Below are 57,671 nucleotides of genomic sequence, written 5' to 3' on the forward strand. Positions count from 1 at the left end.
CGTGCCGATGCCGAGCGGCGATCCGGTGGCGTGCGCAAGGCTAACTGCCGCGAAAAAGGCGAGAGCTGCCGCAGCAATTAGCTTCGATATCCGTGACGTCAGCATTGGACGTCTATCCGCGTTGCGAAGAGCTTCGACATGGTGGTTCCCGTTGGATCGTTGAAGAAGGCGTCCGTTAAAGTCGCCTTGTTTTCGGCGATTACGTCGTCCGGATCGGGGCGCACGACTTTCTGCGTGCAGCCTTTAAAGGCATCGCCTTCCGTCACCAGCTCGCTGTCGCTGGGAAAATCGATCGAGGTGTAGAGCGTCGGGTCGTAGATGCCGAAGCTGAGCTTGTTGCCCTTCAGCACCATAGGCTCGGATGGCTTGACCGCGAAGAACATCAGGAGCTGCCCGTCCTTGTAGTCGACATTGATAACCTCTGGCTTGTTCACCTTGATGGCTTTGCCGTTAAGCGTCAGGTTTGTGTAGTAGTCGTACTCGGCCAGCGAATCGCGCACCGTCTTGCCGACTTCCTTGAGCTCGTCCGGATCGAGCTTCAGATTGGTGTTCTTGTCGAAATCCATCAGCACCGAGGAGGAGAAGACCTCGTCGAAGCGCCAGACATTACGCAACTCCCGCACCGTGCCGTCGGAGCCTGCGAGTACTTCCAGACGCGCTTCCACGAAGATATGCGGATGTGCCGATGCCGCGAAAGGCGCGAGCAACAGGCCTCCGACGAGGGCGGTAGAATAGACAGGTGCGGATTTTCTCATGCGTCCGATGTGCTTCGTGAGCATTGATTCACCTCGATTTCTGGTCAGGAAATGAGACGGAATTGGGACCAGTCGCCAGAGCTAAAATGTTCAGCTGTGCTTGCGGAACCAGTTATGCAGGTAGTCGACGAAGATGCGCACCTTGGCCGGGAGATAACGGCGGTGCGGGTAGACTGCATAGATGCCGCGGTCGGTTGGGATGTAATCGTTGAACAATGTCAGCAGTTCGCCGCTCGCGATCGCCTTGCGGCCGATGAAATCCGGTACCACGGCAACGCCGAGGCCAGACAAGGCGGCGCGCAGCGTGGCGTGCGGGCTATTGACTTCGATCGGGCCGCTGATGGCCACATTGAACGTCGTGCTGTCCGGATTGAAGAAGCGGATGCTGTTCTGTGAACGGTTGTTGGTATCGACGATAAAGGGCACATTTGCCAGATCGTTGGGATGTTCCAGCGTCGGATAGCGGTCAAGAAACTCTTTGGTCGCGCAGATGTGAACGCGGAAATCCGAGATCTTGCGGGCGATCATGCCAGAATCCTCGAGCTTGGTGACGCGCACGGCGACATCGAAGCCTTCTTCGATCAGATCGACGAATCGGTCGTCGGCGGCGATCTCCAGCGCGAGGTCGGGATTTTCTTTGGCGAAGTCGATCAAGGATTGCCCGACATCGGCGTCGACGAAAGTGCGCGGCACGGAGATACGCAGACGGCCCTTGAGCTGCTGATTGCTCTCGCGCACGAGGTCGGCGAGATTGTCGATCTCTTTCAGTATGTCGGAAGCCGTGCGATAGTAAGTATGGCCCGCCTCGGTCATCGAAAATTGCCGGGTCGTGCGATTGAGCAGGAGCGCGCCAAGCTCATCCTCGAGTTCTCGGACATATTTGGAAAGCAGCGCCTTGGAGCGCCCGGTTTTCCTTGCGGCCGCGGAGAAACCTTCCGCCTCGACCACATCGATAAAGGCGCGAATCCGGGTCAAAGTGTCCATGGCAAAGCCCTCGTTAACCGTCGCAAGTTATTGAACAAATTGCGCTGGGTTGTTCAATTATTTTTTTCAGTCGTCGGCGAAAAAAAATCTTGATTATTACCGCGAATATTCCTATTTCGGTTTCAGCCCAAAGTCGCACGTGCCCGTGGGTGTCCGCCGATCCTCGATGTGGTGAGAAAATCGGTAAGGTACCTGGAATTAACCCCTCCAGTCGCTATTCCGGCCAACCGGAAAATGCGAGGACATCTGAAGCAACGACGGTGCGGGCCTTTTTGTTCTCTCCCGGCTTTCCATCAGCCGGGGTTACTGAAGAGGCACACCTTCATTGCCGGAAGTGCGGTTGGGATTTTCCCTCCAATCCATGGCAGACAAAGCCGAATCCGCGCTGCGTTCGTAGCACTGGTTCATTATCTGCGCGTCGCGCGTTTGCACGGTTCCGGGGTCTCCACCGGCTGGTACCTGAGCGGATGAGCGTCGCCCTTTGTCCTCTGGGTTTTTCCCGGAGCTTTTGGAATTGAAAAAGGGAATTGACATGACCACGCAACGTATTCGCGACTTTCTCGCTACCCGACGTCCGGACGGTCCCTGCCTGGTGGTTGATCTCGATGTCGTCCGCGACAATTTTCACGCCTTCCGTCATGCCATGCCGGACAGCGCCATCTACTATGCCGTAAAGGCCAACCCGGCTCCGGAAGTGCTGCGCCTGCTCGCAAGCCTCGGCTCCAACTTCGATTGCGCGTCCGTCGCTGAAATCGAAATGGCGCTCGACGCCGGTGCGACGGCTGCCCGCATCTCCTTCGGTAACACCATCAAGAAGGAGCGCGATGTCGCCCGTGCGCATGCACTTGGTATCGACCTCTTCGCTGTCGACAGCCACGAGGAAGTCGAGAAGATTTCCCGTGCCGCTCCCGGCGCTCGTGTGTTCTGCCGCGTGCTGACGGATGGGGAAGGCGCCGAATGGCCGCTGTCTCGCAAGTTCGGCTGCGTTCCACAGATGGCTGTCGACGTTCTCGTCTATGCCCATCAGCTCGGCCTGGAATCCTACGGCGTGTCTTTCCACGTCGGCTCGCAGATGACCAAGGTCGATGCCTGGGACGCTGCCCTTGCCGATGCCAAGCGCGTCTTCGTCTCGCTTGCCAAGCAGGGCATTCACCTGCAGATGGTCAACATGGGCGGTGGTTTCCCGACCAAGTACCTGCGCGACGTTCCTTCGGCCGAAGCCTACGGCAAGGCGATCTTTGCGTCTCTGCGCGCCCATTTCGGCAACCAGATCCCGCGCACGATCATCGAGCCGGGCCGCGGCATGGTCGGCAATGCCGGCGTGATCAAGGCTGAAGTCGTCCTAATCTCCAAGAAGTCGGACAACGACGCCGCTCGCTGGGTCTTCCTCGACATCGGCAAGTTCGGTGGTCTCGCCGAAACCATGGACGAGGCGATCCGCTACCCAATCCTCACGACGCGTGACGGCGACGAGATGGAACCCTGTGTCATCGCCGGCCCGACCTGCGATTCGGCAGACGTGCTTTATGAAAAGAACCTCTATCCGCTACCGGTCACGCTCACCATCGGCGACGAGGTCCTGATCGAAGGCACCGGTGCCTATACCACGACCTATTCGGCGGTTGCTTTCAACGGCTTCGACCCGCTGAAGGCCTATGTCATCTAAAGTCCGATATCGCCGCCCCGTAACCAGCCGGGGCGGCACCCTCACAATAAGTTCGTCACCACCGCTGATAACGGTATTGGGCACGGGAGGCCGGTATGGCCGCTGTTCTTGATTCTGTGCGCGCATTCTTTGCGCCTTCCACTTTCACCCTCGACCTGGAAAACGCAGGCGACGTCGTTGCGCGAGAAAATCTGCTCGATCGCGTCATGGGCGCCAACCGCCGCAAGAAGTCGTCCGAAAAGCTCCGCCGCGGTCGCGTTCCGGCCGAGGGCCTGGCGCTTGTCGCCCGCGATCGCGCCGGCCATGTCATCGGCACCGTTCGTCTGTGGAACATCGAGGCCGGCGTCGATCGTGAAACCCGCCCGGTAGACGCGCTGTTGCTCGGACCGCTGGCTGTCGATTGTGCCCATGAGGGCAAGGGCGTCGGTTCGGCGTTGATGCGCGCCGCCATCCTCGAAGCCAAGAAGCGTGGCCATGGTGCCATCCTGCTCGTCGGCGACGCGCCTTACTATGAGCGTTTCGGCTTCTTCGCCGAAAAGACCCGCCATCTCGTCATGCCCGGTCCGCTCCAGCGCAACCGCTTCCTCGCGCTGGAACTCAAGGATGGCTGGCTGGATGGCGCTGCCGGCATGATCGTCGCCAGCGGCCGCAAGCTGGGTCAACCTCCGGTCGCCATGGCTGCCTAAAGCCTCATCCGCCTTCGCCCATGCGAGCGGAGGCGTTTCTACTTTGCCGCCTTCAACCGATCCTTCGCCGGGTCGTAACCGTCCGTCAGTGTCTTCAGAAATGCGACGAGATCGGCGATTTCGGTATCGTTCAGCGCGGGCGCGTCGCCGAACTTGCGGTTCATAGGTGCGTCGATGACGTCGATATTGGCCTGATACTGCGTCGGCAGGTCGTTGTATTTCTGGGCCTCGCCCTTGGCGTCCTTCGGATAGATCTCGTTAGGATTGGTGTCGCGCTTGACGTAGAAGCGAGTGACGTCCTCCAGCGAGTGGTAGATGCCATTATGGAAGAAGACGTGGCGGGTGGCGACATTGCGCAGTGTCGGCGTCTTGAATAGCCCGCAATTCCGCGGCTGCTCGGAATAGGTGTCATTGCGCAGCGGACCGCAGATGCCGGTGTCGTAATAGTGCGGGTCGGCATTGGCTGGAATGTCCGGATTGCGTGGTGCGCCAAGGGCCTCGAATTCGAAATCCGTGAAGTTCGGCATATGGCCGTCGCCAGTCATCTTGTCGAGATGGCAGGAGGCGCAATTGCCCTTGTTGGGATCGTCGAACAGCTTCAGCCCGCGCATTTCGGCGTCCGACAGCGTCGCCTTGCCGCGCAGATAATAGTCGTATTTGCTTGAATAAGGGTGGAAGGACGGCTCTTCGATCTGATAACGCGCCAGCGCAAAACCGGCTTCGGCGATCGTCATTTCCTGATCATTAAGGACATTGTTGCCAAAAAGGGCACCAATGTCCTTGCCATAACTCTGCCTCAGCTTGCCATAGACGGCGGCGGCATCGGCATTGGCCATCTCGAAGGGTGATATCATCGGCTGCAGCGCCTGTTCCTCCAGCGAATCGACGCGGCCATCCCAGAACATGCCACCCTGCGGCACAAGATCGGGTGCATTCGACCCGGCCTTGACGACGGCCTGTGCCGTCAGCGGTCCCGCGACGTTTGCCGGGGCATTGGCAAGCGCTACGCCGGAGGCTTCGGTCATCGGGGCCGCCTCGGCAGCCTCGTCGACCGCGCTCTCCCCGCCGACGGAGAAGGAAGGCGTCGACATCTTGTAGGCGAGACTCGGAACGGCGCGGATGCCAGGCCGATCGAGATGCGGTCCTCCCAATTGCACGGCGCGATCATTAGCTGGCGCATAGTGATTGTTGGGATCATGACAGGTGGCGCAGGACATTTGGCCGCCGCCGGACAATGATGGGTCGTAGAACAGCTTCCGCCCCAGCTGAGCGACAGCACTCAGTGTAGCCTCGTCGTCAATGGTATCTGAAGTGGCATTGGCGGGTTCGCTAGCCAAGCCGATGGTCGCCCCCGCGAGCGAGACGCTCGCGAGTGCGATCAGGGGGAGGAAACGGTGCTTAGTGTTCAAGGACATTTTCCATCCCGCTCATTCATGGCTTAGGAGGCGCTGTTGCCGGTCTTCGTGTCGAGGATCAGTTTCCGCGCGTCGCCCTTCGACCAGTCGAACATGTTGTTCAGCGCGCCGGAGATGGCGTCGAACGAGCCGCCGCCGAGGCGTTCGCCGCCCATCCAGTTGTCTTCGATGAAACGCATCACCGAGGTCTGGTCGGTCAAAGTATGATCGACGAAGTTGACCTTGGAGTAGGGCGAGATGACAAGCAGCGGCTGACGCGTGCCGTAGCCGCACCGACCCTGGGCCGGCTGGCCGTTGACGCCCGGCAGCGGGGTGCCGACCGAGCAGCCGTCGCCGTTCAGCACGTCATAACCCTTGACGCCGAGCCTCGACGGATTGACGACGGCATGGGCGTGGTCATACCAGCCGTCAGAATCGTCATAGAGGACGATGATCGCGGTGTCCTTCCATTCCGGCGAATTCTGGACGGTGTTGACCACCTGGGTGACGAATTCCTGTTCGTCGAGCGGATCGGAATAGCCGGCATGGCCATCCTGATAGGCCGGTGCCTTTAGGAAGCTGACTGTCGGCATGGTGCCGTTCTTCAGCGCGGCGTAGAAGTCCGTCATGTCATACTGGTGGTTGGCTATGTCGGTGGTGCCGATCGCAGTGACCGAAGACGGACGCGCATGGGTCGGATTGGCCGTCGAGGCGTAGTACTGGAACGGCTCGTGATGCGGGATGTAATCGGGGCTATTGACCTGGGTAACGGTCGAGGTCGTGGCGCGCTTGCAGCCCGTCGTGCCGTCGGCATTGGTCTGCGTCAGATCGAAGCCGCCTTCGAAGAAGCCCCAGGTGATGTTGTGTTCGTTCAGCATGTCGCCGATGTTCTTGCCGTACATCAGAGCCGTCTGGCCGGCCGAGCAGGCGTCGCCGGTCGGATCGAAGTCGCTGATCGCCGTCCAGCCGCCGTTGCCGTCAGGCACGATGCGGCCCTTGGAATAGGTGCCGTCCTTCTCCAACGTGTAGCCCGGGGGCAGGATGGCGCCATTGGTCTGGCCGGAGATGAGGTTGAGCGCACCGGGGGTCGACGGGCCGAAATTGGTGGAGAAGGAATTGTCGTTCAGTGCATAGTGCTGAGCATAGTTCCAGAGTGCCGTGACGGTGTTGCCGTCATAGTAGCCCATGACCTGGCCCTTGGTGCCGAATGCGCCGGCGGCACCCTTGGTGCCCTTGCCGGTGTTGGCCGGGAAGAGGTCCATCGCGAAATTGTTGTAGGCGGCTTGCTCGGCGGTATAGCCGTGGTTCTGCGACTGTGCAGCTGCCTGCGTGCGATCGAGACGGAAGGGGGCCGCGGCATCGGCGCCGTTGGCGGTATTCGTCTTGTTCGGATTGCTGTCGATGAGACCTTCGTGGGCGAGCGTGTTGATATCAGTCGGGGTGTTGTCCGCGGCTTTGAATGCCGGCTCACCGTCGACATTGGCTGCCTTGGGGTAAGTCGCGAAATAATGGTCGAAAGAAACGTTTTCCTGAAAGACGACGACGAGATGCTTGATCGGCGTCGCAGTATTCGTCGGCGCCCCATCGGCGGCACCAACGGTGGAACAGAGCGAAATCAAGGTGAGCGCGCTGCCGGCAACAAGGGCGGCGCGATGCGAAAGACAGATCATTGCCATATCCTTTCGGGTGGGGTCTGCGCCCCGACGCTGAAGGTGCGCCGCGCCGAGGCGGAGGGAACCATGCCGGGCTATCAAGCGCATATGACAGTTCCGTGAAGGGACATGCCGTGAGAGGGTAGCGTTGCCTATAACGGACGCAACTAAAGGGTTGTTTTTGCTGACATGAAAAAGGAGGTCGCGGGCAAGTATGGCGGATGCCCGTAGCCTGCTACCTTATGTCACGGCTGACCTTGATACGTCCCATTCGCTCCCGCTCTTTGGGGGTCGTTTCGCTCCCACCTCAGGGTGAGGGCCGATCTTTTTGGGTCCGGCCGCACGGGCCTATTGTTCGTACTGTCACGTCGAGCTCACTCCGCCTCATGCCTCTGCGATGGTGATAGTGTAAAATGGGTGGCGTGACGGAGGCGCGGAGCGCCTTGAACTTGTCGAAGGGGAGGAGCCTCGAAGGACGAGGTTGCCACGGTCGTTCAGAGACCAAAGCTAGATATTCTGATCCATCGTCTCAGCCGGAATCTCGTCGGCGCGATGGATGCGGACCACCGTGGCGGGAACGCCGGCGACTGTGCAATGGGCCGGAACCGGCTTCACCACGACGCTGCCGGCCGCCACCTTGCTGAAGGCTCCGACTTCGATATTGCCGAGGATCTTCGCGCCGGCGCCGATCATCACGCCGTGACGAATCTTCGGATGTCGGTCGCCGGTTTCCTTGCCGGTGCCGCCGAGCGTTACGTTCTGCAGGATCGAGACTTCGTCCTCGATGACGGCGGTCTCGCCGATGACGATGCCGGAGCCATGATCGAGCATGATGGACGAGCCGATCTTGGCTGCCGGATGAATATCCGGTCCGAAGACGAGCGAGGCAAGATTGGCAAGCCAGCTTGCGATTTCCGGTCGATCCTCCGTCCAGAGCGTATGGGCGATGCGGTGGGCCTGTAGCGCCTGGAAGCCTTTGAGGTTCAGCAGCGCATGCAGATAGGTCGTGCAGGCGGGATCGCGAGTGCGGACGGCGGCGAGATCGGCCTCCGCCGCCTTTAGGATTGCGGTATGCCGCGTCAGCACATCCTGAAACAGGGCGAAGAGATCGCCGGTGTCGATACCAGCAACGGAAAGCCGAGCGACCAAGACACTGGCAAGGCTTTCGGCATCGGACTGCGTCGCGATGATCTGCGCCGAGAGCAATGGACGCAGCGTCGGTTCGCGGCCGGCGAGGTCGGCCGCCTCATGGCGGACTATGTCCCAGACGCTGCAGGTAACGGCAGTGGAATGTTCGGCGATTGCCGTTCCTGTCTGCGACATGGCTATAACTTTCTCATCAATCGGAAACGTCAACCACGCCGCAATCGCCGGCTTCAGAGGCAAAGGCGAGCAGCTTGCCGGACTTGCTCCAGCTCATCGAGGTGATTGCGCCTTTGCCGGGCCGGCGCAAGAGCGCTTCCTTGGCGTCGCCGATGCGCACGGCCAGGATCATGCCATCGATGAAGCCGATCGCCAGAATGTCTTCCACCGGATGGAATTTGACCGACGTCGCCATGATGTTGGCGCGGGTGCCAAGTTCCAGCGGCGCTTTGCCCATCGGACCGTCCTTGCCCTGAAAGGGCCAGACGATCGCCGCCGGTGCGCCGGAGGATGCGAGCCACTTGCCTTTGTTGGACCAGGAAAGCGATTTCACCTTGGCGGGATAGCCGGTCATGCGCATATGCCGCGCCTCGGCGCCGGGCTTCGTGTCCATCTTCCAACCGTGCAGCGCGTTTTCCTGCATGGTGGTGACGACGAACTGACCGTCCGGCGAGAACGTGACGCCGGTGTGGGCGCCCTTCCATTCGAGATTGATAGGCTGCGCGGTCATTGCGACCCAATGCAGTGACACGCCATTATAGCGCGCGACCGCGATGCGCAAGCCCTTGGGCGCGAAGGCGATGCCTTCGACAGTACGCTCCTCGGTGAATTCCCTGGTTGAGCCATCGGCCAGCCGCACGAAGCTGCTTTTTCCGTATGCGTAAGCGACCGTGCCTTGCGGCCCAGCAGCGAGCTGGGCGATCCATTTGCGCGGGGCTTCGGCAAGCACGGTAACGCCACCGTCAGCAGCGATCCGGAGAACTTTGCCGTCCTCGCCGCCGGAAACCAGGCTATCGCTATGGGGATCGCGAATGCAGGTGAGCATTCCCTGATGGGCTTGCGTCACCTTCTCGCCGCCGTCCAGCCGATGGATCGCGCCGGCGGCGCTGGCGAAGAAGGGGGTATCACCTAAAAATTCGACGGCCAGAACGTGGCCGTCGATATCAAGCGGAGCAACAGTCGGCATCAGGCAGCCGCCTCGCAGGCCTTGAAGCTCTTTTCCAGTTTTTCACGGTCGAGCTCGCGGCCGATGAAGACCAGACGGCTCTCATGCTTTTCGCCCTCTTTCCAGGCGCGTTGGTGATCGCCTTCGATGATCATGTGGACACCCTGGACGACATAGCGCTCTTCATCGCCCTTGAAGGCGATAATGCCCTTTAGGCGCAGAATGTTCGGCCCATCGGTCTGCGTAACCTTCTGGATCCACGGGAAGAAGCGCTCCGGGTTCATCTCGCCGCCGCGCAACGAGACCGACTGTACCGTCACATCATGGATGGCCGAGAGGCCGTGGTGGTGATCATGATCGTGGTGATGATGATCATGGTCGTGGTCGTGATGATGGTGGTCATGATCGCAATCCGGGCCGCAGACATGATCTTCATGGCCATGCTCGAGGAAATGCGGGTCGTTTTCCAGCGCGCGCTCGAGGTTGAAGGCGCCCTGGTTCAGAACCCGGGCGAGGTCGACGCCGGAGCGGGTGGTCTTGTAGACACGGGCGGCCGGGTTGATGGCACGGACGATGTCTTCGATCTGAGCGAGCTCTTCGGGCGAAACGAGATCAGACTTGTTGATGACGACGACGTCGGCAAAAGCGATCTGGTCTTCGGCCTCGCGGCTATCCTTCAGGCGCAGCGGCAGGTGCTTGGCGTCGACGAGAGCGACCACGGCGTCGAGCTCGGTCTTGGCTCGGACATCGTCATCCATGAAGAAGGTCTGGGCGACGGGAACCGGATCGGCAAGGCCGGTGGTCTCGACTATGATGCCGTCGAAACGGCCAGGGCGGCGCATCAGGCCCTCGACGACGCGGATGAGGTCGCCGCGCACCGTGCAGCAGACGCAGCCATTGTTCATCTCGTAGATTTCCTCGTCCGATTCGACGATTAGATCGTTGTCGATGCCGATCTCGCCGAACTCATTGACGATGACGGCGTATTTCTTGCCGTGGTTTTCGGAGAGAATACGGTTGAGCAGCGTGGTCTTGCCGGCGCCGAGATAGCCCGTCAGAACGGTGACGGGAATGGGCTTTTGCGTGGCTGTTTCGGTCATGGGAGCCTCGAAATATGGGAGTTTGCCCCGGAGAGCGGAAAGTGATCGAGCTCCATATAAGGAGTTGGCGGCGGCAGTTCAAAGGCTTTTGTATGTTATAAGATCACATTAGGTTTGGGATTTCGCCTTCAATGTGGTTCAGGACAATGCTTCCAGATCAAACTCATCGACATCCCTGAGCAATTCCACCAATCCCTTCACCGCATGGGCAATCAGCCGCTCGCCTTTCACCGCTGTCGCGGCACTGGCGTTGCCCGCCACGCCTTGTGCGTTCAGATCCGACATTTTCCAGCCGAAGGCATGGGGACCGTAGGCCCGCAGATGCCTGAAGCGCCTGCTGAAATCGGATTGCCGGGAAGGGAAATCCGCAGCCTTGGTCATGTCGACTTTCTCCGGATGGAGCGCGAGCATCACCGACGTCTCGATATCGCCGCCGTGGATATCGATGGCTTTGTCCTCAGGCGCGATCAGTTCTTCCGGCACGCCGAAGCGGGTCCAACTGGTCGCGACCGCCAGCATGTCGAAGCGAACGCGCGCTTCCGTCGCCACGATGGTCATCACGGGCGAGTTACCGCCATGGGCGTTCAGCATGACGAATTTGCGGATGCCGAGATGGTGCAGGTTTTCGGCGATACCGAGCCAGCGGTTGACGGCTTCGTCAAAGGCGAGCGTCCTGGTGCCGGCGATATCCGTATGCTCGATAGAGTAGCCGACGGGCTCCGCGGGTAGAAAAGTGACCGGCAAGTCAGCCGGCAGCGCAGGCTTCAAGCGGGCCGCGATGCCTTCGGCAATCAATGTGTCGGTCTCGAAGGGTAAGTGAGGGCCGTGTTGTTCGTGGGCGCCAAGCGGCAGGACGGCGATCCAGTTTGCCCGGTCTATCGGCGTCAGCGTCCTATCATTGTCATCGAAACGCGCCATTGGTTGTGCCATCTGTGGATGTGCCTCTTGTTTATGTCAAAAACCTGCGCAATGTCATATCGTGATGCTGCAGCGGCGGAAAGATCAACGGAATCACGATGGGTAAGAAGAGTAAGGACGGAAAAAAAGGTAAGTCGGGTAAGAAGAAGGACCACGGCGAGTACACGCTTGCCGATTTGTCGCCGGCGTTGACGCAGGCGGCACGGTCGATGCGTACGGTTCTTACACGCAACCTGACGGCCAGCGGCCTCTATGCAGGGCAGGATGGCGTCATCCTTGCGCTGGCGGCGAGCGATGGCCTGCCGGCTGGAACGCTGGCCCAGAAGCTCGGCGTCAAGGCGCCGACCATGACTCGCACGATCGGCCGCATGGAGGCGCAGGGCTTCGTCGAGCGACGACCGGATGCGACGGACGCCCGGTTGACCAAGGTCTATCTCACCGAGGCCGGGCGCAATAGCGTCACCGAAATCACAAGTTCGGCGGCAGCTTGCGACGAACTCGCCACCCGCGGCTTTTCGGAGAAGGATGTCCGCTCGCTCGTGCGCCTTTTAAAGGCGATAGAAGGCAATCTTCAGGCCGGCGACCATGACGAAGATGATGAGGAATTCTGACAATCCCCGCGAATTCGAGTTGCGCGGCGCGATTTAATCTTTTAATTAAAGTTTTTAAATTCCGGAATCGTGAGACGACGGGATTGCATATTTGGCTGCGTTTCACGAGGAGAGGAGCGCATGGCGCAAAAGATAAAGCTTTCGACCATTGCGGAAACGCTGGGCATTTCAACAGCGACGGTATCCCTTGCCTTACGCGACAGCCCACTGGTGGCGGCCAATACACGCGAGAAGATCAAGGATCAGGCACGCACGCTCGGCTATATATACAATCGCCGCGCGGCAAGCCTGAGAACATCGCGATCCGGGATCATCGGCGTCGTGGTCCACGACATCATGAACCCGTTCTACGGCGAAATCCTCAAGGCGATCGAAAGCGAGCTCGACCGTAGCCGCCACACCTTCATTCTTTCCAATCATTACGATTCGGTCGAAAAGCAGCGAACCTTCGTCGAAACTCTGCTGCAGCTTGGTGGCGATGGCATCATCATGTCGCCGGCGATCGGCACCCCCGCGGAGGATTTCGATCTGGCGGAGGAAAACGGCATGCCGGCCATCCTCGTCGCCCGTTCGATGGAGGGACTGGATTTGCCGACCTTTCGCGGCGACGACAGCTATGGCATTTCGCTGGCGACGAACCACTTGATCAGCCTCGGCCATCGCACCATCGCGATGATCGGCGGCACGGACCAGACCTCGACCGGCCGTGACCGCTATCAAGGCTATGTGAACGCCTTGCGCAAGGCAGGCATCGAAGTCGACCCCAACCTGCGCATTCCCGGCGCTCGCTCCAAGCAGGGCGGTTTCGAATCGGCAGTGCATCTTCTGTCATTGCCGCAGAAGCCGACGGCGGCCGTCTGCTGGAACGATCTCGTGGCGATCGGTTTGATGAACGGCATTTCCCGCGCCGGCCTTGTACCGGGCAGAGATATTTCGGTCACCGGCTATGACGATCTGGAGGAAGCGGCGATCGCGACGCCGGCGCTGACGACCGTATGGAACGGCCAAGCCGAGGTCGGAAGGCTTGCGGCGCGCGCGCTTTTGGATAGGCTGGCGGGCAGCCATGAGCCGGATGGAATTCATCTCATCAAGCCGGAAATGCGCATCCGTCAATCGACGTCTCCCTATCAGGCGCGCCAGTAGCGCCGAGCCGCGTCTTCAAGAGGAAAGATCATGTCTGATACTCGCATTGCCGTCCTCGTTTTGGGGAAAATACACCCGCGTGTTCTCGAAAAGCTCGGGAAGCAGTTCGATATCATTTCCGTCGAACGTGATGACGGCCCGAAGGTTGACGCGGAAACCGCAGCGCGCATACGTGCCATTGCTGTGGCGGGCGGTTTGAATGCCGCCTGGATCGATGCCTTTGCGAACGTCGAAGTCATCGCCAATTTCGGTGTCGGTTATGACGGCATCGATGTCCGGCATGCCGCCTCCAAGGGGATCGTCGTCACCAACACGCCCGATGTTTTGAACGACGAGGTGGCCGATACGGCGATTGCCTTGCTGCTGAACACGCTGCGGCAGTTTCCGAAGGCGGAAAGCTGGCTGCGTGAGGGGCGCTGGGTGAAGGACGGTGCCTTTCCGCTTTCGCCCTTCTCCATGAAGGGACGTCGCATCGGCATCTATGGCCTCGGCCGCATCGGGCTGGAGATTGCCAGACGGCTTGGGCCGTTCAAGGTCCAGATCGGCTATCACACGCGCTCGCCGCGCGACTCATTGCCCTACGACTACTATTCGACCCTAAAGGAAATGGCACAGTCGGTGGATACGCTGATTTCCATCGTTCCGAAGACGCCGGAGACGCACAAGGTGATCAATGCCGAGATTCTATCGGCGCTTGGGCCGCAGGGCGTGTTCATCAATGTTGGGCGCGGCTGGTCGGTGGATGACGATGCGCTGATCGCGGCCCTTCGCAACGGTACGCTGGGAGCTGCTGGCCTCGATGTTTTCTACGACGAGCCGAACGTTCCGGAAGGCTACCTTTCGCTGCCGAATATCTCGGTATTGCCTCATGTGGCGTCCGCCTCGGTGCCAACGCGCGACGCCATGGCCGATCTTGTGGCGGACAACATCATCGCATGGTTCAATAACGGCAACGTGCTAACGCCAGTGCCGGAGACCCCGGTCAAATTAAAAGCTTGATCATACGGCCTGTTGCCGGCGAGGTGTGGACAAGGGCTGCTCCTTGCCGGCCGCATAATCACGGCGCTATGGAGCAGTTGCCATCTCATGAAGCTTGTGAGAGCACCTTGCTTCATTCAAAGAATGTGCTATTTAAGTAGCACAAACTGGAGTTCATCAGATGAGCATCACAGCAAAGATTCGCCGTCAGGGCGGCGCGACCGTATTCAGCATTCCTCCAGCGCTTTTGAAGATGCTCGGCGTCGAAGTCGGCACAGAGTTGACCTTGGTTGTCAATAATGGGTCTCTTGTGGCGACCCCGAAGAAGGGGAAGAAAAGATACACTCTTGCTGAGCTGCTCGAAGGAGCAGATGAAATGGCCGCGCTCAATAAAGAAGCGGCCTCCTGGAATGTTAGCCCGCCCGTCGGTAACGAAGTGTTCTGATGGTCCGGAGCAACGTTCCAAAGCGTGGCGACGTCTTTCTCGTCGACCTTAATCCCGTTGTAGGCAATGAAATGAGGGATGATCATCGCTGTGTCGTGATCACCCCTCGTGAAATCAATCTTGTCGGTATGTGCCTTACAGTTCCCATTGCGACAGGCGGTGCGTTCACCCGCAAAGCCGGTCTTGCCGTCAATATCTCAGGTCACAAAACGACCGGTGTGGCTCTCTGCAATCAGGTGAGAGCGCTCGACATCGTGGAGCGGGTGAAGCAAAAGACTGCCAAACATGTCGACACGCTGGACGCCTCCACCACCGACGAAATTGTCGCTAGAGTGGTCAGCATGATCGACCCTGCTTAGTCGACCAACACACGTCGCTGGGAACCATCACCATATAATTGCCTATCCCACCTCAAGGTGCCATGAGCCTGTAATTAGGTTTGTGGCAACTGCTCCATAATGCCGCATAATCACGCACGGCGTCACCGAAAGCGGCAAACAGTTTGCGCGACGGGGAATCCGTTTCGGCCCAATATTCCGGGTGCCATTGCACGCCGACCGCGAAGGCCTTGGCGTCGATAACGGAGACGGCTTCGATCGTACCGTCTTCCGCGACGGCCTCCACTTGCAGCCGTGGCGCCGTATCGGCGATCGCCTGACGGTGCAGCGAATTTACCTGCACTTCGCCGGGGCCGACGATGCCGGCGAGGCAGGAGCCATCTTTGACGAACACGCTTTGGCGGATCGAATACATTGTGTCGCGATCGACATTCTGCGGCTTGCGGTGATCCCAGATGCCCGGCTGTTCCTGGATTTCGCTCGCGAGCGTGCCGCCGAGAGCGACGTTCAGCTCCTGAATGCCGCGACAGATGGCGAGCATCGGGATGGCACGATCAATGGCGCGCCGAATGAGGGGCAGTGACGTGGCGTCTCGTGCCAGATCGAAGGGGCCGTCACTCTCGCGCGCTACCTGGCCGTAGAGCGAGGGGTGCACATTGCTGGCGGAGCCGGACACGAGCAGACCATCGACCCGGTCGAGAATGGCGTCGATATCGTTGCCGTCTTCCATCGCCGGGACGATCAGCACCATCAGGTCGGCCGCATTGACGGCCGCGCGGATATATTGGTTTTGCACCGCATGCCAGGTCACGCCGTCAAATTCGCGGATATCGGCAGGAACGGCGACGATCGGTCTCGACATATGAGGCTCCGGAGAATTGCGAAACTATCGGGTTCAGTTGAGACCCCACAATGAATATGGTGTCAATGCAAACGCAACCCACCCTCAAATAAATCTACGCGAAGAGCCGCTCTTCGGCAACGCGGAATGGTTGCGGCAAGGCTTTGTTTCCGGTCGTCGTGACGATGTACAGGAATCGCCATAATACGGTGCAAAAGCAATCTTGAAAGACAATGCGCGGCGTGGTTAGCTCCGTCGCGCGCGCCATGGTCGGGAGAGCATTTTTCCCGCATTGCTATCTGTACGGGAGGTTTTCGATGGATCGCCGTTCGTTCATCAGACGGGCTGGAGCAGCTGGCGCGGGCGCGGCCGCCTCTGCGCTCGCCAGTCCCGCCGTGGCTCAGGATTATCCGAAGATCACCTGGAAGATGACCTCCTCCTTTCCGAAGAGCCTGGATACGCTTTATGGCGGCGCCGAGGACATTGCGGCGCATGTTTCTGAAGCGACCGGAGGCAATTTCGTTATCCAGACCTATGAAGCCGGCGAGATCGTACCCGGTGCTCAGGCGGCCGACGCGGTGAGTGCCGGAACGGTCGATGCCGCTCATACTTGTTCCTATTATTTCTGGAACAAGGATCCGACCTACGCCATTGGCACGGCCCTGCCGTTCGGACTCAATGCCCGGCTCAGCAATGCCTGGTTCTATCAGGGAAACGGCAACAAGCTGATGAATGAGTTTTACGCCACCCAGGGTATTTACGGACTGCCGGCCGGCAATACCGGTGCGCAGATGGGTGGGTGGTTCCGCAAGGAAATCAATACGCTCGACGATCTCAAGGGCTTGAAGATGCGCATTGCAGGTCTTGCTGGCAAGGTCATCGAAAAGATCGGCGTCGCGCCGCAACAGGATCTCGCCATCAACGACATATTTGCCGCACTCGACAAAGGTGTAATCGATGCCGTGGAGTGGGTCGGCCCCTATGACGATCTCAAGCTCGGTTTCCAGAAGATAGCCAAATATTATTATTATCCCGGTTGGTGGGAGGGAGGTGCCGTCGTGCACGCCTTCTTCAATCTGCAAAAATGGAACGCGCTGCCGAAGACTTATCAGACAATTCTGGCGGGTGCCTGCGCCTTCGCCAACACCAATATGCTGGCGAAATATGATTTGAGAAATCCGCAGGCGCTGAAGGAGATTGTCCAGCAGGGTGTAACATTGCGACCCTTCAGTCAGGAAATTCTCGAGGCCTGCTTCCTGGCGGCGACCGGAATTTATGCCGATCTTTCGAAATCAAACGATTATTTCAAGCGCATTTATGACGACCAGGTTGCTTATAAGAAGGATGCCTATCTCTGGATGCAACTTTCCGAATATACTTTCGACACCTTCATGATGATCCAGCAGCGGGCGGGCAAGCTCTGATCGGTGCTACGTTGATCTTCGCCATTTTTCTATTTTAGCAAGTTATTATTGATGAAATATAGTCTGAGTAGAGTCTCCTTTGGCCGATTGCACGAATACGGTGCAAAATATCACTCAAAATCGGCGTAAGTTACCGACATGATTAGAAAATCTGTCCAGATACCTCTTATTTGGGCAATCAAATTTTAAAAAGTTTCAATTAGTGTGTCCGCCGCACCAGGGGAACTCTGAATGAAGCCTCAAAGCCCGGACACCGTGCCGACGGATGTTTATCTGTCGTTCGTCAGTTCGCTTTTCGGAAACCGTAAAACGCTGTTTACGGGTGTGTTCGTTCACATCTTGAGCTATGTCATTGTTTTTCTGAGCACAGGCGCCGTCATCTATCTCGGTCTCTGTCTGGCCTTCGCCGCCGTTTTCGCCTTCCGCATGTATTCGTTCCGCCAGTTCGACGCTGCCGATAAGCACGCCTTTTCGCGCGCCGACATAGCGCGTTGGGAAACGCGTTATGTGCTGGGCGCCGCAGGCACGGCCGGCATTCTCGGTATCGGCAGCGGCTATGCGATCCTGATCGTCCAGGACCCGCTGGCCGAATTCATCTGTATCGCCGTGACGATGGCATCGATGGTATCGATCGTCGGCCGCAATTATGGTTCGCAGAAGGCGATCGATCTGCAGACCATGGCTTGCTGCCTGCCGATCATTATCGCCTGCCTGATGTCGGAACAGCTCTATAAGGCCATCGTCTCGATCATGCTCGTGCCCTTCGGCCTGACGACCCGCTCGATGGCCAATGGCGTGCGCGAGTTTCTTTATAAGAATGTCATCGCTTCGCGGGAGATATCGTTGATTGCCGACCGGTTCGACACGGCACTCAACAATATGACGCACGGCCTGTTCATGCTGGACGCCGACAACCGCATCATGGTGGTCAACCGCAAGGCCTGCGAGCTTTTGAACTTGGCGCATCAGGAACAGCTCAGGGATTGCGAGTTCGATGTCGTGTTGCGCTATGGCGCACGCCACGCCTTCATCGATGGCTCGCTGCCCGGCCTGATCCAGCGACAAATGGCGCAGCTCGTCAGCGGCTCGCTGTCGCGCACGCTGATTCAGTTCAATGAAGACTTGTTCCTGGAGTTTTCGGCAAGCCGGCGCGCCGATGGCGTCGTCATTCTGATTTTCGAAGATGTGACGCCGCGCATCCGCGCCGAGCGCAAGATCCTGCACATGGTGCGCTTCGATCCGCTGACGGGATTGCCGAACCGCGAATATTTCGTCGAGATGATAAAGGAAAAGCTCGCGGCCCGCGCAGAGGAGGGCCAGATCGGCATTCTGGTTCTCAACGTCGACGACTTCAAGCACGTCAATGACACCAAGGGGCATGTGATTGGTGATCGCCTACTGGTCGCCATAGCTGCCCGATTGCAGGAGAAGGCGGGAAATATGGCGCTTTGCGCGCGTCTCGTCGGGGACCAGTTTGTGTTGTTTTTCCCCAATGAGAACGCCGAGCCCGATTTGAACAGCCGTGTTCGCGCGCTGCACGCCGCCATGGCTGGCCTGTACGACGTGGACAGCAATAGTTTTCGCGTCGCCTTCAGCGGCGGTTATGTAACCATGTCGAGCCGCGAGTTCCGTCCGGAGGAGTGGCAGATCAAGGCCGACCTCGCGCTGTTCGAAACCAAGTCGAAGATGAAGGGGGGATGCTCCGCCTTCGAGCAGGAAATGGATGCCCGTTACGTCGAGCGGCAGAAACTGAAAGAGGATCTGCGCGATGCAATCGAGGCCGGCAAGCTGCATGCCGTCTATCAACCGATGTTCACGCCGGATGGTTGTCGCATCGATTGCTGCGAAGCTCTATCGCGTTGGGTGCATCCGGAAAAGGGCTCGATTCCGCCCAATATCTTCATTCAGATCGCCGAAGAGATGGGCATAGTCACCGGGATCACCCGTTTCGTGCTCAATCAGGCCTGCCGCGACTGTGCCACCTGGCCGGAGCCGATCTCGGTCTCGGTCAATCTCTCGGCACAAGATCTGCGCAGCAACGATATCGTCGCCACGGTCATGGAAGCGCTCGATGCATCGGGACTGGATCCATCGCGGCTGCATCTGGAAGTCACCGAAAGCTGCTTGATGGATGAAATAGCGACCGTGCGATCCATCCTCGCCGACCTGCGTGCCAAGGGCATCACTATCGCCATAGATGATTTCGGGACCGGCTTTTCCAGCCTCAGCTATCTCGATTCGTTGCCTGTGGACATCGTCAAGATCGACCGCTCCTTCGTACGCGATATCACCAACGATAGCCGCCGTTTCAAACTCTTGTGCGGCATTGTGGATCTATCTAGGGCTCTTAGCCTCGAAATCGTCATCGAAGGAGTGGAGACCTCGGAGCAGCTGGCGCTCATCAGTGAATTTGATTTGGCCGATATCATCCAGGGCTACGTGTTTTCAGTTCCAGTGTCGCACGAGAATGTTGTCGAGATGGTGGACAATCTCAGCCGCAATCAACGGGCCATACGGCAGGATAATGTTGCCTGAACTCTCGCTTCGCCGCTGACGCTCGCGAATTTGCGAGAAGAAGATGGTCAGCCGTCGGCGGTCTGCGGGTTTGCGCCGAACGTTTGCCTGCCGAACTCAAGCTGTCCAACTAAAACTCGCCAACCTCTGGTGGGGCAGACATCTACACCCTCAACATCTTGCGCCTGCCGTAACGTCAAGTCTACGCGAGTACAGGGCGGCGAAGATCTGCTTTCTACATAATAATCATTGATAAGTATCAGTGAATATTCGAATCTATACCGGTATTCGTAGTCAAAAAATTAACCTTAACGAAAAAATAATTAATAAAATTTAAAACGAATATTGATCAATTTTTCGGTTAATACCAATAATGGGCCGTTACCATTGTGGAATACGGCCATGACTTATATGAGTACTTTAAAAAATAGCTTCGCTGGGAAGCTTATGGAGGTGCTCGATCATGTCGAATATCGTCGGATCGAGAGCAGCGAGGACATGGAGGATGTCGCCCGCCTGCGCTACAAGGCTTACAAGGCGCATTCGGTTTTGCCGGTTGCAGCCAAGACCATGATCGACGCCATCGATTTCGACGAACAGGCCTATATTTTCGGCGTCTATTATTACGAAGAGCTGGTGAGTACGGTGCGTGTGCACCACGTCACGCCGGATCATCGCGTTTGCCAATCCACGGGAATTTTCCCCGATGAGATTCATGCCTTTCTCGACGCCGGTATGACGCTGATAGATCCGGCCCGCTTTGCGATCGATCCCGATTTCGAGCTTGAAATGCCGGCGCTGCCTTACTTAACGCTGAGGCCGGCGATCGTCGGGGCTATCTATTTCGATGCCGACCGGGTGATGCAGCATATCCGTCCGGCCCATGCTGCTTTCTACAAGCGTGTCTTCTACGCCGATACTATCGTGCCGCCACGGATGACGGAGACCTATGGTTTCGAACTGACATTGCTTGCTTCACGGTCGAAGGAGATTCGCGGCAAGTTGATGCAGCGATATCCCTTCTTCGATTCGGAACCCTATGAGCGCCGAATGATGTTCTCGCGCGATGTTGACGGTACACTGCCGCTGACCATCCTGCCGACGGCACGATTGGCTGCGGGCGGGCGCAGCGCCATAGAAGAGCAATTTGGCTAAGCTTTCCCAAGCCTGTGCGGCGTTGTCGTGCATTGCATTTTTCGTCGCTTTGTGTAAGGCCTCGGTAGAGGAAATTTAGCTGCGGTGTCTCGTTGAGATCGACCGCAGCTACAGAGGCTAAACTCCAGCCGACAGGCGATTGCAAGGCCGGCCGAGGAGTGGATTGAGGGGAGATTTGTGAATGGCGGAACATCATACCGGACCGATCGAAACCGGTGCTTCCATGGATTACAAGGAGCATGAGAAGACCTATAACCTGTTTCTGCGGGCAGCCAAACTCGGGACTACTATTGTTGCCGCCTTGCTGCTTGGCATGACTGCCGGCTTTTTCGGCCACGCCGGTTTCCTCGGCGGGTTCTTGATTTTCATCATCCTTGCCGTTGTCGGCTCTTATTTGACGCTCTGATCGTCGCAGGGCCGTCCGGCCCGCGCTTTCCCTGGAATCTTGGCCTGATTCTGTAGGCTATTGCGCTCCTTTATCCAGCAGCGCAGTCGTTTGACGCGAGGTGGTGCCGTTGGGCAATCTTGTTTTCGTTGCCAAGGAGACTGTGGCGGATGAGACGCGCGTCGCAGCGTCCGTCGAAACGGTGAAGAAGATGAAAGGCCTTGGCTTTGACATTGTTGTTGAAGCCGGCGCCGGCGCTCCGTCGCGCATTCGAGATGGCGAATACGAAGCCAGCGGCGCGCGGATTGGCTCGGTTCAGGATGCCGCTCAGGCCGATGTCATCCTGAAAGTCCGCCGGCCGACCGCTGACGAGATAGCGGGCTATAAGAGCGGCGCGATCGTCATCGCCATCATGGATCCCTATGGAAACGAAGCCGCGCTTGTCAACATGGCACGGGCGGGACTGACGAGCTTCGCTATGGAGCTGATGCCGCGCATCACCCGTGCACAGTCGATGGACGTGTTGTCTTCGCAGGCCAATCTTGCCGGCTACCAGGCCGTCATCGAGGCGGCCGCGGTTTATGACCGGGCATTGCCGATGATGATGACTGCAGCCGGTACGGTGCCGGCGGCGAAAGTCTTCATCATGGGTGCCGGCGTCGCCGGTCTGCAGGCGATTGCAACGGCAAGACGGCTCGGCGCGCAGGTGTCGGCAACGGACGTTCGCCCCGCCGCCAAGGAGCAGGTCGCCTCGCTTGGCGCTAAATTCGTTGCTGTCGAGGATGAGGAGTTCAAGGCGGCGGAAACGGCTGGCGGCTATGCCAAGGAGATGTCCAAAAACTATCAGGCCAAGCAAGCCGCCCTGGTTGCCGAACATATATCCAAGCAAGATATCGTCATTACGACTGCTTTGATTCCTGGCCGCCCGGCACCACGGCTTGTCAGCCGCGAGATGCTGAAGGCTATGCGCTCTGGCGCAGTTGCCGTCGACCTTGCCGTTGAACGCGGGGGCAATATCGAGGGTGTGCAATTCGGGACCGTGGCCCATGTCGAGGGTGTCAAGGTGGTCGGATATCCCAATATGGCCGGGCGCATCCCGGCGAGTGCGTCTGCGCTCTATGCCAAGAACCTCGTCACTTTCCTGGAAACGATGGTCGACAAGGATACAAGAAGCCTCGGACTCAACCGTGCCGACGAACTGATCAAAGCGACGATGCTGACCGATGGCGGCGAAGTGGTGCATCCGAATTTCGTGGACCCGGATCAGCCGACGGTTAAAAAGGGGGATCTATAGATGGCGAGCCAAGCAATGGACCAGGCGCTGCAGCAACTGGACGACGCCGTCAACGCCGTGATGACTGCCGCCGCCCAGGCGCCGGAATCCGTCAGCGCAGTCTCGGGCGGCGCGATCGATCCTTTCGTCTTCCAACTGGCGATCTTCGTATTGGCGATCTTCGTCGGCTATTACGTCGTCTGGTCGGTGACGCCAGCCTTGCACACGCCGCTGATGGCTGTGACGAATGCGATTTCCTCGGTCATCGTCGTGGGCGCGCTCCTGGCGGTCGGCATTTCCGCCAGCGGGCTTGCCACCGGTTTTGGCTTCGTGGCGCTGGTGCTCGTCTCGGTCAATATTTTCGGCGGCTTCCTCGTCACCCAGCGAATGCTGGCGATGTACAAGAAGAAAGACAAGTGAGGGCGGCATGCTGAGCAATATCGCGGCCTTCCTCTATCTCGTCTCCGGCGTGCTGTTTATCCTGGCGCTGCGCGGTTTGTCGCATCCGGCCACCAGTCGCCGCGGCAATCTCTACGGCATGACCGGCATGGGCATTGCTATCGCCACGACGCTGGTTCTGGCAACGCCTTCCTTCGGCGGCTTAGTGTTGATCATCCTCGGTCTCGCCATCGGCGGCGGGGCCGGGGCCTATATCGCCCGGGTCATTCCGATGACCTCGATGCCACAACTCGTCGCCGGCTTCCATTCTCTGGTGGGTCTGGCGGCCGTGCTGGTCGCCGCCGCGGCGCTTTATACGCCGTCCTCCTTCGGGATCGGTGCTATCGGTACGATCCATCACGAGGCTCGCATCGAGATGGCAATCGGCGCCGCCATCGGCGCGCTGACTTTCACTGGGTCGATCATCGCCTTCCTGAAGCTTGACGGACGCATGTCGGGCAAGCCGATCCTGCTTCCGAACCGGCATGCCATCAATGCCGCGCTACTGGCGCTGATCGTGTTCTTCATTGCCGGTCTGGCCGTCAGCGAAAGCCATTTCGATTTCTGGGCGATCGTCGCCCTGGCTCTGGCGCTCGGCCTATTGCTGATCGTGCCGATCGGTGGCGCCGACATGCCCGTCGTCGTCTCGATGCTGAACTCCTATTCCGGCTGGGCGGCGGCCGGTATCGGCTTCACGCTCGGCAATCTGGCGCTGATCATCACCGGTGCCCTGGTCGGCTCCTCGGGTGCAATCCTCAGTTACATCATGTGCAAAGGCATGAATCGCTCTTTCATTTCCGTGATTCTGGGAGGTTTCGGTGGTGAAACGGCTTTCAACGGCGCTGACAATAGTGACAAGACGGTAAAGCTCGGCTCGGCAGAGGATGCCGCCTATCTGATGGCCAACGCCTCGAAAGTCATCATCGTGCCGGGATATGGCATGGCGGTTGCTCAGGCTCAGCATGCACTGCGAGAAATGGCCGACAAGCTGAAGGAAAATGGTGTCGACGTGAAATATGCCATTCATCCCGTTGCAGGTCGCATGCCCGGCCACATGAATGTGCTGCTTGCCGAAGCCAACGTTCCCTATGATGAAGTGTTCGAGCTTGAGGACATCAATTCCGAGTTTGCTCAGGCCGATGTCGCCTACGTCATCGGCGCCAACGATGTCACGAACCCAGCCGCCCGCGACGACAAGACCTCGCCGATCTACGGCATGCCGATCCTTGATGTCGACAGGGCCAAGACCTGCCTGTTCGTCAAACGTTCCCTCGGCTCCGGCTACGCCGGTATCGACAACACGCTGTTCTACAAGGACGGCACAATGATGCTGCTAGGTGACGCTAAGAAGATGACCGAGGAGATCGTTAAAGCAGTGAATGGCTGATCCTGTTCGAGATTACTGGTGTCGGGCCGAAGTGAAATATCCGGATCCGGCGCCGTGCCTTGTCATCCGCTATGCGTACCATTGGAGCCATGAGCACGAAAAAGCCATCCACGAAGCGCCAAAGATCGGCCTTGTGCGATGGTATTTGGCCGCGAAAATCGAAGATACCAATCTCGTTCAGACCGTCGTTGTTCCCGTATCCCATTCCAAGCCTGCTGACGGCGATTGCGGCGGCTTCCATAGAAATTCCTAGGGAGATCTGTAGGAAACTTGGTCTTGATGGAGACAGGCACTGGGTGCGCCTCACCGAACTTAATCGGTTTGTCTGGCGAGGTTGAGATCTTCGTCAACGGCCGGGCGCCCCCGGCCGTATGAATCACAGATTTCTGCCCGAAGCGTTTTTCGAAGAGAAAAGGTCGGCGATCGAGGCAAGAAGCAAAATGCAGAAATTGCGATTCCCGCCAAGAGATCAACAGAATAGCCGCTCAAATCGAAGCTGGGGCCAAAGTCATCTTCTCAACGCCAACGGCGACGTTGACGCCTTCCTGGGCCTGGACGTTGAGCGGTTGCAGCATAAAGGCCTTGTTGGTGCCGCCGGTGATAACCTTGGCGCCTCCGCCGGCCGCAAAACTGGCGTCGGCGCCAACGCCATAGTATTCGCCGGCCAGCGCAATATCGGTCCAGGGCGTGCCAGTCTTGGCAAGCACGGCCCAGATCATGACGCTGCGGCCGGTAATACCGAGGTCGACGCCGTATTTCTGGATGGTGGCTGCATAACGCGCGCTCGGTCCGCCATTGCTCGGCTCAAAAGTGCACATAAGGTTCTTTTGGGACATGATAATCATGCCCGTCGATCCTTCCGACGTGCAGGTGAGCCTGCCAAGAGTAGCGTAATCGGCGGAACTTGCGGGGGCAGTCCATATCGTGATGGACAGCGCCGCGGACGCCAGGAGAAGCTGTTTCAGCATGGTCTTTCTCCAATGAAAGAACGCAAGGAGCAAAACGCTCCTTTCGAATGACCAAACTGTAACGATTCCCCACGGTTGAATGTTCCCGACGCAGAGCAGGCACTAAAGCCTGTCGCGATCTCTCGGATTGGCTCGCTACGCTTCAGTTCTTTGTTTTTATCACGTCGTGCCCGCTGCGCGCTTTTGCGCGACATGCACTAGTTTCGCTCGCGTTCACGCTCCATCGTGCTGCGCAAGGCGTTCAGCACCCAGACGAGACCTGTCGGACGGAAGTCGACCTCTACGCTGCCGCTGAAGGCGGCGGCGGCATGCGCTTTGGTGACCGTCGTGCCAAAGCCCGTTACGGTCGGCGCCTTGACGATCGGGCCGCCGCTTTCCGTCCAGACGAACCGGATCATTTGGCCGATGTCGCTGTCCACATTCGTCCATTCGATCGAGATCTTCCCCTCGGGGGCGGAAAGCGCGCCGTATTTCACCGAATTCGTCGCCAGCTCGTGCAGAACCAGGCCGAGATTCTGCACGGCTTCCGGTTTCAACAGGAAATCCCGACCCTTGATGTTGAGCTGTTGCGGTCCTTGCAGGAAGGTGGCAAGATGAATATCGATCACCCGGCGCAGCGACACGCCGGACCATTGTTCGCTCGTCAGGACTTCGATCGAGCGCGCCAGTCCCTCAAGCCGGTCAGCGACTGCGCGCTGAAACGTGTCGACGCTGTCGGTATGCCGGGCGAGTTGGCGTGTCATTGCCTGGGCGAGCGCGAGCAGGTTCTTGGTGCGATGGACAAGCTCGTGCATGACGAAATGCAGCCGGTCTTCCGTTTCGCTGCGATCGAAGGATGCGTTGGAAAGCGCCACAGCCATCTGGTTGGCCTCGAGGACGCTGGTGTCGATCGGCGAAACGATCTCGCCGCGGCCCATGCGGTCCGCCATATCGGCGATGCTCTGAATGGTGATGCGCACCTGACGAGCCAGCGCATAGACCGCGATCAGCGCGATCAACAGTAGCGTGACGCCGCCATAGATCAGGAAGCGCCACGTGCTCATCAGCGAAGCCTGCGCCGAGGCGACAGGTCCCCATACGACGGCTTTCCACGACCAGCCGGGAATTTGCGCATAACCAAGCAGGGCGTGCGGCAGGATTTTTTCATCCTGAAAGACGCCGCTTGAGGCGATTAGCTTCGGCAATATGTCATGGTTGAAGGCGTCGCCAGAAGCGTGATTGGCGGGACCGCTGGAAGCGACGACATGGCCGGAGCTGTCAAGGACTGCTGCTGACCAGCCAGGCGCGAGCGCATCCGTCGTGACCAGCTTGCCGAGGTCATCGGCGCTCTGCGTCATGATCAACGCCGCGCCGGCGGGCGAATGGTAGAGGGGCAGGGTCACATTGTAGACCCATTGACCGCTGGTTGAGCCGATGAAGACGTCAGAGGCTTCGATACGCCCCGAATCGAGCGCCGAGTGTAATGCAGCCAGATTGGCTGTCTTGCCGAGCGGTTCGCCGAACGGATGGCTCGTGTTCAGCCGTTGTTGGCCATCCTTGTCGACGAGCAGGACGAAAAGCGAATCGGTGCGCAGCACCGTCTCCGTCCGGTCGAAGAAGGTGGCGATATCGTTGCGCTCCAGTTCCGGTGAGGATGAAAGCAGCCGCAGGGTCGTCGCCATGTCCTGCAGCTGTCGATCGATGGTACGTGCAAGCGCCTGCGCATCCTGAACCGTATTGCGCTTGAGCACGTCACGTTCGTTGTTCTCGAGCTGGACCAGCAACAACGCCACAAAGGCCAGAATCGGCAAAGCAATCGCCAGTGCTATAGCGATCAGATAAGCCCCAATCGAAGCCTTCGGGAAACGCGGCTTTTTCATGGCGCGATCAACCGATCAGACCACCATAGGGATAAAAAGCGTCAGCAAAAGCGGAAACAACGGTTTTAGTCATCATGTCGAGTGCCCCCATGCTCTTACCCGAGCAGCATGATCTCGAAAGCGCCATGTTAGGGCCCGGTAAATTGCGTTGCAACATATGAAAAGTTACCGCCGTGAAATCGTAAGTGGGACCGGACGCTTCCCGTATGGCCGACCTATTCTTAAGGTTGTAGTTTCATTGAATTATTCGCCTGATAGCGCGAATCGCGACAGGCGAAATGGAGAAAGCTGAGGGTCAGGACGACCGTCGATAATTTCCGTTGCCGCAACCAATCCGACGAGCGGCGCCAGCGTCACGCCGGAATGCAAGACGCACAGATAGAGGCCCGGCGCGCCGTCGACGCCGCCAATGATCGGAAAGCCGTCTTTCGGGGTCGGGCGATAGCCGACGGTATAATAATCGAGCTCGAGCCTGTCGCCGCCGCGCAGCATGGTTTTGACCTTGGCAAAAAGCTCGTCGGCTGCCTTTTGTGGATTATTACCCGGATCGGTGCCGGCGAAATCGCTACCGGCAATGACGCGGCCTTCCGTCGTCTGGCGCATATGCAGCTCCGGCGCCATGACAAGGCCGTTCAACCGCGGTGGACAGGGACGGGAGTGAACGATCAATCCCGGCGGCGTCTCTACCGGCACATCGATACCGACGGAAGCGGCGAGCGCCGCCGTACCAGCGCCGGCGGCCAGAACGACGTGATTGGCAAGGAGCGCTCCATCCGTCGTTTCAACACCGACAATCTTACCGTTCTCATGCAAGAGCCGCTTGGCCTCCTTGCCGTATAGCAGCGTGGCGCCCTGGCGTGCGGCATCCTCCAACAACAAATTCGCAGCGGCGGCGGGCTCAACGGCGCCTTCTTCGGCGACATGCAGGGCGAAGGTGGGCGGATCGGCGAGATGAGGTTCGAGCACGGCGCTTGTCTCGCGATCAACCCGCCGCATGCCATAACCCCAACCGCCTTGCTGTGCGGCATAGGCCTCCAGCTCAGCCTCCGGCAGATCCCAGCACAGCCCGCCGCACCAGGAAAGCGGCAGACCGGGAATGTCAGCCGCCAACCGCGCCCATTCCGTCATCGAGCGGCGGCGGAAATGGAAATAAAATTCCGGATTGCCCCAGCTCGCATTGATCCAGGCGAAGGACTTCGGCGTCGCCTCGCCGCCGGCTTTTTCTGCAAGCACGGTGACGGATGCGCCCTTGCTCGCCAAATGCCAGGCGATGGAACCGCCTATGATACCGGCGCCGACGACGATGATTTTGGGAGGAAAAGGCATGCCGTGTCTCTTGTCCGAATGTGGGGCCGGAGGGAGACTATGCGCTCAACAGCGCAAAGAAAAGCCGCCGGGCGGATAATCGCCAGGCGGCCCTTGATTCTGATGTTTTGCGCTCAGATTTCTCTAGGCGCCCGCTCCGACGCGCGCCAGGCCGTCCTTGGCCGGCTGGTAGGTCGGGTCGAGGTTGACGGCATGTTGGTAGGAGCGGCGGGCTTTGGCTTTGTCGCCACGGCGCTCGTAAACGAAGGCCTGATTTGCCCAGGATTCGGCGACCTTGTTGTTCAGGTCGATCGCGTGGTTGAAATCGGCGAAAGCATTGTCGTCGTCATTCTGTGCGAGATAGGAGATGCCGCGGCTGTTATAGGGCTCGGGCGAATTCGGCGACAGCGAGATCGCCTTCGAGAAGTCGTCGATTGCCTTATCCTGCTGATTGCGCTTCTGATAGATGACGCCGCGGCCGTTATAGGCACGGCCATCCGTCGTTCCGAGGCTGATCGCCTTGGAGTAGTCGCTGAAGGCGTCGTCGTCGCGGCTGGCTTGGCGATAGAGATTACCACGGCCGATATAGGCAACGTCATAATTGGGATTGATCTGCAGTGCGGCGTTGTAGTCGGCGGTCGCTTCCGGCAGCTTGCCCATGTTGCGATAGATGAGCGCGCGGTTGGCGTAGGCTTGATAGAACTTCGGATTGAGCTGGATCGCCTGGTTGAAGTCCGCAAGGGCGCGGCTGAATTCGCCGCCGCGGCCATAGGCCGTCCCGCGGACGTTGTAGCCCTCGGGATTCTGAGGATTGGCATTGATGACTGAGGTCAGCGAGGCAATGTTTTCCGAGGAGCCCTGTGCCTTGTCGATTCGGATCACTGTATCAGTGGAGCCGGTCTGGCAGCCGGAAAGGCCGATTGCAGTGAGAAGAGCCAAGGCGGACAATGCAGCAGCACGCTTCGAAATAAAAAAAGACAGCTTCGAAGTGCGGAACTGTTGAGACGTCGTGATTGCCATTATCGGGTTTCGCTTTCCCCATGCGTTATATCAGGCTGTTTTGATTTAACCCCGTTTGCCGGGAGAAGAAATCAAAAAAAAGGCGGCGGCGACCGACTCGCCCCCGCCAGACATGCATCTGAAAACGTCGAAAAAACGACGATTAGCGTGCGACCAGACCTTCGCGCTGTGCGCGCTTGCGAGCCAGCTTGCGAACACGACGAACAGCTTCTGCCTTCTCGCGAGCACGCTTCTGCGACGGCTTTTCGTAATAGTCGCGCATCTTCATTTCGCGGAAAATACCTTCGCGCTGCATCTTCTTCTTGAGAGCGCGGAGAGCCTGGTCGACATTGTTATCGCGGACAAGTACCTGCACGAGAATCACGTTCCTTTGGTTTGGTTGATGCCAGCGGCGACAGGAGCGCCAGGAGGCAAAAAAATAACGTTCGCGCGGCCGCAGCCTTGCGATTGGTAAGGCGAGATAGCAGATCGGTTTGTCAAAGTCTAGCCAGATCGTCAGTTTGCAGAGGAAAAAGCACTTTGTCGAGCGCTCAGTTGTGCTGTGGGATTTCGGATCGCAGTCATTTCAATCCACATGATTTTCTTTTTACGAGTGACGTAACGATGTGGTTTGCCGCTCAGCCGCCATGAATTCAGACAAATCGATCCAGGCTGTTCACAAGGTCCAGGCTTGCTGTAGCATTCTTTTAAACGGTGTCGAAAGCCGGTCCTAAATGCGTCGCAAAAGAACCGTTGTGTCGGTATTCGATTTGCGATTTGTATGGCCCATCGAAAGGGCTCGATCCCTGAAGGAGTTGAGGGCGAATGCGCAAATACTCGGTTTTTGCCGTGGCACGGGAAGCAATGCGGGCTCACAAGGGCTGGGAGGCCCAGTGGACCTCGCCGGAGCCGCGCAAGGAGTATGACGTTATCATCATCGGCGCCGGCGGCCATGGCCTGGGTGCTGCCTATTATCTCGCCAAGGAGCACGGCATAACCAACGTCGCGGTCCTTGAAAAGGGCTGGCTCGGTGGCGGCAACACCGGACGCAACACGACTATCATCCGCTCGAACTATCTCTATGAAGAGAGCATGCACATCTACGAGCATTCGATGAAGCTCTGGGAAGGGCTTTCTCTCGATCTCAATTACAATGTCATGTATTCGCCGCGCGGCGTGATGATGCTGTCGCACAATATCCACGACCAGCAGTCCTTCAAGCGGCATATCCACGCCAACCGGCTCTATGGCATCGACAATGAGTGGCTGACGCCGGAACAGGCAAAGGCCTATTGCCCGCCGCTCGATATCTCGAAGACGGCGCGCTATCCGATCAATGGTGCTGCCCTCCAGAGGCGCGGCGGCACGGCGCGCCATGACGCTGTCGCCTGGGGCTTTGCCCGCGCCGCTTCCGATCGCGGTGTGCACATTATCCAGAATTGCGAAGTGACGGGTATCCAACGCGGGCCGGATGGCCGGGTCATCGGCGTCGACACGACGCGGGGCTTCATCGGCGCCAAGAAGATCGGCGTTTCGGCGGCGGGCCACACCACGGTCGTCATGCAGATGGCCGGCGTGCGGGTGCCGCTGCAATCGAGCCCGCTTCAGGCGCTGGTTTCCGAGCCGCTAAAGCCGATCTTCCCCTGCGTCGTCATGTCTAACACGGTGCATGCCTACATCTCGCAGTCCGACAAGGGCGAACTCGTCATCGGCGCGGGCACGGACCAATACAATTCCTACAGTCAGACCGGTGGTCTGCAGATCATTACCCATACGCTGGATGCGATCTGCGAGCTCTTCCCGATGTTCCGGCGCGTCAAGATGATGCGCTCATGGGGCGGTATCGTTGACAACACGCCTGACCGTTCGGCGATCCAGTCGAAGACGCCGGTGCCGGGGCTTTATGTCAATTGCGGCTGGGGTACCGGCGGCTTCAAGGCGACGCCGGGTTCGGCCAATCTGTTCGCGCATCTGATTGCCCGCGACGAGCCTCACCAGTTCAATGCCGGGCTCACGCTCGATCGCTTCCGCACCGGTCGTTTGATCGACGAGGCGGCCGCTGCCGCCGTGGCGCATTGATGAGTTGTAGCTCCGCGTCCTCCGGGGTCCGGCTCCGAGCTTTAACATTAGGTAGAAAACGATGCTGCTGATTTACTGCCCCTATTGCGAGGAAGAGCGTTCGGAACTGGAATTCCGCAACGCCGGCGACGCGCATATCGTGCGGCCCGCAAATATTGCCGCGATCTCCGACGAGGAGTTCGAGGAATATTTCTTCCTGCGGGACAATCCTAAGGGTCTGATCTACGAGCGCTGGCGGCATATCCATGGCTGCGGCCGCTTCTTCAATGCGGCGCGTGACACGGTGAGCGACCGCTTCTACTGCACCTATAAGGCCGGCGAGCCGAAGCCTTATCTTTCGACGCCGCTGGCCGCTCTTGGGCCGGTGGTGCAAGACCAAAATGCACAAGAAAAAGCGGCACAAGAAGAGGGATTTGCGAAATGAGCGGCGCCAATCGTATTGCGGGCAAGGGCCGTCTGACGCCAGCTAGAACCGCCCGCTTCACCTTTGACGGCAAAAGCTATACCGCGCTCGAGGGCGACACCGTCGCTTCGGCGCTGCTCGCCAACGGCATTCATCTCGTCGGCCGCTCGTTCAAATATCATCGTCCCCGCGGCATCCTGTCAGCCGGGGCCGAAGAGCCGAATGCGCTGCTCGATATTTCCCGCGATTCGGCCCGCCGCCAACCGAATGTGCGCGCCAGCGTGCAGGAGGTCTTCGATGGCATGAGGGCGCAGTCGCAGAACCGCTGGCCATCGCTCGCCTTCGATGTCGGCGGCGTCAACAATTTGCTGTCGCCGTTCTTTGCCGCCGGCTTCTACTACAAGACCTTCATGTGGCCGAAGGCCGCCTGGAAGCATATCTACGAACCCTTCATCCGCCGCGCCGCCGGTCTCGGAGTTGCACCGACGGAGGAAGATCCCGATCATTACGCCAGCCGCTATGCCCATTGCGATATCCTGGTAGTCGGCGCCGGCATTGCCGGTCTTTCGGCGGCGCTCGCTGCAGCGGAGGCCGGCGCCAAGGTCATTCTCTGCGACGAACAGTCGGAAGCGGGCGGGGCGCTGCGCTTTGATGCAAGCGTCAAGATCGGTGGCGTCGAGGGCTACGTCTGGGCCCAGAATGTTATCGCCAAGCTCCAGTCGATGGACAATGTCGAGGTGCTGACCCGCACGACGGCTTTCGGCTACTACAATCATAATTTCGTCGGTCTTGCCGAGCGCGTCACCGATCATATCGCAAAACCTGGCCGTAATCTGCCGCGCGAGCGTCTGTGGCAGGTCCGTGCCAAGCGCGTCATCATGGCGACGGGCGCGATCGAGCGGCACATGGTGTTTCCGAACAACGACCGTCCGGGCATCATGCTGGCATCCGCGGCGCGCACCTATCTCAATCACTACGGTGTCGCCGTCGGCGCCAAGATCGGCGTCTATACGGCGCATGACTCAGCTTATGAAGCCGCCTTCGACCTGAAGCGCGCCGGCGTTTCCGTCGCCGCGATCGTCGACAGCCGTTCGCGCCCGGGCGAGGCCGTGATCGCGGAAGCAAAGCGGCTCGGCATCGAGGTGCTGACCGATTATGCCGTCATCGACACGGCCGGCAAACTACGCATTTCATCGATGACGGTGGCACGTAACGGCGGCCGGGGCTCGCGCAAGATCGCGGTCGACGCTCTGCTCGTCTCCGCTGGCTGGACGCCGTCCGTGCATCTGTTTTCACAGTCGCGCGGCAAGCTGAAATTCGATGCCGAGAAGCAACGTTTCCTGCCGGGCACTTATGTTCAGGATTGTCTCTCCGTCGGCGCTTGCAACGGCACGGACGGGCTGCAGGCGGCGATCGAGGAATCGCTGGCTGCCGGCGAGCTGATGGCGCGGGCTGCCGGTGCCAATGGTAAGGGCGACAAGATCTTGTTGCACGCCGAACAGGCCTTCGAATGGACCGGCGGCATGATCGGCGCAGCCGAGGGTGCAGGGCCGGATACCAATGCCAAGGCTTTCGTCGATTTCCAGCATGATGTCTGCGCCAAGGATATCCGCCTCGCCGTGCGCGAGGGGATGCATTCGATCGAACACATCAAGCGTTTCACCACCAACGGTATGGCGTCCGATCAGGGCAAGCTTTCCAACATGCATGGCCTGGCGATCGCTGCGGAAATGCTCGGCAAGGATATCCCGCAGGTCGGTCTTACGACCTTCCGCGCACCCTACACCCCGGTGACCTACGGCACGCTGATCAGCCATTCGCGCGGGTCGCTCTTCGATCCCGCGCGCAAGACGCCGATACATGCCTGGGAAGAGGCTCACGGCGCCGTCTTCGAGGACGTTGGCAATTGGAAGCGCGCATGGTTTTACCCGCGCCCCGGCGAGACCATGCATCAGGCCGTCAATCGCGAATGCCGCACGGCGCGCGAGCTGGCCGGTGTGTTCGACGCCTCGACGCTCGGCAAGATCGAAGTGGTCGGGCCGGATGCGGCAAAGTTCCTGAACCTCATCTATACCAATGCGTGGGATACGCTGAAGCCTGGCCGCTGCCGCTACGGCATCATGCTGCGCGAGGATGGCTTTGTTTATGACGACGGCGTCGTCGGACGCCTGGCCGAGGACCGGTTCCATGTGACGACCACGACCGGCGGTGCGCCGCGCGTGCTGCATCACATGGAAGACTATCTGCAGACCGAATTCCCGCATCTGAGGGTCTGGCTGACGTCCACCACGGAGCAGTGGGCCGTCATCGCAGTGCAAGGCCCGAAGGCCCGCGAGATCATCGAGCCGCTTGTCGAGGGGCTGGATCTTTCCAATGAAGCCTTCCCGCATATGAGCGTGGCGGAGTGCAAGGTTTGTGGTGTACCGGCGCGGCTGTTCCGCGTCTCCTTTACCGGTGAAGTCGGCTTTGAAATCAACGTTCCGGCCGATTACGGTCAGTCGGTATGGGAAGCCGTCTGGGCTCGCGCCGAGCCGATGGGCGCTTGCGCCTACGGCACCGAAACCATGCACGTACTGCGCGCTGAAAAGGGCTACATCATCGTCGGCCAGGATACCGACGGCACCGTGACGCCCGATGACGCGGGACTTTCCTGGGCCGTTTCCAAGAAGAAGATCGATTTCGTCGGCATTCGCGGCCTGAAACGGCCGGATCTGGTCAGGGGAGGCCGCAAGCAGCTTGTCGGTCTCGTAACCCGCGATCCGAAGGTCGTGCTGGAGGAGGGCGCACAGATTGTCGCCGATCCGAACGAGCAGAAGCCGATGACCATGCTCGGCCATGTCACTTCGGCCTATTGGTCCGAAAATCTCGGTCGTTCCATCGCCTTCGCCCTGGTTGCGGGCGGCCGGGAGCGCATGGGCAAGACGCTCCACGTGCCGATGCCCGACAAGACGATTGCCGTCGAGGTGACGGATCTGGTGTTCTTTGACAAGGAAGGAGGCCGGATCAATGGCTGATCTCGCAACCCGTAAACTGCCGCTCGCCGGCCGCCACGGCGGTGCCGCCACCGTTCGCCTAACGGCGGCGGCGCCTGCCAGCCGCATTTCGTTGCGCGCGCCTGCCGAATCGATACCCGGTCTGTCCTGGGCTCTTAAGCTAGATATACCGCAGCGGCCAAAGACCTCTTCGCATAAGGACGGCCGCTATGCTCTCTGGCTCGGACCGGATGAATGGCTCATCATCGACGAAAGCGGCGTCGATCTGCTAGGCCTTCCAGGCGATGCAGGGGTTCTCTACGCGGCGACCGATATTTCGCACCGAAACACGGCAATCATCGTTTCCGGCCCTGGCGCTGAAACGTCACTCGCTGGCGGTTGCCCGCAGGATCTGTCGCTGCAGGCTTTCCCTGTCGGAGCCTGCTCGCGCACGTTGTTCGGCAAGGCGGAAGTCGTGCTGCTGCGCATCGACGAGGAGACATTCCGCGTCGAAGTTTGGCGCTCCTTTTCCGACTACGCCTTCGGCCTTCTGGCCGAGGCGGCCGAAGATGCGGGGCTTTAAGCCCCTTCCGGTCGATCCTTCGGATCGAATTGCGAGATGGTCGTCCATGTCGCAGTGAGCGCCGGCTTGCGCTCGTTTTCGATCTCGACGCTGACCTCGTAGGTCAGCATCAGCATGTTGGCGCCGCGCAGCCGGGTTTCGGCGAGCGTGAAGCGGCCGCGTACGCGGGCGCCGCATTTGACCGGCGACATGAAGCGGATCTTTTCGAAACCGTAGTTGATGCCGAGTGTCTGCTCGCGGATCTTCGGCAGGCCACTGTAGTTCATCGCTGAAAGCAGCGACAGCGTCAGGAAGCCGTGCGCGATGGTGCCGCCATAGGGTGTCTCGGCCTTGGCACGCTCGGGATCGACATGGATGAACTGATGATCGAGCGTCGCGTCGGCGAAAGTGTCGATCATCGTCTGGTCGACCGTGATCCAGTCGGAGATGCCAATCTCGGTTCCGACCAGTTTCATGATCTCAACAAGCGAAATATCACCGGGCATTCTATCCTCGTCAGGCTCTGCTGCTTCTTTTGACCTTTCTGGCGAACAAGACCGGAAAGTCAACGGGCTCAGTTTTCGATGAGAAAGCTGACCGAGCGTGCCGGTACGGTGACTGCCTCTTGAACCGCGGTCGTTTCCTTCGGAGTGAGCAGCGACCAGCCGGCCTTGCCGGATGGCGGAAGCTTGAAGTCCTGTTCCTCGTTCGCACGGTTGAGCAGCACGGCGAGACGGGTCTTCTTGACGCTGTCGCGATCCTCCGTCCCAATCGCCATGCCGAGTACGCTTGCAGCCGGCGTCTCCCAATCCGGCACCGTCATCGCCGTGCCCTTGGCGTTGAACCAGAGAACGTCTCCGTTGCCGTTGAAAAATTCCAAGTCGCTGAAGGCGGTGAAGCGACGGCGGAGGCTTGCGAGCCAGGCGGTATGGCCAATCAACTCCTCATCCAGTGCCGCCCAGTCCATCCAGGTTATGTCGTTGTCCTGGCAATAGGCATTGTTGTTGCCGCGCTGGGTGCGTCCACCTTCGTCGCCAGCGGTCAACATGATCGTGCCGCGCGTGGCAAAGAGTGTGGAGAGTAAGGCTTCGATGTCGGAGCAGCGTTTGCGGAGGATCGCCGGATCGTCGGTCTTTCCCTCGACGCCATTGTTCCAAGAGAAGTTTTCGTTGTGACCGTCGCGATTGTTCTCGCCGTTCGCCTCATTGTGCTTCTGTGCATAGGAGACGATGTCCATCAACGTAAAGCCATCATGGGCGGCTAGGAAGTTGACGCTGCGGGTCTGGATGCGGCCGTCGCGGCCGAAAATGGAGGAAGAGCCGGCGAGGATGGTGGCGATATCGCCGATCTTGTGGTCGTCGCCGCGCCAGAAGGCGCGGACGTCGTCACGGGCGCGGTCGTTCCATTCGAGGAAAGGAGCCGGAAAATCGCCGAGCTGGTAGCCGCCGGGGCCGATATCCCATGGTTCGGCAATCATGACGCGATCCTCGAGAACGTCGTCGGCGAACAGGGACCGCAGCGTCAGGCTTTCCGGGTCGAAGCCTTTGGTCGTGCGGCCGAGGACGGTGGCCAGATCGAAACGGAAGCCATCGACGCCGGCATGGAGCACGAAATGGCGCAAGCTATCCATGATGAGCTGGCGCGTGGCGGGCTGATCGCAGGCGACCGTATTGCCGGTGCCGGTGTCATTGATTAGCGTGCCGGGTCGGTTGGGCTCATGGCGGAAATACGTAGGATTGTCGAGGCCGCGCAATGAGAGCGTCGAGCCCAGACGGTCGCTCTCGCCGGTATGATTGAAGACAAGATCGAGGATGACGGCGATGCCTTCGGCGTGCAGCGCTGCCACCGTTTCGCGCAACTCCCTTACACCGCCGGGCGCCAGGCGCGGGTCGAGTGCCATGAAGGCGACGGGATTGTAACCCCAACCATTGCTGAGCCCGAGCGGTGGCAGATGCCGTTCGTCGATCCAGGCGACGATCGGCATCAGCTCGACCGCGTCCACATGCAGGCGCCTCAGATGAGCGATGACGGCGGGGTGGGCGAGGGCGGCCAGTGTGCCGCGCTTTTCTGTCGGCACATCCGGATGCAGCATGGTGAACGGCTTGACGGCAATTTCATAGATCAGGCCGCCCGGTTGGAATAGCGGCTTGACGGTCTTCACTGCTACGTCGCGCGAGACGATCGCCTTCGGTATCAGATCCTGCGTGTCCTCGCCGAACATACCCAGGCGCGGATCGTGGCCGAACGGCCGGTCGATTTCCTTGGCATAGGGATCGACAAGCAGTTTTGACGGATCGAACCACAGACCTTGATCCGGATCGTATGAGCCGTGGGCGCGAAAACCGTAGCGCGCGCCTTCCTTGACACCCTCCACAGCCAAGCGATGCTCCTCGCCTTCGCGCTTCATCGGCAGACGGGCGATCTCCTTGTGACCTGCGGCGTCGAACAGGCAGAGCTCGATCTTGTCGGCATGCTTGGACCAAACTGCAAATTCCACGCCTTGGTCGGTAACCGTAGCGCCGAAAGATCGGGTGGCGGGCTCTTGCATGTCTCGCGGGCTTTCCATTTTCGGACGTTGGAACGACCAGGGTGATACAATTTGCCGTCGCTCTCGGATAAACCCCTTATCCGTCTTTTTGCGATTTCGCTCTGCTCACCACCGAAATCCACTTCTCCGCTCGGGGCGAAGGTGCTTGCGGCACAATCCCCCTCTCCCCTTGGGGAGAGGGTGGGCGAGGGGGAACTCCGCAGTATTTGCCGTCAAGTAATCACTGTCGGCGCGTCGCGACCGGTGCGGCCCTTGATCTCGGCGATATCCTGGGCGGCGGCGATGAGGTCGGCCAGCGCTTCCTGTGTCTCGATATTGTGACGAGTAGGGTCGGGCTCGTAGCGCTCGATATAGACACGCAGGGTTGCGCCCGTCGTGCCGGTACCGGACAGGCGGAAGACGACGCGGGAGCCGCCTTCGAACAGGATGCGGATGCCCTGATGCTGGCTGACCGACTTGTCGACCGGATCGTGATAGGCAAAATCGTCGGCTGCCGCGACCGTCAGATCGCCGAACTTCGTGCCCGCCAAGGTCGGCAGCTTCTCGCGCAGCGCGCTGATCAGACCATTGGCGGCTTCTGTGTCGACGCCTTCATAGTCATGACGTGAGTAATAGTTGCGGCCATAGGTCGCCCAATGCTGGGTGACGATATCGATGACACTCTCACCACGCACAGCAAGAATGTTGAGCCAGAGCAGCACGGCCCAGAGACCATCCTTTTCGCGGACATGGTTGGAACCCGTGCCGGAGCTTTCCTCGCCACAAATCGTCGCCATGCCGGCATCGAGCAGATTGCCGAAAAATTTCCAGCCGGTCGGCGTCTCGTAGATGCCGATGCCACGCTTTTCGGCGACACGGTCGGCGGCTCCGCTGGTCGGCATGGAGCGGGCGATGCCAGCGATGCCGTGCGAATAGCCGGGCGCCAGATTGGCATTGGCAGCAAGGATCGCCAGGCTGTCGGACGGTGTGACGTAGATGCCCTTGCCGATGATCAGATTGCGGTCGCCGTCGCCATCGGATGCTGCGCCGAAGTCGGGTGCGTCGTCACCCATCATCTCGTCATAGAGCTCTTTGCAGTAGACCAGATTCGGATCGGGGTGATGGCCGCCGAAATCCGGCAGCGGCAGGAAATTGCGAACCGAACCGCCCGGTGCGCCGAGACGAATTTCGAAGATTTCCTTGGCATAGGGGCCCGTTACCGCGCTCATCGCGTCGAAACAGAGGCGGAAGCCGAGGCTGATGAGGTTGCGGATCGCGCCGAAATCGAACAGCTCTTCCATCAGAGCGGCATAGTCTTCGACCGGGTCGATGACGGAGACGATCATGCCGCCCACATCCTCGCGGCCGATGCGATCGAGATTGATGTCGGCAAAATCGGCGATCTTGTAGCTTTCGATGACCTTGGTGCGCTCATAGATCGCGTCCGTGATCTTTTCCGGCGCCGGGCCGCCATTGCCGATATTGTACTTGATGCCGAAGTCTTCGGTCGGGCCGCCCGGATTGTGGCTGGCCGACAGCACGATGCCGCCGAACGCCTTGTATTTGCGGATGATGTTCGAGGCAGCGGGCGTGGAGAGAATGCCGCCCTTGCCGACCATCACCTTGCCGAAGCCATTGGCGGCGGCCATCTTGATGGCCTTCTGGATGACTTCGCGATTGTAAAAGCGGCCATCGCCGCCGATGACCAGGCATTTACCCTGGTAGCCTTCGAGCGAATCGAAAATCGACTGGATGAAGTTCTCGGCGTAGTTCGGCTGCTGAAATACGGGAACCTTCTTCCGGAGGCCCGAGGTGCCAGGCTTCTGATCCGCATAGGGTTTGGTGGGAATTGTTTTAATCATCTGGTTAGGCGCCTCTCGAGACAAGGCTGGAGTAGAGGGCTGCATAGCGTTCTGCGCTCTTGCCCCAGGATACGTCGGATTTCATGCCCTGCTTTTGCATCTGCGTCCAGACCTTTCGATCCTGGAAAAGGTGCATGGCGCGGCGTATGGCCTGCAGCAGCCCGTCGGCAGTGACGGGCGAAAACTGAATGCCGGTCGCGACTTTTGCCTGCAGTGCTGCATGGTTGGCGTCAATGATGGTGTCGTTGAGGCCACCCGTGCGCGCAACGATCGGCAGGCAGCCATAGCGTAAGCCATAAAGCTGCGTGAGGCCACAGGGTTCGAAACGGGATGGAATGATGATGCCGTCGCAGCCGGCCTGCATCAGATGCGACATCGGCTCATTGTAACCGGCGGACACGCCGACACGGCCGCGATAACGGCCAGCGGCGGCAAAAAGCGCGCCTTCAAGAGCCGCATCGCCGGCGCCGAGGATGGCGAGCTTGCCGCCCAGCCGGACGATGTCCCCGCAAATGCGGGCGAGCAGATCCATGCCTTTCTGCCAGGTCAAGCGGCTGACGACACAGAAAATCGGCCCGTCATCGTCATCCAGACCAAAATGCTCGATCACGACCTTGCGGTTCGCGGCTCGGTCTTTCAACGTTGCTGCCCCGTAGGTCTGCGCAATCATCGGGTCGGTTTGCGGATCCCAGATGCCGTCGTCAATGCCGTTCACAATTCCGTGCAGGCTGTTTGCCCGGCTGGCGATGACGCCTTCGAGGCCCATGCCGAATTCCGGCGTCAGGATTTCCTCCGCATAGGAAGGGCTGACGGTGGTGAGGGCTAGAGCGGTCTGCAGGCCGCCTTTGAGGAAGCCGACATCGCCGTAATATTCGATACCTTCTATCGAGAAGGCATGTGCAGGCAGGCGCAGGCCGGGGAAGATGTCCGCCCCGAATTGTCCCTGGAAGGCGATATTGTGGATCGTGAGTACGCTCGGCAGTTCCGGCGTCGGATAGTAACGCATGTAGACCGGCACCATCGCCGATTGCCAGTCGTGCACATGCACAAGATCCGGCCGCCAGCCGGGCAATAGGCCGGCGGCGATTTCGGATCCGGCGAGCGACAAGGCAGCAAAACGCCGCCAATTATCGGGATAGTCCTTGCCGGTCGCGTCGACATAGGGCCCGCCAGTGCGGTTGTAGTAGGCCGGCGCGTCGAGCACGAAGAGGGAAATCCCGTCGTGTTCGGCCTCGAAGACGGTCGCCTTTTCGCCGAGCAGATCGGCAAATTCCAGACGAACCACCGGATTGCGGATGGCTTTCATGACCGTGGGATAGCCCGGCAGCAGCGTCTTCGTCTCGACGCCATGGGGCTTGAGTGCGATAGGCAGGGCGCCGGCCACATCGGCCAAACCCCCTGTCTTGATCAAAGGGAAGACTTCGGACGAAACCGAAAGAACTTTCATATGTCAGATATCCAGCTTGTCGATCATCGTCTGCGTGATCAGGCAGATACCATTTTCCGTCCTGCGGAAGCGCTTGCCGTCCAGTTCCGGATCCTCGCCGACGACCAGACCTTCCGGAATGGTGACGCCGTGATCGATGACGACATTCTTCAACTGGGCGCGGCGACCGATCTTAACGCTCGGCAGCACGACGGCTCCTTCCAGCTTGGAATAGGAATTGGCGCGCACGCCGGTAAACAACAGGCTGTTCGACAGGGTCGCACCGGAGATGATGCAGTCACCGGCGACGACGGAGGAGACGGCCGAACCGCGGCGGTCCTCGTCGTCATGAACGAACTTGGCCGGCGGCGTGATTTCGGCATAGGTCCAGATCGGCCAGGATTTGTCGTAGATGTCGAGTTCCGGCACGACGGCAGTCAGGTCGATATTGGCCTGCCAGTATGCGTCGACCGTCCCGACGTCCCGCCAATAGGCCTCGCGCTCGAAATCGGAGCGAACGCAGGACTGCGTAAAGCGATGGGCGATGGCCTTGCCGTTCTTGACAATGTAGGGGATGATATCCTTACCGAAGTCACGGCTGGAATTCGGATCGGCGGCATCGCGTCGCAGGCACTCGATCAGGAATTTTGTGTGGAAGACGTAGATGCCCATCGATGCCAGCGCGAAATCGGGATTGCCGGGAATGCCCGGCGGGTCCGCCGGCTTCTCGACGAAATCGATGATCTGGTCCTTCTCGTCGACATGCATGACGCCGAAGCCGACAGCCTCCATGCGCGGCACTTCCAGGCAGCCAATGGTGACCTGCGCGCCGGAATCGACGTGCTGCTGCAGCATCCATTCATAGTCCATCTTGTAAATGTGGTCGCCGGCGAGGATGACCATGTATTCCGGACCGTAGGGCTCGATGATGTCGATGTTCTGGTAGACGGCGTCGGCCGTGCCTTCGTACCATTGCGTCTCTGAAACGCGCTGGCTCGCCGGCAGAATGTCGAAGCTTTCATTACGCTCCGGGCGGAGGAAGTTCCAGCCGCGTTGCAAGTGTCGGATCAGGGAGTGAGCCTTATACTGCGTTGCGACGCCGATGCGGCGGATACCGGAGTTCAGCGCGTTGGACAGCGCGAAATCAATGATACGAGCCTTGCCACCAAAATAGACGGCAGGTTTGGCGCGGCGGTCGGTCAGCTCTTTCAGGCGGCTGCCCCGGCCACCGGCAAGAACGTAGGCCATGGCATCGCGTGCCAGTGGCTGGATACGTTTTTCTACCATTTCATTCCTCCCTGTCCTGTTGGTCTCAAAATTCCGGTTCGAGCATGATCGTCGCCAGGGGAGGTAGCGTTATCGTCGCTTGTATGCCTCCGCCTGCACTGACGGCCTGCACGCGTCCGCCATTGCCCTTGCCGCTGCCGCCGTAAATGTCGGCATCGGTATTTAGTATTTCGCGCCACCGTCCCTCGGCTGGCAGGCGCAAACTATAGTTCTCGCGGTAGACTGGCGTGAAATTGGTAATGACCGCGATTGGCTTTTCGCCGGGTGCCTTGCGCAGCCAAGCAAAGACCGAATTCTCGAAGTCCTCGACGATCAGCCATTCGAAGCCGTCGCCTTCGCAGTCACGGGCGTGCAATGCCGGCTTGCTGCGATAGGTCAAATTGAGATCGCGCACCAGGCGCCGCATGCCCTCATGCATTCGGTATTGCAGGAGGTTCCAATCCAGCGCACGGGCTTCGCTCCACTCGCTCCATTGCGCGAATTCCTGGCCCATGAACAGCAGTTTTTTGCCCGGATAACCCCACATGAAGGCGTAGTAGGCGCGCAGGTTGGCGAATTTCTGCCAGTCGTCACCCGCCATCTTGGCGATCAGCGAACCCTTGCCGTGCACCACTTCATCATGGGAGAGCGGCAGAACGAAATTTTCGGAGAAGGCATAGATCAGGCCGAACGTCAGCTCGTTATGGTGATATTTGCGGTGCACGGGCTCGCGGGCGAGATAGCTCAGCGTGTCGTGCATAAAGCCCATATTCCATTTGAAGCCGAAGCCGAGGCCGCCTTCGTGAACCGGCTGCGACACCTTCGGCCAGGAGGTCGATTCTTCGGCGATGGTCATCACGCCCGGATGCGAGCCATAAAGCCTGGTGTTCATCGACTGCAGAAAGCGAACCGCCTCCAGGTTCTCGTTGCCGCCATACTCGTTCGGGATCCATTCGCCGTGCTTGCGCGAATAGTCGAGATAGAGCATCGAAGCAACAGCATCGACGCGAACGCCATCGAGATGGAATTTCTCGGCCCAGTAGAGCGCATTGTTCTGCAGGTAGGCGAGAACCTCGGTGCGGCCGAAATTATAGATCGCGGTATTCCAGTCGGGATGGAAGCCCTTGCGCGGGTCTTCGTGCTCGTAAAGCGCCGTGCCGTCGAACCAGCGCAGCCCGTGCTCGTCCGTCGGGAAATGCGCCGGTACCCAGTCGAGGATGACGCCGATGCCGACCTTATGACAGCCATTGACGAAGCGGGCAAAGCCTTCCGGTTCGCCGAACCGGGCCGTCGGCGCATAGAGGCCCGTCGTCTGGTAGCCCCAGGACGGATCGTAGGGATGTTCGGTGATCGGCAGGAATTCGATATGGGTGAAGCCCATGTCGACGCAATAGGGGATGAGGCGCGACGCAAGTTCGTCCCAGGACAGCATCGAGCCGTCGTCGCGGCGCTGCCATGAGCCGGCATGTACCTCATAGATCGAGATGGGCTGGCGGCGCTTATCTACGCTCGCCCAATGTTCCAGGTGTGCCTCGTCTTCCCAGACCTGGGTCATTTCGCTGGCGGTGACCGAAGCCGTCTTCGGCCGAAGTTCGCTGCGGCGGGCGAAGGGATCGGCCTTCAGCGGCAGGACCACGCCGTCATGGCCACGGATTTCGAACTTATAGGCAACGCCCGGCGGAATGTCGGGTGCGAAGATTTCCCAAATGCCGGAGTCGGAGCGAAAGCGCATGACATGCCGGCGGCCGTCCCAGTTGTTGAAGTCACCGACCACCGAAACGCGCTGCGCGTTCGGCGCCCAGACGGCAAAATGAAAGCCCTGAACACCCTCATGTTTCAAGGGGTGTGCACCCATCTTGTCGAATAGGCGCAGATGCGTGCCCTCGCGGACGAAGTAATCGTCCATCGGCCCGAGGACCGGGCCGAAGCTGTAGGGATCAGTCACTGCCCATTCGGCGTCGCCGCGCCGGGCGCGATAGCGCACCGGCTGTTGCTTGGTGACCGTGATGTTTCCCGAAAAGAACCCCGCTGGATCGAGACAATCCAGTTCGCCGATGACAGAACCGTCCAGCGCCGTGGCGGTGACGGCTTCTGCACCGAGGATGAAGCAACGGGCGACGAAGCCCTCATCCGTCCGGTGTACGCCGAGGACGGCGAATGGATCGGAATGTGTGCCCGCGAGAATTGCAGCAATCTCGCCTGCCGAAATATCCCTCAAGGCGATGCCGTCAGCGGGTCTTTTCGGCTTTGTCATCCGGCTCTCCAGATTTCCTTGGCGTATTGACGGATCGTCCGATCGGAGGAGAACCAACCCATCCGGGCGGTATTGTTGATCGTCTTGGCATACCACTCCGAGGGATTGACCCAGAGGGTATCGACGTCGCGTTGTGCCGCTGCATAGGCGTCGAAATCGGCCGCGACCATGAACCAGTCATGGGCATAAATGCCGTCGATAAGGCCGGCATAGCGGGTGCGGTCGTCCGGAGAGAAAACGCCCGACGCGATCGCTGAAAGCGCCTGCGCCAGTTCACGTGAACGTTCGATCACGGCCCGGGGATCGTGGCCGTCGCTACGCAGATTGGCAACCTCGTCGGCCTTCAGGCCGAAGATGACGATATTGTCTTCGCCGACATTGTCGCGCATTTCGACATTGGCGCCGTCGAGCGTGCCGATCGTGAGCGCGCCGTTCAGGCCGAACTTCATGTTGCCGGTGCCGGATGCTTCCATGCCGGCGGTCGAGATCTGCTCGGAGAGGTCGGCCGCCGGGACCATGACTTCGGCCAGCGAGACGTTGTAGTTCGGTACGAAGACGACCTTCAGGAGACCGCGTACCGACGGGTCGTGGTTGATGACGCGGGCGACGTCGTTGATCAGCTTGATGATCAGCTTGGCGTTGTGATAGCTCGGCGCCGCCTTGCCGGCGAACAGTTTTACGCGCGGCTGCCAGTCCAGTTCCGGATGGGAGCGGATCTGGTCGTAGAGTGCGACGGCTTCGACGATATTTAGAAGCTGACGCTTATACTCGTGGATGCGCTTGATCTGGATGTCGAACATGGCATTGGGATCAAGCTTGATGCCCATGCGGCTGGCAACCAGATTGGAAAGCTGCACCTTGTTGGCGCGTTTGACGGCGGCGAACTTTTCCTGGAACGCCCGATCGTGGGCGAACTGGTCAAGCGGCTTCAGCTTCTCGGCATCGTCGAGGAACGCGTCGCCAATGGCTTCGCGCACGAGACCGGTCAGACCCGGATTGCACTGCATCAGCCAGCGACGCGGCGTGATGCCGTTGGTCTTGTTGTTGATGCGATCCGGATAGAGCTTGTGCAGGTCGGCGAAAACGGTGACCTTCATCAGATCGGTGTGCAGCGCCGAGACGCCGTTGATCGAATGCGAGCCGACGAAGGCGAGATTGCCCATGCGAAGGCGGCGGTCACCATTTTCATCGATCAGCGAGATCGAGCGGATTTCAGCGTCACTGAAATTGCGAGCCTTGCGGGCTTCGACCAGGATCTTGGCGTTGATCGCGTATATGATCTGCATGTGGCGGGGCAACAGCCGCTCGAACAGCGGCACCGGCCAGCTTTCCAACGCTTCCGGCAGGAGCGTGTGATTGGTGTAGCCGAAGGTGTTGCGGGTGATATCCCAGGCGGCGTCGAAATCGAGGCCATGAACATCGACCAGCAAGCGCATCATTTCCGCGACTGAGACGGCCGGATGGGTGTCGTTCAGTTGGATCGCAACCTTCTCGGCGAGATTGGTCAGATCGTCATACTGCTGCAGATGACGGCGCAGGATGTCCTGCAGCGAGGCGGACGAGAAGAAGAATTCCTGGCGCAGGCGCAGCTCCTGGCCGGCGGGCGTCGCGTCGGCCGGATAGAGAACGCGGGTCAGGCTTTCGGCCTTGTTGCTTTCGCGCAGCGCACCGATGTGGTCGCCGGCATTGAAGGCGTCGAGCAGGATCGGGTCGATCGGCTGTGCCGACCAGAGGCGCAGCGTATTGACGCGCTTGCCGCGCCAGCCAACGACTGGCGTATCGAAGGCGGCCGCGATGACGCGCTCAGCAGGCTTCCAGACATAGCGCGGTTGGTCGTCATGGCCACTGACATATTCGACGGCGCCGCCGAAACCGATTTCATAGGCGCTTTCCTGGCGCTCGAATTCCCAGGGATTGCCGTGGGCGAGCCAGGTTTCCGGCAGTTCCACCTGCCAGCCGTCGGCCATCTGCTGGCGGAACAGGCCGTGGACATAACGAATGCCGTAGCCATAGGCCGGGACGTCCACAGTCGCCATCGACTCCATGAAACAGGCCGCTAGACGCCCAAGGCCGCCGTTGCCGAGTGCTGCATCCGGCTCAAGGCCGGCAATGACGCGGACGTCGACGCCGAGCGAGGAGAGCGCATTGGTGATCTCCTCCATCAGGCCGAGGTTCGACACGGCATCGCGCATCAGGCGGCCGATGAGGAATTCAAGGGACAGATAGTAGACGCGCTTGGCGCCGGTCTCATAGACCTTGCGGGTCGATTCCATCCACTTGTCGATGACGCGGTCACGAATGACAAGGATCGTCGCCGTCAGCCAGTCGTGGGGCTTGGCGACTTTTGCGTCCTTGCCGATGCGATAGGTCAGACGCTCGATGATTTCTTCCGCCAGGATTTCGGGGCGGGAACTGCGGGGCGCAGGAACGGGGAGATTGGCCTTGGTCAAGTTATTCATACTATCAAGTCTCGCCATTTGTGATTTATATTCAGGGTGTTACGCCTAACCAGATCAAATTGCCACTACCTCTACCTAGCAGTTTACGCACCGATGTAAAGCTGTTGCAACAGGGGAATGTGGCAGATGCAAAAATACCGAGCAAACGCTCTTGCAGCGGCAAAAAGACTTGATTTCGGTTGTTTTTCCGGCTCTTATCACCGGATTAGCTAACGAGCGAAAGCCGCCCTGAATTATTCCAGTGCGGCTTTTGTTTTTACAATCTATTTGTGGTTTTCGGTGCGTCGAGCTCCGGTTGTTATTTGGTCAGAAGCGTCAGTTGTTTCGAAGCCTGGGCACCGATGGTCTTGAAGGCCGCAATGAGGTCGGACATTTGCTCTGCTTGGAAGTAGTTAGTGGGACTTGTTGCGCAGCTTTGCAGCAGGTTCTGTCCGCGGGTTGGCGCCATGAACGCAACAGTATAGATTTGAACGCCGGCTTTTTTTGCGGCAGCGCATGTGTTCAGAGTTTTTGTATCTGAACTGCTGGCGTTATTTTCGCCATCCGTCATCAGGACGATGATCTTCTGAAAATTCGTATTGCCTTTCGTCGCCTGGGCAGCCGCTTCCGAGGATGCCGTGAGGCTATTGTAGGCTAGGGTCATCGGCGCACTCGACTCGGTGCCACCGTTGGCGTTCAATCCGCTGATGACGTTGGTGCGTGTCGATGCCGTTCCCCAAGCAAGGCTACTGGAACTGTCTACCTCGCTGCTCCAGGCAATGCCGGCCGTGCGAACATATTGTGATTTGGGATCGGCTGCATCCAATTGGTCGAGTAGCGTGCCGACAGCCGTCTTCAAAGCTGCAATCTTCTTGATGTAGCAAGGGCTTTGCGGTTTGGAGTATTGATAAAGATAATTTCCGTCGGTGTAATATTGGATACAGCTCTTCTGAGTGGTGTCGATGACGTTGGTATTCAGGAGCATCGACCCGGATTTGTCGAGCGCGATTTCCATCGAAAGCGCACTTTTTTGAACCGTTGTACCACTACTTGACGTGCTCGATGCAGAGACGTTCATTGTATTTATGCCCAGCACGTGGGTCATGCCGTTTACAGGCATGTCGTAAGACGCGTTCACGACAACGGAATAGCTGGTGCCGCCCGACGAATTGCTGGTCTGCGTCACCGTTGCGGTGGTACCGGCCTTGAGCGCATTGGTGGCGTTTGCATCGCCGGCGAGATAGTTCGCCATCTGCCCGGTCACGAAATCCGTGGCCAACTGCTGGGCTTTGGCTGTCGTCGCACTGCCATTGGCAAGCGCCGTCGCCGTGGCAAGCGCGGCGGCGTCAGTTGCTTCCTGCAACTGGCTATCCGAAACCGCCCTATTGGAAACATCGACCGCAACGCCCGCAGCAGCGACGACGACAGGAATGGCCAGCGCGGTCAATATGCCGAAATTGCCGGCGCGATCGCGCAAAAGGTGTTGAATGCTGCGAAATTTGCTCGAACCGGTGATCATCACGTCCGTCCAAAGAGAGTAAGCCTCAGAATTGGCGTGGACTATCGGCGAAATCTCTAAGCGCGCCGTTGAGAAGTTCGTTCGATATTTACCGAATAGCCGGAATATTCCCGTAATGAGTGTATTTCAGCTACTGCGTCTTTAGTGGGATAACATCCACAGCTTGAACCGTCTTCTGCCCGCCATAGCTTTTCAGCACACCGATGACGGGGGCGACATCGGAATAGTCGCGACCGTAGGCGACGACGATATGGTCGGTTGCGGCAGGAATGTTGTTGGTGGGGTCAAGTTCGATCCAGCCCGCCGTTTCACCGCACCAGATGCGCACCCAGGCATGCATGGCGTCAGCGCCTTCCAGCCGTTCCTTGCCGGGCGGCGGGATGGTGCGCAGGAAGCCGCTGACATAGCCGGCAGGAATGCCGAGGCTGCGCAGTGCAATGATCATCACATGCACGAAGTCCTGGCAGACGCCGCGTTTCAGGCGGAATGCCTCCTTCGGTGTGGTGTCGACCGTGGTTGCCTTGGGGTCGTAGATGAAATCCTTGTGGATTTGGGCGCAGACAGCGTTCGCGATCTGCATCACCGTGAGGTTGGTCGCCGCCCATTGCCGGGCGTAATCCGCAATCTCAGCCGTCTCCGGCAGGCGTGGGCTCGTGCCGATGAAATGATGCGGCGACGAGGGTTCTACCGACCAGCAATCGTCGATCTCATCCGGCAGCCTGGCGAGCACCGGCGAGAAGTCAGCGGTAAGCGGCTGGCTTTCCACTTGCACGCGCGCCTGCATGCGGATGTCGAGCCTTTCATGTGGGTTTCGCACCAGGATCGAGGTTGCGGGATGCTGGAAAAAATCGGTGAAGTTCGACTGTTCGTCCGGATGCGGGGTGACTTTCAACGAGCCGGCAATCAGGCGCTGACGGTTGGCCAGCGACAGCGGCAGCACGCGCACGATATGACGCGCGCCGCTAGCCGGCACGTCGTAAATGTAGCCCATGTGCAGTGACAGGTCGTAGAGCATCACATCACCCGAGATAGGTCTGGGCCAGGAGATCGGACAGCCGTTCCAGCTCGCGTTCCAACCGCATGTAGACCTCGCCGTGCATCGTTTCCGGCGTCATGACCGCCAGACCCGAATGCAACCGCATGGCCTCGCGGTAGAACGGCGACATCTGGCCGTTGACAAAGGCATTCGGCAGTTGTTCTACCTCGCGGTGGATCTCGTTCATCTGAAAAAGAATTGAGCGCGGGTTGAGTGGATCGAGCGCCAGGAGATCGGTCACCGTCAAGCGCGCCGTATTGACGTTATAGCGCCGGCGATGGGTCATGACGCTGTCGCCGATTTCAAGCAGCATGTCGAGCGCGCCGTCAGGCGCTTGCGGGCCGGACATATAGCCGAGCAGGCGCGTCATATGCAGGCCACGCTCGATATAGCGCCCGAGCGACAGAAAACGCCAGCCGGTGAAGCGGTACATGTTTTCATGCACGAGGCCGGCAAAGCCCGCGAGCTTGCGCAGCAGGATCGTCATGGCATGGCTGGCGTCGTCGCCGGATTTGATCTTTTCCTTGAAACGCCGGGCGGTCTTGGCGAGGTCGTTCAGTGCCAGCCAGCCGTCGGGCGAGAAGCGATCACGGATGTTGCTGGCGGAATAGACGGCACTTTCGATATTGCGCAGCAGGTTTTCCGGCACGGCTTCCTTGGTGTCGATATCAACCGCTGCAAGATAGGCGCTGACAGCAGCAAGCAGCGGCTGGGTAGGATCGGCGACTTCGGCGAAGCGCCCGTGCCAGGCGCGCAGGATGCGCAGCGCCCCTTCGGCGCGTTCGATATAGCGGCCGAGCCAGAAAAGATTGTCGGCGGCGCGGCTCGGCAGGCTGCCGGGCATATTGCGGGTGAAGGTCTCCTCGGCCGGCAACAGCGTGTGGCGCTCCACCGGCTTGTCGGAAACGATCCAGACATCGGCTGCGGAACCGCCGGCCTGCATGGCAATGGCGGCGACATCGTCACCACTGCCGATGCGGGCAAAGCCCCCGGGCATGATCTGCCAGCCGTTTTCGGTGCGGGCGGCGAAGACGCGCAAGCTCATCGGCCGCGGCCGCAGCTTGCCATTTATCCAAGCTGGCGTCGTCGAGAGCGTCACGACCTCCTGGCCGACCAACTTGTGCCCGTCTCTCGTCAGCCAATCAGCAATCGATTCCTTGGCGGTGGTGCGCAGCGTCGAGCCCAATACCGACTGGCCGTTGTCGTCGAAGAAAGGCATGCAGGAATAGGCCGGGCCGATCACCATTTTTTCGATATGGGCGGCGACGTGCTCGCGTTCGGCCTTCTGTCCGCACCACCAGGTGGCGATCGACGGCAGCTTCAGGTCTTCGCCACGCAGATGCCGGCAGATGCTGGGCATGAAGGCCAGGAGCGCGCGGGTTTCCAGAATGCCGGAACCGAGCGCGTTGACGATGGTGACGCTTTGCGCCCTCAATGCCTCGACCATGCCAGGCGTGCCGATATGGGATTGCTGATTGAGCTCCAGCGGGTCGGCATAGGACGCGTCGAGGCGCCGCCAGAGCACGCTGATCGGCCTTAAGCCAGCGACGGTACGCACCATCATCTGGTCGTTGACAACGGTAATGTCCTCACCTTCCAGCAGCATGAAGCCGAGATAGCGAGCGATATAGGCGTGTTCGTAATAGGTCTCGTTGGCGGGCCCCGGCGTCAAGACGGCGATGCGGTCGGTCGCGCCGCGCTTGGCGCCCTGCAACGCGTCGCGGAAGGCGCCAAAGAAGGAAGCAAGGCGGTGGACATTGGTTTCAGCATAGATATCGGAGAAGGCGCGCGTGGTAGCGACACGGGTCTCCAGCGCGAATCCGGCGCCGGATGGTGCCTGCGCGCGATCGGCCAGCACCCACCAATTGCCGTCCGGCCCGCGGCCGATCTCGAATGCGAGGAAGTGAAGATAGTGTCCGTCCGCAGGTTTGATGCCAGCGAGCGGCCGCAGGAATTCCGGGTTGGCGGCGATCAGCGCGGGCGGCAGCAGACCTTCGTTGATCAGTCGGTTTTCGCCATAGATATCAGCAATGACCTCTTCGAGGAGGTCGGCGCGCTGGCGAAGGCCGGCCGACAGCGCCTGCCATTCACCTTCGTCGATCAGCACGGGAATATGCGAAATCGGCCAGTTGCGTTCGCTGACGCCCTTTGCTCCATAGGCTCGGTAGAACACACCGGCGTCGCGCAGATAGCGGTCGGCGCGGGCGAAGCGCTCCAAGAGTTCCTTTTCCGGCATGTGGGTCAAGGCACCGAGCAGGTTTTGCCAGACGGGCCGCACCGCACCGTGATTGTCGACCATTTCGTCGGCAACGCCGGGCAAAGCGGAATAGGCAAAGGCCGGATCGTTGCCGATGCCAGCCTTTATAAGGTCTCGCCGCTCTGTCGCTGGTTTTTTGCCCATGCCTATACCTGTTTCAAACTCCGATCGGTCGTCTGAGATCGAGCGTCAGCGGAAACTCCCGCGACACTGATTCCGCAAGCAGATTATAGCCGCTCGCCGTATGTCCCCAAGGTTCGAATCGCGCCAGGCGCCGCGCTTCCGCCTCGTTGCCGTTGACAGGGAAGGTGTCGTAGTTCCGGCCACCCGGATGGGCAACATGATAGATGCAGCCACCGATCGAACGCTTCGACCATGTATCATAAATGTCGAAGGTCAAGGGTGCGTCGATCGGCAGGACCGGGTGCAGGCCCGAGGCTGGATGCCAAGCCTTGTAACGGACGCCGGCAACAAAAACGGCCGAGGAGCCCGTCGGCGTCAGCGGCAGGGCGCGGCCGTTGCAGGCAACGGTGTAGCGTGAGGGATTACTGCTTTCGAGCCGCACCTGCAGCCGCTCTACCGATGAATCGACGTAACGGACGGTGCCGCCAATCGCGCCTTCTTCGCCCATGACATGCCAGGGTTCCAGGGCCTGGCGAAGCTCCAGCTTGCTGCCCTCATATTCGACCTCGCCGCAGAAAGGGAAGCGGAATTCGAGCTGCGCCTGGAACCATTCGGAACGAAGGTCGAAGCCGTTTTCCCGCAGGTCGATCAGCACATCGAGAAAGTCCTGCCAGATATAATAGGGCAGCATGAAACGGTCGTGCAGCGACGTGCCCCAACGGACGAACTTGCCGTCGATCGGGCTGCGCCAGAAGCGGGCGATGAGGGCGCGGACCAGCAATTGCTGGGCAAGGCTCATGCGCGCATTCGGCGGCATTTCAAAGCCGCGCAGTTCCACCAGCCCAAGGCGGCCGGTCGGTCCATCCGGCGAGAACAGCTTATCGATGCAGATCTCCGAGCGATGGGTATTGCCGCTGACATCGGTCAGAAGGTTGCGGAACAGGCGGTCGACGAGCCAGGGTAGGGGCCGGGTGCCGCGACCGGGCGCCGGCACCTGCGCCAGCGCGATTTCCAGCTCGTAGAGGCTGTCGTGGCGTGCCTCGTCGACACGCGGCGCCTGGCTGGTCGGGCCGATGAACAGGCCGGAGAAGAGGTAGGAAAGCGAAGGGTGGCGCTGCCAGTGCAACACTAGGCTCTTCAGAAGATCGGGCCGACGCAGGAATGGACTGTCATTCGGGTTGGCGCCGCCGACGACGACATGGTTGCCGCCGCCGGTGCCGGTATGGCGGCCGTCGATCAGGAACTTGTCCGTACCAAGGCGTGTCTGTCGGGCTTCTTCATAGACCGCGGTGGTGATGTCGACGCATTCCTGCCAATTCGACGCCGGGTGGATGTTGACTTCGATCACGCCGGGATCAGGCGCGACGCGGATAACGTTGATGCGCTCGTCCTGCGGCGGCGAATATCCTTCGATATGCACGGGAAGTCCGAGTTCCGATGCCGCATTTTCGGCCGCGGCCAGCAGTTCGAGATAGTGCTCGATCGTCTCGACGGGCGGCATGAAGACGCAGAGCCGACCGTCGCGCGGCTCGACCGAGATCGCGGTGCGCACCGCACCGCCGATTTCGCCAAGTGTCTGTTCGATGCGCCATTGTGGGCTTTCGTCCGCCTGAAAAGAGGCTTCCGGCATGGCCCGGCCAGCGGGCACGAACACTTCCGGCAACGGCGTACGCGGGCTCGAAGGATCGGCGGTATGGATATAAGGATAGCGGGACGGCGGCACATAAGGGAGGGTCCCGAGCGGAAGACGATAGCCGACAGGGGAATCGCCCGGCACCAGGAAAATCCTGCCGCGGCGCGTGCGCCATTTTTCGCTGATCCAGCGCGTGCGCCTGGCGCGCGCATTCCAGGCCTGCACCGGAAGGATGTAGCCGGTGGCTGTTGTCAGCCCGCGTTCGAAGACGCGGGCGATACGGCTGCGTTCCTCCGGATCTTTCAGTTTCGAATTGGACGGATCGACATTTTCCGGCAGGCTGCCTTCCTTAATGATCCATTCGGCCGGATCCTCATAGGCCGGCTGAACCATGTCTGGCTCGATCGCCAATTCCCTGGCCATCGCGGTCAGAAACCTCTCCGCGTCGACCGCGTTCGCGCCGGTCATTACTGTCTCTTCGGCGATCAAAGCGGGATTCTGCCAGACAGGCCGGCCGTCCTTGCGCCAGTAGAGCGAGAAGGTCCAGCGCGGCAGGCTCTCGCCCGGATACCATTTGCCCTGGCCGTAGTGCAGGAAGCCGCCCGGCGCGAAGCGATCGCGCAGGCGGCGGATCAGTTGATCCGCCCTGTCGCGCTTGGTCGGGCCAACGGCGGCGGTGTTCCATTCTTCCGATTGGAAATCGTCGATCGAGATGAAGGTCGGCTCGCCGCCCATAGTCAGGCGCACATCGTCGCTTTTCAGGATGCGGTCGACTTCCTCGCCGAGCGCATTCAGCGCTTCCCAACTCTCATCGGAGAAGGGTTTGGTGATGCGTGGATGCTCGGCAACGCGGGCCACCTTCATGTCGAATTCGAATTCGGTTTTTGCCTCACCAAAATAGCCGCCGGAGATCGGCGCCGCGTTGCGGTAATGCGGCGTGGCGGCCAGTGGAATATGGCTCTCGCCGGTCAATAGGCCCGAGGTCGGATCGAGGCCGACCCAGCCGGCGCCAGGAAGATAGACCTCCGCCCAGGCATGCAGGTCGGTAAAGTCGTATTCCGTGCCCGAGGGACCATCGAGTGCCTTCAGATCCGGCGTGAGCTGAATGAGATAGCCGGAGACGAAGCGGGCGGCGAGGCCGAGATGGCGGAGGACCTGAACGAGCAGCCAGCTCGTGTCGCGACAGGACCCCTTTGCCTTTTCCAGTGTCTGTTCCGGTGTCTGCACGCCGGTCTCCAGGCGAATGACGTAGCCGATTTCATGCTGCAGCCGCGCATTAAGGCCGACGACCATGTCGACGGTGGGTTGTTCGGCGCGGTCAAGCGTTGCGAGGAAGGCTGCAAGGAGCGGTCCCGGCTCCTCCGGCTTCATATAGATCGACAGATCTTCGCGAATGGTTTCGGGATAATCGAAGGGCCACTTGGTGGCTTCCTCTTCGACGAAGAAGTCGAAGGGATTGTAGACCGTCATGTCGGCAACGAGATCGACCTCGATCTTCAGCTCGGCCACCGGATCGGGAAAAACGAAGCGCGCAAGATAGTTGCCGTAGGGGTCTTGCTGCAGATTCACGAAATGATTGGAGGGCGTTACCTTCAGCGAATGGCTGAGGACTCGCGTCTTGGAGTGCGGCGCCGGTTTCAAGCGAATAATTTGAGGGCCGAGGCGGACCGGATTGTCGTATTTATAATGGGTGAGATGATAAATGCTTGCTTTGATCGCCATATTTCTCTTTGCCTAGCTCGCATCGTTGTGCGGCATTTGCTGTTCCCGCCGGTAGTGTGTGCAATGCAGCGGAAGAAAGCAAGGCGTCTTGGCGGTCAATCAAAGCCAATCCACGCAGCGCTAAAACAAAAGCGGCGAGCCTTTGCCCGCCGCTTCAAAGTCAATGCTGCCGAATACTTCAGCTTCGGCCGAATTCGTCGACCAGGCGGATGATGTCATCTTCGCCGAGATAGGAGCCCGTCTGTACCTCAATCAATTCCAACAGGATCTTGCCGGGGTTGGACAGGCGGTGCACTTCGCCGAGCGGGATGTAGATCGACTCGTTTTCGCGCAGCATCTGCACGTGTTCGCCGACCGTTACCTCCGCCGTGCCCTTGACGACGATCCAATGTTCGGAACGGTGGTGATGTTTCTGCAGCGACAGCTTCTTGCCCGGCAGGACAAAGATGCGCTTCACCTGGAAACGTTCGCCGTTCAGCACCGAGGTGTAACCGCCCCAAGGGCGATAGGACGTCGGATGGGTCTCTGTAAGCTTGGCCGTCGTCTTCTGGCTGGCGAGCAGCTTGACCAGCTTGCCGACTTCCTGGCTATCCTTGAGCTGGCCTACATAAACAGCATCCTCGCTGGCGATGACGGCGACGTCCTCCATCCCCTGCACCGCGAGATGGACGCCATGCGTCATGACAAGCGAGTTCTTGGTGTTGACCAGCGTCGTGTCGCCGGCAGCCACGTTGCCGTTATCGTCGCGCTTGCCGACCTTCCAGACCGAATCCCAGCTACCGAGATCCGACCAGGTGAAGGGTGAGGGGACGACGGCTGCATTCGCCGTCTTTTCCATGAGCGCGTAATCAATGGAAATATCGGGGCTTTTGACGAATGCCTCGGCGTCGAGGCGGGTGAAATCAAGATCGCGTGTCGCCTTCGAAACCGCCTTGCTGGCGGCCTTTTCGACGTCCGGCGCGTATTCGTGCATTTCCGAGAGAAGCTGGCCGGCCGAGAACATGAACATGCCGGAGTTCCAGTAGAACCCGCCGCTGGCAATCATCGCTTCGGCTTTTTCGAGCGCAGGCTTTTCGACGAAACGCTTGACCGCATGCGCGCCGGTCGACAGTGCCTTGCCGCTTTCGATATAGCCATAGCCGGTCGCCGGCTCGGTCGGCGCTATCCCGAAGGTCACGAGCTTGCCTTCGAGCGCGGTGTCGCGGGCAGTCCGCACACAGTCGTAATAGGTGGCGTTGGCGTCGATCTCGTAGTCGGAACCGAGGACGTGCATCGTCGCGTCCTTGCCGAAGAGTTCGGTGACGAGCGTCGCTGCAGCGGCTACGGCAGCAGCGGTGTTGCGGGCCACCGGCTCCAGCAGGACGGCGGCGAGCTTCAGGCCAAGTTCACGCGCCTGTTCGGCAACTAGGAAGCGGAATTCTTCGTTGGTGAGGACGATGGGCGCTTCGTAAAGCTCAGGATCGGAGACACGTGCCAACGTGCTCTGGAAAAGCGTCTTGTCGCCGATGAACTGGATGAATTGCTTCGGCGCAGAGGCGCGCGACAGCGGCCATAACCGTGTTCCCTTGCCGCCGGCCATGATCACTGGAACGATTTTGGCTGCCATATTTGCCTCTCTCCTAGACACTTTATGCAAGTACGCTTCGCGGTCATCTGCAACATATGCGATTGCGACGCTCGCCCTTAAAACAACTGGCCTTCGCCATTGCGTCATTTTTCAGGAAAATACCAGCGGGAATCTGACATCGACTGCGAACATTCGTCGATCTTAGTGTGGAAATTCTAACAGACAAAGTCATGCTTCGGTTGAGAGGCCAGATCCGTGTTGCGGGATTTTCCATCGAAAGACGTAGGTGTTGCCGCCATGTCGATGCGGCAACATCCATGGATCATTTTAGTTAGGCCTTGGCTCTATCGCGCGGCTCTTCATCGGCCGGACCATGCTTCAGGCCGTTGCGCTTGTTGTAGCGGATCGACGACCAAAGCGAGATGCCGATCAATACCGCACCGCCGAGGCCGGTGATGACTTCGGGAATATGCACGAGTGTTTGGACATACATGATCAC

46 protein-coding genes (2 of these 46 only partly in view) are annotated in these 57,671 nt (G+C 59.5%); 18 read left to right on the forward strand and 28 right to left on the reverse strand.

Annotation, left to right across the window (positions count from 1 at the left end):
* From PY650_RS07225 to PY650_RS07235, 3 genes are all read right to left on the reverse strand, one after another.
* Positions 1-105: the start of a nickel/cobalt transporter gene (locus tag PY650_RS07225; RefSeq protein ID WP_285878377.1), read on the reverse strand. The gene continues 1,008 nt to the left of window position 1, outside the view; the window shows 105 of its 1,113 coding nt (coding positions 1-105); the start codon lies at positions 103-105; its stop codon lies beyond the left edge, outside the window.
* Positions 99-779 (reverse strand): DUF1007 family protein, encoded by a 681-nt coding sequence (locus PY650_RS07230; protein ID WP_285878378.1) that lies wholly within the window; start codon positions 777-779, stop codon positions 99-101. Before PY650_RS07230 ends, PY650_RS07225 begins: the two co-directional genes overlap by 7 nt.
* Before the next feature lie 66 nt (positions 780-845).
* The gene (locus PY650_RS07235) at positions 846-1,739 is read right to left on the reverse strand and encodes a LysR family transcriptional regulator (protein ID WP_285868299.1); all 894 of its coding nucleotides are present in this window, start codon (positions 1,737-1,739) and stop codon (positions 846-848) included.
* Positions 1,740-2,271: 532 nt separating this feature from the next.
* Between PY650_RS07235 and odc2 the strand changes: the two genes are divergently transcribed.
* Positions 2,272-3,405, forward strand: a complete 1,134-nt coding sequence (gene odc2, locus PY650_RS07240) for an ornithine/lysine decarboxylase (protein WP_285878379.1) — start codon at positions 2,272-2,274, stop codon at positions 3,403-3,405.
* 95 nt (positions 3,406-3,500) lie between these two features.
* Positions 3,501-4,091: a GNAT family N-acetyltransferase gene (locus PY650_RS07245; protein WP_285878380.1), complete on the forward strand. Its 591-nt coding sequence runs from the start codon at positions 3,501-3,503 to the stop codon at positions 4,089-4,091.
* 38 nt (positions 4,092-4,129) lie between these two features.
* Here the strand turns inward: PY650_RS07245 and PY650_RS07250 are convergent, their stop codons facing one another.
* The 6 genes from PY650_RS07250 to PY650_RS07275 all read right to left on the reverse strand — a co-directional run bounded on the left by PY650_RS07250 (position 4,130) and on the right by PY650_RS07275 (position 11,475).
* Complete coding sequence (locus tag PY650_RS07250) at positions 4,130-5,506, reverse strand: cytochrome-c peroxidase (protein WP_285878381.1); 1,377 nt, start codon at positions 5,504-5,506, stop codon at positions 4,130-4,132.
* A 23-nt stretch (positions 5,507-5,529) separates the two neighbouring features.
* Positions 5,530-7,155 carry a phospholipase C gene (locus PY650_RS07255; RefSeq protein WP_285878382.1) on the reverse strand — a complete coding sequence of 542 codons (1,626 nt, stop codon included), beginning with the start codon at positions 7,153-7,155 and terminating at the stop codon, positions 5,530-5,532.
* Positions 7,156-7,644: 489 nt separating this feature from the next.
* Positions 7,645-8,460 carry a serine O-acetyltransferase gene (gene cysE, locus PY650_RS07260; RefSeq protein ID WP_285878383.1) on the reverse strand — a complete coding sequence of 272 codons (816 nt, stop codon included), beginning with the start codon at positions 8,458-8,460 and terminating at the stop codon, positions 7,645-7,647.
* Positions 8,461-8,476: 16 nt separating this feature from the next.
* Positions 8,477-9,466 carry a WD40 repeat domain-containing protein gene (locus PY650_RS07265; RefSeq protein WP_285878384.1) on the reverse strand — a complete coding sequence of 330 codons (990 nt, stop codon included), beginning with the start codon at positions 9,464-9,466 and terminating at the stop codon, positions 8,477-8,479.
* A complete protein-coding gene (locus tag PY650_RS07270) occupies positions 9,466-10,545 on the reverse strand; it encodes a CobW family GTP-binding protein (RefSeq protein ID WP_285878385.1) in 1,080 nt (359 codons plus the stop codon). The genes PY650_RS07265 and PY650_RS07270 overlap by 1 nt, the downstream gene beginning before the upstream one ends.
* A 138-nt stretch (positions 10,546-10,683) precedes the next feature.
* Positions 10,684-11,475: a creatininase family protein gene (locus PY650_RS07275; RefSeq protein WP_285878386.1), complete on the reverse strand. Its 792-nt coding sequence runs from the start codon at positions 11,473-11,475 to the stop codon at positions 10,684-10,686.
* Between the two features lie 86 nt (positions 11,476-11,561).
* On the opposite strand from PY650_RS07275, the gene PY650_RS07280 reads away from it, so the two are divergent.
* The 5 genes from PY650_RS07280 (at position 11,562) to mazF (ending at position 14,999) form a co-directional block, all read left to right on the forward strand.
* A complete protein-coding gene (locus PY650_RS07280; protein WP_285878387.1) occupies positions 11,562-12,074 on the forward strand; it encodes a MarR family winged helix-turn-helix transcriptional regulator in 513 nt (170 codons plus the stop codon).
* Positions 12,075-12,194: 120 nt separating this feature from the next.
* A complete protein-coding gene (locus tag PY650_RS07285; RefSeq protein ID WP_285868289.1) occupies positions 12,195-13,217 on the forward strand; it encodes a LacI family DNA-binding transcriptional regulator in 1,023 nt (340 codons plus the stop codon).
* 30 nt (positions 13,218-13,247) lie between these two features.
* Complete coding sequence (locus tag PY650_RS07290; protein WP_285878388.1) at positions 13,248-14,216, forward strand: 2-hydroxyacid dehydrogenase; 969 nt, start codon at positions 13,248-13,250, stop codon at positions 14,214-14,216.
* A gap of 160 nt (positions 14,217-14,376) precedes the next feature.
* Positions 14,377-14,640, forward strand: a complete 264-nt coding sequence (mazE, locus tag PY650_RS07295; protein WP_285878389.1) for a type II toxin-antitoxin system antitoxin MazE — start codon at positions 14,377-14,379, stop codon at positions 14,638-14,640.
* Positions 14,640-14,999 (forward strand): type II toxin-antitoxin system toxin MazF, encoded by a 360-nt coding sequence (gene mazF / locus PY650_RS07300; RefSeq protein ID WP_285878390.1) that lies wholly within the window; start codon positions 14,640-14,642, stop codon positions 14,997-14,999. The genes mazE and mazF overlap by 1 nt, the downstream gene beginning before the upstream one ends.
* A 52-nt stretch (positions 15,000-15,051) precedes the next feature.
* Here mazF and PY650_RS07305 read toward each other — a convergent pair whose 3' ends face one another.
* On the reverse strand, positions 15,052-15,840 hold the full coding sequence (locus PY650_RS07305; protein ID WP_285878391.1) for a gamma-glutamyl-gamma-aminobutyrate hydrolase family protein: 789 nt from the start codon (positions 15,838-15,840) through the stop codon (positions 15,052-15,054).
* Positions 15,841-16,136: 296 nt separating this feature from the next.
* Between PY650_RS07305 and PY650_RS07310 the strand changes: the two genes are divergently transcribed.
* The 7 genes from PY650_RS07310 to PY650_RS07340 all read left to right on the forward strand — a co-directional run bounded on the left by PY650_RS07310 (position 16,137) and on the right by PY650_RS07340 (position 24,395).
* Positions 16,137-17,243, forward strand: a complete 1,107-nt coding sequence (locus tag PY650_RS07310) for a TRAP transporter substrate-binding protein (protein ID WP_285878392.1) — start codon at positions 16,137-16,139, stop codon at positions 17,241-17,243.
* A 231-nt stretch (positions 17,244-17,474) separates the two neighbouring features.
* A complete protein-coding gene (locus PY650_RS07315) occupies positions 17,475-19,778 on the forward strand; it encodes a putative bifunctional diguanylate cyclase/phosphodiesterase (protein WP_285878393.1) in 2,304 nt (767 codons plus the stop codon).
* Positions 19,779-20,159: 381 nt separating this feature from the next.
* On the forward strand, positions 20,160-20,912 hold the full coding sequence (locus tag PY650_RS07320; protein WP_285878394.1) for an N-acyl amino acid synthase FeeM domain-containing protein: 753 nt from the start codon (positions 20,160-20,162) through the stop codon (positions 20,910-20,912).
* A gap of 181 nt (positions 20,913-21,093) precedes the next feature.
* Positions 21,094-21,318, forward strand: a complete 225-nt coding sequence (locus PY650_RS07325) for an aa3-type cytochrome c oxidase subunit IV (RefSeq protein ID WP_285878395.1) — start codon at positions 21,094-21,096, stop codon at positions 21,316-21,318.
* Between the two features lie 109 nt (positions 21,319-21,427).
* Positions 21,428-22,591 carry a Re/Si-specific NAD(P)(+) transhydrogenase subunit alpha gene (locus PY650_RS07330; RefSeq protein ID WP_285878396.1) on the forward strand — a complete coding sequence of 388 codons (1,164 nt, stop codon included), beginning with the start codon at positions 21,428-21,430 and terminating at the stop codon, positions 22,589-22,591.
* Complete coding sequence (locus tag PY650_RS07335) at positions 22,592-22,990, forward strand: NAD(P) transhydrogenase subunit alpha part 2 (RefSeq protein ID WP_120705447.1); 399 nt, start codon at positions 22,592-22,594, stop codon at positions 22,988-22,990.
* A gap of 10 nt (positions 22,991-23,000) precedes the next feature.
* Positions 23,001-24,395: an NAD(P)(+) transhydrogenase (Re/Si-specific) subunit beta gene (locus PY650_RS07340; RefSeq protein ID WP_285878523.1), complete on the forward strand. Its 1,395-nt coding sequence runs from the start codon at positions 23,001-23,003 to the stop codon at positions 24,393-24,395.
* A 485-nt stretch (positions 24,396-24,880) separates the two neighbouring features.
* On the opposite strand, the gene PY650_RS07345 is transcribed toward PY650_RS07340, so the two are convergent.
* The 5 genes from PY650_RS07345 to rpsU form a co-directional block, all read right to left on the reverse strand.
* Positions 24,881-25,363 carry a DUF992 domain-containing protein gene (locus tag PY650_RS07345; RefSeq protein ID WP_285878398.1) on the reverse strand — a complete coding sequence of 161 codons (483 nt, stop codon included), beginning with the start codon at positions 25,361-25,363 and terminating at the stop codon, positions 24,881-24,883.
* 197 nt (positions 25,364-25,560) lie between these two features.
* Entirely contained in the window at positions 25,561-27,222 is a 1,662-nt protein-coding gene (locus PY650_RS07350; RefSeq protein WP_285878399.1) for a sensor histidine kinase, read from the reverse strand.
* Positions 27,223-27,465: 243 nt separating this feature from the next.
* On the reverse strand, positions 27,466-28,548 hold the full coding sequence (locus PY650_RS07355) for an NAD(P)/FAD-dependent oxidoreductase (protein WP_285878400.1): 1,083 nt from the start codon (positions 28,546-28,548) through the stop codon (positions 27,466-27,468).
* Positions 28,549-28,671: 123 nt separating this feature from the next.
* Entirely contained in the window at positions 28,672-29,547 is an 876-nt protein-coding gene (locus PY650_RS07360; protein WP_285878402.1) for a tetratricopeptide repeat protein, read from the reverse strand.
* Positions 29,548-29,689: 142 nt separating this feature from the next.
* On the reverse strand, positions 29,690-29,902 hold the full coding sequence (gene rpsU / locus PY650_RS07365; RefSeq protein WP_003585885.1) for a 30S ribosomal protein S21: 213 nt from the start codon (positions 29,900-29,902) through the stop codon (positions 29,690-29,692).
* Positions 29,903-30,351: 449 nt separating this feature from the next.
* Here rpsU and PY650_RS07370 point away from each other — a divergent pair, with 449 nt between their 5' ends.
* The 4 genes from PY650_RS07370 (at position 30,352) to PY650_RS07385 (ending at position 35,563) form a co-directional block, all read left to right on the forward strand.
* Positions 30,352-31,605, forward strand: coding sequence for a sarcosine oxidase subunit beta family protein (locus PY650_RS07370; protein WP_285878403.1), 1,254 nt, complete (start codon positions 30,352-30,354; stop codon positions 31,603-31,605).
* 61 nt (positions 31,606-31,666) lie between these two features.
* A complete protein-coding gene (locus PY650_RS07375) occupies positions 31,667-32,029 on the forward strand; it encodes a sarcosine oxidase subunit delta (RefSeq protein ID WP_285878405.1) in 363 nt (120 codons plus the stop codon).
* Entirely contained in the window at positions 32,026-35,022 is a 2,997-nt protein-coding gene (locus PY650_RS07380) for a sarcosine oxidase subunit alpha (RefSeq protein WP_285878407.1), read from the forward strand. The genes PY650_RS07375 and PY650_RS07380 overlap by 4 nt, the downstream gene beginning before the upstream one ends.
* Entirely contained in the window at positions 35,015-35,563 is a 549-nt protein-coding gene (locus PY650_RS07385; protein WP_285878409.1) for a sarcosine oxidase subunit gamma, read from the forward strand. The genes PY650_RS07380 and PY650_RS07385 overlap by 8 nt, the downstream gene beginning before the upstream one ends.
* On the opposite strand, the gene PY650_RS07390 is transcribed toward PY650_RS07385, so the two are convergent.
* The 13 genes from PY650_RS07390 to PY650_RS07450 form a co-directional block, all read right to left on the reverse strand.
* On the reverse strand, positions 35,560-36,048 hold the full coding sequence (locus PY650_RS07390; RefSeq protein ID WP_285878410.1) for a MaoC family dehydratase: 489 nt from the start codon (positions 36,046-36,048) through the stop codon (positions 35,560-35,562). The genes PY650_RS07385 and PY650_RS07390 overlap by 4 nt on opposite strands.
* A 68-nt stretch (positions 36,049-36,116) precedes the next feature.
* Complete coding sequence (gene glgX / locus PY650_RS07395; protein WP_285878412.1) at positions 36,117-38,090, reverse strand: glycogen debranching protein GlgX; 1,974 nt, start codon at positions 38,088-38,090, stop codon at positions 36,117-36,119.
* A gap of 212 nt (positions 38,091-38,302) precedes the next feature.
* Complete coding sequence (locus PY650_RS07400; protein WP_285878414.1) at positions 38,303-39,931, reverse strand: alpha-D-glucose phosphate-specific phosphoglucomutase; 1,629 nt, start codon at positions 39,929-39,931, stop codon at positions 38,303-38,305.
* A 4-nt stretch (positions 39,932-39,935) separates the two neighbouring features.
* A complete protein-coding gene (gene glgA, locus PY650_RS07405) occupies positions 39,936-41,378 on the reverse strand; it encodes a glycogen synthase GlgA (protein ID WP_285878416.1) in 1,443 nt (480 codons plus the stop codon).
* A gap of 3 nt (positions 41,379-41,381) precedes the next feature.
* A complete protein-coding gene (gene glgC, locus PY650_RS07410; RefSeq protein WP_285878418.1) occupies positions 41,382-42,644 on the reverse strand; it encodes a glucose-1-phosphate adenylyltransferase in 1,263 nt (420 codons plus the stop codon).
* 25 nt (positions 42,645-42,669) lie between these two features.
* Positions 42,670-44,877, reverse strand: a complete 2,208-nt coding sequence (gene glgB / locus PY650_RS07415; RefSeq protein WP_285878420.1) for a 1,4-alpha-glucan branching protein GlgB — start codon at positions 44,875-44,877, stop codon at positions 42,670-42,672.
* A complete protein-coding gene (locus tag PY650_RS07420; RefSeq protein ID WP_285878422.1) occupies positions 44,874-47,336 on the reverse strand; it encodes a glycogen/starch/alpha-glucan phosphorylase in 2,463 nt (820 codons plus the stop codon). Before PY650_RS07420 ends, glgB begins: the two co-directional genes overlap by 4 nt.
* Positions 47,337-47,634: 298 nt before the next feature.
* Complete coding sequence (locus tag PY650_RS07425; RefSeq protein WP_285878424.1) at positions 47,635-48,834, reverse strand: vWA domain-containing protein; 1,200 nt, start codon at positions 48,832-48,834, stop codon at positions 47,635-47,637.
* 130 nt (positions 48,835-48,964) lie between these two features.
* Entirely contained in the window at positions 48,965-49,849 is an 885-nt protein-coding gene (locus tag PY650_RS07430) for a transglutaminase family protein (RefSeq protein ID WP_285878425.1), read from the reverse strand.
* Positions 49,850-49,853: 4 nt separating this feature from the next.
* Positions 49,854-52,271, reverse strand: a complete 2,418-nt coding sequence (locus PY650_RS07435; RefSeq protein ID WP_285878427.1) for a circularly permuted type 2 ATP-grasp protein — start codon at positions 52,269-52,271, stop codon at positions 49,854-49,856.
* 13 nt (positions 52,272-52,284) lie between these two features.
* Positions 52,285-55,605 (reverse strand): transglutaminase family protein, encoded by a 3,321-nt coding sequence (locus tag PY650_RS07440; RefSeq protein WP_285878428.1) that lies wholly within the window; start codon positions 55,603-55,605, stop codon positions 52,285-52,287.
* Positions 55,606-55,783: 178 nt separating this feature from the next.
* On the reverse strand, positions 55,784-57,211 hold the full coding sequence (locus tag PY650_RS07445; protein WP_285878430.1) for a mannose-1-phosphate guanylyltransferase/mannose-6-phosphate isomerase: 1,428 nt from the start codon (positions 57,209-57,211) through the stop codon (positions 55,784-55,786).
* A 292-nt stretch (positions 57,212-57,503) separates the two neighbouring features.
* Positions 57,504-57,671, reverse strand: the final stretch of a protein-coding gene (locus tag PY650_RS07450) for a DUF475 domain-containing protein (RefSeq protein ID WP_285878432.1). It continues 933 nt past the right edge of the window; 168 of the gene's 1,101 nt are visible here — the last part of the coding sequence; its start codon lies off the right edge, out of view; it ends in the stop codon at positions 57,504-57,506.

This window comes from Martinezella calliandrae (genome assembly GCF_030272695.1).
GTDB lineage: Bacteria > Pseudomonadota > Alphaproteobacteria > Rhizobiales > Rhizobiaceae > Rhizobium > Rhizobium calliandrae.

Coding starts and splice junctions, on each gene's coding strand:
- glgA (WP_285878416.1), bottom strand. CDS start 41,378: ATGAAAGTTCTTTCGGTTTCGTCCGAAGTCTTCCCTTTGATCAAGACA.
- PY650_RS07390 (WP_285878410.1), bottom strand. CDS start 36,048: ATGCCCGGTGATATTTCGCTTGTTGAGATCATGAAACTGGTCGGAACC.
- PY650_RS07320 (WP_285878394.1), top strand. CDS start 20,160: ATGACTTATATGAGTACTTTAAAAAATAGCTTCGCTGGGAAGCTTATG.
- PY650_RS07360 (WP_285878402.1), bottom strand. CDS start 29,547: ATGGCAATCACGACGTCTCAACAGTTCCGCACTTCGAAGCTGTCTTTT.
- PY650_RS07440 (WP_285878428.1), bottom strand. CDS start 55,605: ATGGCGATCAAAGCAAGCATTTATCATCTCACCCATTATAAATACGAC.
- PY650_RS07375 (WP_285878405.1), top strand. CDS start 31,667: ATGCTGCTGATTTACTGCCCCTATTGCGAGGAAGAGCGTTCGGAACTG.
- PY650_RS07345 (WP_285878398.1), bottom strand. CDS start 25,363: ATGCTGAAACAGCTTCTCCTGGCGTCCGCGGCGCTGTCCATCACGATA.
- PY650_RS07335 (WP_120705447.1), top strand. CDS start 22,592: ATGGCGAGCCAAGCAATGGACCAGGCGCTGCAGCAACTGGACGACGCC.
- mazE (WP_285878389.1), top strand. CDS start 14,377: ATGAGCATCACAGCAAAGATTCGCCGTCAGGGCGGCGCGACCGTATTC.
- PY650_RS07325 (WP_285878395.1), top strand. CDS start 21,094: ATGGCGGAACATCATACCGGACCGATCGAAACCGGTGCTTCCATGGAT.
- PY650_RS07430 (WP_285878425.1), bottom strand. CDS start 49,849: ATGCTCTACGACCTGTCACTGCACATGGGCTACATTTACGACGTGCCG.
- PY650_RS07285 (WP_285868289.1), top strand. CDS start 12,195: ATGGCGCAAAAGATAAAGCTTTCGACCATTGCGGAAACGCTGGGCATT.
- PY650_RS07230 (WP_285878378.1), bottom strand. CDS start 779: ATGCTCACGAAGCACATCGGACGCATGAGAAAATCCGCACCTGTCTAT.
- mazF (WP_285878390.1), top strand. CDS start 14,640: ATGGTCCGGAGCAACGTTCCAAAGCGTGGCGACGTCTTTCTCGTCGAC.
- PY650_RS07420 (WP_285878422.1), bottom strand. CDS start 47,336: ATGAATAACTTGACCAAGGCCAATCTCCCCGTTCCTGCGCCCCGCAGT.
- PY650_RS07385 (WP_285878409.1), top strand. CDS start 35,015: ATGGCTGATCTCGCAACCCGTAAACTGCCGCTCGCCGGCCGCCACGGC.
- glgC (WP_285878418.1), bottom strand. CDS start 42,644: ATGGTAGAAAAACGTATCCAGCCACTGGCACGCGATGCCATGGCCTAC.
- PY650_RS07265 (WP_285878384.1), bottom strand. CDS start 9,466: ATGCCGACTGTTGCTCCGCTTGATATCGACGGCCACGTTCTGGCCGTC.
- cysE (WP_285878383.1), bottom strand. CDS start 8,460: ATGTCGCAGACAGGAACGGCAATCGCCGAACATTCCACTGCCGTTACC.
- PY650_RS07305 (WP_285878391.1), bottom strand. CDS start 15,840: ATGTCGAGACCGATCGTCGCCGTTCCTGCCGATATCCGCGAATTTGAC.
- PY650_RS07350 (WP_285878399.1), bottom strand. CDS start 27,222: ATGAAAAAGCCGCGTTTCCCGAAGGCTTCGATTGGGGCTTATCTGATC.
- PY650_RS07235 (WP_285868299.1), bottom strand. CDS start 1,739: ATGGACACTTTGACCCGGATTCGCGCCTTTATCGATGTGGTCGAGGCG.
- PY650_RS07280 (WP_285878387.1), top strand. CDS start 11,562: ATGGGTAAGAAGAGTAAGGACGGAAAAAAAGGTAAGTCGGGTAAGAAG.
- odc2 (WP_285878379.1), top strand. CDS start 2,272: ATGACCACGCAACGTATTCGCGACTTTCTCGCTACCCGACGTCCGGAC.
- PY650_RS07315 (WP_285878393.1), top strand. CDS start 17,475: ATGAAGCCTCAAAGCCCGGACACCGTGCCGACGGATGTTTATCTGTCG.
- PY650_RS07275 (WP_285878386.1), bottom strand. CDS start 11,475: ATGGCACAACCAATGGCGCGTTTCGATGACAATGATAGGACGCTGACG.
- PY650_RS07380 (WP_285878407.1), top strand. CDS start 32,026: ATGAGCGGCGCCAATCGTATTGCGGGCAAGGGCCGTCTGACGCCAGCT.
- PY650_RS07310 (WP_285878392.1), top strand. CDS start 16,137: ATGGATCGCCGTTCGTTCATCAGACGGGCTGGAGCAGCTGGCGCGGGC.
- PY650_RS07425 (WP_285878424.1), bottom strand. CDS start 48,834: ATGATCACCGGTTCGAGCAAATTTCGCAGCATTCAACACCTTTTGCGC.
- PY650_RS07250 (WP_285878381.1), bottom strand. CDS start 5,506: ATGTCCTTGAACACTAAGCACCGTTTCCTCCCCCTGATCGCACTCGCG.
- PY650_RS07400 (WP_285878414.1), bottom strand. CDS start 39,931: ATGATTAAAACAATTCCCACCAAACCCTATGCGGATCAGAAGCCTGGC.
- glgB (WP_285878420.1), bottom strand. CDS start 44,877: ATGACAAAGCCGAAAAGACCCGCTGACGGCATCGCCTTGAGGGATATT.
- PY650_RS07445 (WP_285878430.1), bottom strand. CDS start 57,211: ATGGCAGCCAAAATCGTTCCAGTGATCATGGCCGGCGGCAAGGGAACA.
- PY650_RS07370 (WP_285878403.1), top strand. CDS start 30,352: ATGCGCAAATACTCGGTTTTTGCCGTGGCACGGGAAGCAATGCGGGCT.
- PY650_RS07435 (WP_285878427.1), bottom strand. CDS start 52,271: ATGGGCAAAAAACCAGCGACAGAGCGGCGAGACCTTATAAAGGCTGGC.
- glgX (WP_285878412.1), bottom strand. CDS start 38,090: ATGCAAGAGCCCGCCACCCGATCTTTCGGCGCTACGGTTACCGACCAA.
- PY650_RS07245 (WP_285878380.1), top strand. CDS start 3,501: ATGGCCGCTGTTCTTGATTCTGTGCGCGCATTCTTTGCGCCTTCCACT.
- PY650_RS07255 (WP_285878382.1), bottom strand. CDS start 7,155: ATGATCTGTCTTTCGCATCGCGCCGCCCTTGTTGCCGGCAGCGCGCTC.
- PY650_RS07270 (WP_285878385.1), bottom strand. CDS start 10,545: ATGACCGAAACAGCCACGCAAAAGCCCATTCCCGTCACCGTTCTGACG.
- PY650_RS07290 (WP_285878388.1), top strand. CDS start 13,248: ATGTCTGATACTCGCATTGCCGTCCTCGTTTTGGGGAAAATACACCCG.
- PY650_RS07355 (WP_285878400.1), bottom strand. CDS start 28,548: ATGCCTTTTCCTCCCAAAATCATCGTCGTCGGCGCCGGTATCATAGGC.